At 43.7% G+C, this 57,671-nt stretch carries 37 protein-coding genes and 3 pseudogenes (1 of these 40 running past the window's edge); 18 read left to right on the top strand and 22 right to left on the bottom strand.

Annotated elements, in window-relative coordinates; translation table 11 throughout:
• A protein-coding gene (gene galA, locus DXA15_RS05835; protein WP_303645827.1) for a beta-galactosidase GalA crosses the window boundary here: on the top strand, positions 1-73 show its final stretch. Its footprint begins 2,654 nt before the window's first position; 73 of the gene's 2,727 nt are visible here — the last part of the coding sequence; the start codon falls outside the window, past its left edge; its stop codon occupies positions 71-73.
• Between the two features lie 112 nt (positions 74-185).
• Here the strand turns inward: galA and DXA15_RS05830 are convergent, their stop codons facing one another.
• The 6 genes from DXA15_RS05830 to DXA15_RS05805 all read right to left on the bottom strand — a co-directional run bounded on the left by DXA15_RS05830 (position 186) and on the right by DXA15_RS05805 (position 10,829).
• Positions 186-2,087 (bottom strand): RagB/SusD family nutrient uptake outer membrane protein, encoded by a 1,902-nt coding sequence (locus DXA15_RS05830; protein WP_128133418.1) that lies wholly within the window; start codon positions 2,085-2,087, stop codon positions 186-188.
• Positions 2,088-2,106: 19 nt separating this feature from the next.
• A complete protein-coding gene (locus DXA15_RS05825; protein WP_233566908.1) occupies positions 2,107-5,424 on the bottom strand; it encodes a TonB-dependent receptor in 3,318 nt (1,105 codons plus the stop codon).
• Between the two features lie 68 nt (positions 5,425-5,492).
• Complete coding sequence (locus DXA15_RS05820; protein WP_128133417.1) at positions 5,493-5,741, bottom strand: hypothetical protein; 249 nt, start codon at positions 5,739-5,741, stop codon at positions 5,493-5,495.
• A 73-nt stretch (positions 5,742-5,814) separates the two neighbouring features.
• A complete protein-coding gene (locus DXA15_RS05815) occupies positions 5,815-6,417 on the bottom strand; it encodes an RNA polymerase sigma-70 factor (RefSeq protein WP_128133416.1) in 603 nt (200 codons plus the stop codon).
• A 905-nt stretch (positions 6,418-7,322) separates the two neighbouring features.
• The gene (locus tag DXA15_RS05810; RefSeq protein ID WP_350464035.1) at positions 7,323-9,455 is read right to left on the bottom strand and encodes a S46 family peptidase; all 2,133 of its coding nucleotides are present in this window, start codon (positions 9,453-9,455) and stop codon (positions 7,323-7,325) included.
• A gap of 15 nt (positions 9,456-9,470) precedes the next feature.
• Positions 9,471-10,829 carry a TIGR00341 family protein gene (locus DXA15_RS05805; RefSeq protein ID WP_128133414.1) on the bottom strand — a complete coding sequence of 453 codons (1,359 nt, stop codon included), beginning with the start codon at positions 10,827-10,829 and terminating at the stop codon, positions 9,471-9,473.
• Between the two features lie 231 nt (positions 10,830-11,060).
• Here DXA15_RS05805 and DXA15_RS05800 point away from each other — a divergent pair, with 231 nt between their 5' ends.
• Positions 11,061-13,103: a sensor histidine kinase KdpD gene (locus tag DXA15_RS05800; RefSeq protein ID WP_128133413.1), complete on the top strand. Its 2,043-nt coding sequence runs from the start codon at positions 11,061-11,063 to the stop codon at positions 13,101-13,103.
• A 2-nt stretch (positions 13,104-13,105) separates the two neighbouring features.
• Here the strand turns inward: DXA15_RS05800 and DXA15_RS05795 are convergent, their stop codons facing one another.
• Together DXA15_RS05795 and ruvB are read right to left on the bottom strand one after the other, a co-directional pair.
• The gene (locus DXA15_RS05795; protein ID WP_128133412.1) at positions 13,106-14,611 is read right to left on the bottom strand and encodes a lipopolysaccharide biosynthesis protein; all 1,506 of its coding nucleotides are present in this window, start codon (positions 14,609-14,611) and stop codon (positions 13,106-13,108) included.
• 8 nt (positions 14,612-14,619) lie between these two features.
• A complete protein-coding gene (gene ruvB / locus DXA15_RS05790) occupies positions 14,620-15,645 on the bottom strand; it encodes a Holliday junction branch migration DNA helicase RuvB (protein ID WP_044215110.1) in 1,026 nt (341 codons plus the stop codon).
• A 192-nt stretch (positions 15,646-15,837) separates the two neighbouring features.
• On the opposite strand from ruvB, the pseudogene DXA15_RS05785 reads away from it, so the two are divergent.
• From DXA15_RS05785 to DXA15_RS05765, 5 genes and pseudogenes are all read left to right on the top strand, one after another.
• Positions 15,838-16,344 (top strand): annotated as a pseudogene (locus DXA15_RS05785) (ATP-binding protein); the annotation flags it as partial.
• Between the two features lie 130 nt (positions 16,345-16,474).
• Positions 16,475-16,855, top strand: a complete 381-nt coding sequence (locus DXA15_RS05780) for a winged helix-turn-helix domain-containing protein (protein ID WP_233566905.1) — start codon at positions 16,475-16,477, stop codon at positions 16,853-16,855.
• A gap of 349 nt (positions 16,856-17,204) precedes the next feature.
• Positions 17,205-18,164, top strand: coding sequence for an outer membrane beta-barrel protein (locus DXA15_RS05775; RefSeq protein ID WP_128133411.1), 960 nt, complete (start codon positions 17,205-17,207; stop codon positions 18,162-18,164).
• A gap of 52 nt (positions 18,165-18,216) precedes the next feature.
• A complete protein-coding gene (locus tag DXA15_RS05770; RefSeq protein WP_128133410.1) occupies positions 18,217-19,185 on the top strand; it encodes a hypothetical protein in 969 nt (322 codons plus the stop codon).
• Complete coding sequence (locus DXA15_RS05765) at positions 19,151-19,840, top strand: ATP-binding cassette domain-containing protein (RefSeq protein ID WP_128133409.1); 690 nt, start codon at positions 19,151-19,153, stop codon at positions 19,838-19,840. The genes DXA15_RS05770 and DXA15_RS05765 overlap by 35 nt, the downstream gene beginning before the upstream one ends.
• A gap of 84 nt (positions 19,841-19,924) precedes the next feature.
• Here the strand turns inward: DXA15_RS05765 and DXA15_RS05760 are convergent, their stop codons facing one another.
• The 9 genes and pseudogenes from DXA15_RS05760 to DXA15_RS05720 all read right to left on the bottom strand — a co-directional run bounded on the left by DXA15_RS05760 (position 19,925) and on the right by DXA15_RS05720 (position 33,863).
• Entirely contained in the window at positions 19,925-22,072 is a 2,148-nt protein-coding gene (locus DXA15_RS05760) for a GH92 family glycosyl hydrolase (protein ID WP_128133408.1), read from the bottom strand.
• A 77-nt stretch (positions 22,073-22,149) separates the two neighbouring features.
• Positions 22,150-23,273: pseudogene (locus DXA15_RS05755) on the bottom strand (glycoside hydrolase family 76 protein).
• A gap of 100 nt (positions 23,274-23,373) precedes the next feature.
• Positions 23,374-24,513, bottom strand: a complete 1,140-nt coding sequence (locus tag DXA15_RS05750) for a SusE domain-containing protein (protein ID WP_128133407.1) — start codon at positions 24,511-24,513, stop codon at positions 23,374-23,376.
• 12 nt (positions 24,514-24,525) lie between these two features.
• Complete coding sequence (locus DXA15_RS05745; RefSeq protein ID WP_128133406.1) at positions 24,526-25,653, bottom strand: SusE domain-containing protein; 1,128 nt, start codon at positions 25,651-25,653, stop codon at positions 24,526-24,528.
• Between the two features lie 33 nt (positions 25,654-25,686).
• Entirely contained in the window at positions 25,687-27,309 is a 1,623-nt protein-coding gene (locus tag DXA15_RS05740; protein ID WP_046145810.1) for a RagB/SusD family nutrient uptake outer membrane protein, read from the bottom strand.
• Positions 27,310-27,324: 15 nt separating this feature from the next.
• A complete protein-coding gene (locus DXA15_RS05735) occupies positions 27,325-30,675 on the bottom strand; it encodes a TonB-dependent receptor (protein ID WP_128133405.1) in 3,351 nt (1,116 codons plus the stop codon).
• Between the two features lie 130 nt (positions 30,676-30,805).
• Positions 30,806-31,819 (bottom strand): FecR family protein, encoded by a 1,014-nt coding sequence (locus DXA15_RS05730; protein ID WP_128133404.1) that lies wholly within the window; start codon positions 31,817-31,819, stop codon positions 30,806-30,808.
• 56 nt (positions 31,820-31,875) lie between these two features.
• Positions 31,876-32,439 (bottom strand): RNA polymerase sigma-70 factor, encoded by a 564-nt coding sequence (locus tag DXA15_RS05725; RefSeq protein ID WP_009860543.1) that lies wholly within the window; start codon positions 32,437-32,439, stop codon positions 31,876-31,878.
• Between the two features lie 212 nt (positions 32,440-32,651).
• Positions 32,652-33,863, bottom strand: coding sequence for an ROK family transcriptional regulator (locus DXA15_RS05720; protein ID WP_128133403.1), 1,212 nt, complete (start codon positions 33,861-33,863; stop codon positions 32,652-32,654).
• 1,107 nt (positions 33,864-34,970) lie between these two features.
• Here DXA15_RS05720 and DXA15_RS05715 point away from each other — a divergent pair.
• The 9 genes and pseudogenes from DXA15_RS05715 (at position 34,971) to DXA15_RS05675 (ending at position 50,548) form a co-directional block, all read left to right on the top strand.
• Positions 34,971-38,279 (top strand): TonB-dependent receptor, encoded by a 3,309-nt coding sequence (locus DXA15_RS05715; protein WP_128133402.1) that lies wholly within the window; start codon positions 34,971-34,973, stop codon positions 38,277-38,279.
• Between the two features lie 35 nt (positions 38,280-38,314).
• The gene (locus DXA15_RS05710) at positions 38,315-39,931 is read left to right on the top strand and encodes a RagB/SusD family nutrient uptake outer membrane protein (RefSeq protein ID WP_128133401.1); all 1,617 of its coding nucleotides are present in this window, start codon (positions 38,315-38,317) and stop codon (positions 39,929-39,931) included.
• Between the two features lie 183 nt (positions 39,932-40,114).
• Complete coding sequence (locus DXA15_RS05705; protein WP_009860539.1) at positions 40,115-41,032, top strand: dihydrodipicolinate synthase family protein; 918 nt, start codon at positions 40,115-40,117, stop codon at positions 41,030-41,032.
• A 5-nt stretch (positions 41,033-41,037) separates the two neighbouring features.
• Entirely contained in the window at positions 41,038-42,240 is a 1,203-nt protein-coding gene (locus tag DXA15_RS05700; protein ID WP_128133400.1) for an AGE family epimerase/isomerase, read from the top strand.
• Between the two features lie 5 nt (positions 42,241-42,245).
• Entirely contained in the window at positions 42,246-43,490 is a 1,245-nt protein-coding gene (locus tag DXA15_RS05695; RefSeq protein ID WP_128133399.1) for an MFS transporter, read from the top strand.
• Positions 43,491-43,553: 63 nt separating this feature from the next.
• On the top strand, positions 43,554-45,176 hold the full coding sequence (locus DXA15_RS05690; RefSeq protein ID WP_128133398.1) for a sialidase family protein: 1,623 nt from the start codon (positions 43,554-43,556) through the stop codon (positions 45,174-45,176).
• 5 nt (positions 45,177-45,181) lie between these two features.
• Positions 45,182-47,190 (top strand): annotated as a pseudogene (locus DXA15_RS05685) (family 20 glycosylhydrolase).
• A gap of 15 nt (positions 47,191-47,205) precedes the next feature.
• Positions 47,206-49,314: a GDSL-type esterase/lipase family protein gene (locus DXA15_RS05680; RefSeq protein WP_128133397.1), complete on the top strand. Its 2,109-nt coding sequence runs from the start codon at positions 47,206-47,208 to the stop codon at positions 49,312-49,314.
• A gap of 4 nt (positions 49,315-49,318) precedes the next feature.
• Positions 49,319-50,548 (top strand): cyclically-permuted mutarotase family protein, encoded by a 1,230-nt coding sequence (locus DXA15_RS05675; RefSeq protein ID WP_128133396.1) that lies wholly within the window; start codon positions 49,319-49,321, stop codon positions 50,546-50,548.
• A gap of 356 nt (positions 50,549-50,904) precedes the next feature.
• Here DXA15_RS05675 and DXA15_RS05670 read toward each other — a convergent pair whose 3' ends face one another.
• The 4 genes from DXA15_RS05670 to DXA15_RS05655 are packed head-to-tail and all read right to left on the bottom strand — an operon-like array spanning position 50,905 to position 54,328.
• Entirely contained in the window at positions 50,905-51,648 is a 744-nt protein-coding gene (locus DXA15_RS05670) for a TIGR02757 family protein (protein ID WP_128133395.1), read from the bottom strand.
• Positions 51,641-52,666: a virulence RhuM family protein gene (locus tag DXA15_RS05665; protein WP_128133394.1), complete on the bottom strand. Its 1,026-nt coding sequence runs from the start codon at positions 52,664-52,666 to the stop codon at positions 51,641-51,643. Before DXA15_RS05665 ends, DXA15_RS05670 begins: the two co-directional genes overlap by 8 nt.
• Position 52,667: 1 nt before the next feature.
• A complete protein-coding gene (locus tag DXA15_RS05660; RefSeq protein WP_128133393.1) occupies positions 52,668-53,369 on the bottom strand; it encodes a DNA alkylation repair protein in 702 nt (233 codons plus the stop codon).
• Positions 53,366-54,328, bottom strand: a complete 963-nt coding sequence (locus DXA15_RS05655; protein WP_128133392.1) for a 2-hydroxyacid dehydrogenase family protein — start codon at positions 54,326-54,328, stop codon at positions 53,366-53,368. The genes DXA15_RS05660 and DXA15_RS05655 overlap by 4 nt, the downstream gene beginning before the upstream one ends.
• 175 nt (positions 54,329-54,503) lie before the next feature.
• Between DXA15_RS05655 and DXA15_RS05650 the strand changes: the two genes are divergently transcribed.
• Both DXA15_RS05650 and ybeY read left to right on the top strand, forming a co-directional pair.
• The gene (locus DXA15_RS05650) at positions 54,504-55,736 is read left to right on the top strand and encodes a nucleoside recognition domain-containing protein (protein ID WP_128133391.1); all 1,233 of its coding nucleotides are present in this window, start codon (positions 54,504-54,506) and stop codon (positions 55,734-55,736) included.
• Between the two features lie 138 nt (positions 55,737-55,874).
• Positions 55,875-56,309 (top strand): rRNA maturation RNase YbeY, encoded by a 435-nt coding sequence (ybeY, locus tag DXA15_RS05645; RefSeq protein ID WP_122326662.1) that lies wholly within the window; start codon positions 55,875-55,877, stop codon positions 56,307-56,309.
• Positions 56,310-56,357: 48 nt separating this feature from the next.
• Here ybeY and DXA15_RS05640 read toward each other — a convergent pair whose 3' ends face one another.
• Positions 56,358-57,554, bottom strand: coding sequence for a TlpA disulfide reductase family protein (locus tag DXA15_RS05640; protein WP_128133390.1), 1,197 nt, complete (start codon positions 57,552-57,554; stop codon positions 56,358-56,360).
• Positions 57,555-57,671 lie beyond the last annotated feature (117 nt).

The raw sequence follows: 57,671 nt of genomic DNA, 5'->3' as shown, positions 1-57,671 counted from the left end.
GAACGGCACGACAGGCGAAGCCGTCGGTCTAAAAGGGAATGTAACAGTCCGGACAAAGCGGGCAACAAAATAGTAGCGACGCAGGACCCGAAGGGTTCAATTGTGAATATGAGGTTGTGCCAACGTTTTGACACAACCTCTACTGATAATAATCAGCTAAGAATTAAAAACACATCCCTTTTACATTATTCCCATCCCGGATTCTGAACCAATGACGGGCAACGTTTCAGCTCCTCCTGATAGATCGGCCAAAGGTAAGAACGCGGGGAACTGAATACACGTCCGTCATTCACAGCGATACGTTTCATCTTATATTTTTTATCACCAATCATAATCTTTCCATCCGGATCTTCTACAGGTTTCATTCCATGAGAAAAACGCTGGGTTTTAGCATAAGGCCAGCTATCGGCATCCCTATAGCTATTTTCCTGAGCCAGTTGTTCCGTATCATCCGGTTCCATATACAAACGGGCTGTCCAATAACGATCATTTTCATAAAAGAATTCTACACGGCGTTCGCGCTGGATATAACTATTCATCAACTTCTTATCAGTCTTTGTAGCCGGAGGCATCGGAGCCATAAATGAACGGGCACGTACCTCATTTATCATTTTATAAATCTCCTCATTCGGACCATTTAGCTCATTCACAGCTTCACAATAGATATAAATAAATGCCGGAAGCCTCCAGATTGCCGGACCGTTGATAGTATGTCCGCCGTGTCCTCTTGTCCAACCATCTTTATAAAACTTACGCAGATAATATCCCGTATGGGAAGCCTGATCCAGGTAACTGCCACTCACAGCATCATCTCCGGATGCCGTATTCAGTTGCTGGCCGGCATACCAAGAACCATGATAACGGATATCACGATACAAACGCGGATCACGACGGATACCTTCATATGGATTTTCATCATCATAACCGTCAGCATTTGCCCGATCGGCATAAATAGGATAACCATATCCGTCCGGTCCTATATATTCATATTCATCTACCTGTTCCTGCAATGGCCGCTGGCGGGCATGCCCCCCTTGACTCGGAGGCAGGATATCGCCGGACCAACCGGTATCTTTATCCTTAGTTACAAACCATACCCATTCACTCATAATCGCATCCATTTCAAAATTCATACGCCATAAACGCTGCTGAACTTTCTCATTATTCGTATTGGATTTACCATCGATATCTTTAAAATCGCTCGCATCATATTTAGTATACAACTGATACCGGTTCGAACCATCCTCTTTTTTAGCTTCAAGAACAGCTTTGGCTGCTTCCCTTGCTGCTTCCCAACGTTTTAGGTCATAGCCATATTCACTTTTAAAGACACGGGTATCGTTCGGTAAAGAGCCTCCGTTCCACAGTGGAGTAGCCTGCATCCAGCGCACAATCGCTTTCAATCCCAGGCAAGCGCCTTTATCAACACGACCAAAGTAATTTCCACCATTCGAGGCATCCACGCGGGCCAGTGCCTCATCGGCATCCGCACAGATCTTATCTGCAATCGTGTGAAAAGACTCCTTTGTAAAAGTCATATCATCGTCCGGATTAATTACATGGTCTATATATACCGCTTCACCATAAGCCCGAAGCACCAGATAATGCAGATAGCCGCGTAAGAAATGGACCTCGCCAATACGTCTGTTCAGGTCGCCTTCACGTCCGCTCTGGGGATTATCCGGTGTATTATATTTAGCGACTCCTTCCAGGATAATATTTGCCTTACGGATTTTAGAATACAAACCATTCCAATACTGGCCGGCATCGCTGCCGTTAGGCATTTTCTGCAAAGCCCCATAGTTACCGACATTGAACTGATGGGGAATAGCCCCTTCATGGCTACTGGCCGAACATTCATCCGAAATACTGGATAAACTGAAGTGATTGAAATAAATCAACGGCTTATTGGCAGATTTACAGTTGGCATATAAATCCGAAACCAAACCATCCACTTTCTCATAACGTGTGAAAACTTGTTGTTCTGTCGTCTTATCATCCGGAGCCCTGTCCAGATAATCCTCACAGGAAATAAAGACTGAAAGACAAGTAGCCAGTCCTGCTAACAAAAATATTTTATGCTTCATCTTTTCTTAGTTTTTTTAATTAGTAAGTGATATCAACTCCAAAATTAAAGATACGCTGGATAGGATACCAGGCACCGTTCCCCTTCTTGGTTTCAGGGTCTACATCCACATCATTCAATCCGTCAAATGTAAGTAGGTTCATACCTTGTGCATAGAAACGCACATTTTGGAATCCGGCAAAACGGATCCAGTTTTTCGGTAATGAATAGCCTACTTCCACATTCTTCAAACGCAGATAAGAGGCATTATACAGATAGAGGCTACTGCTCTCATTCTTATTGTTTTCGTAAGCGCCGATTGTCAGTCGCGGATAGGTCGCCGCATCCTTTGTTTCTTCTGTCCAGCGATTCAGGTGCATAGGCTTTACTTTACCTATCTGGTCTTGCTCATAGGCCGGGAAGTCCCAGGTAGCAGGACCGTTCAGCAACAGACTCGTGTTGGCAGCACCCTGGAATAAGAAACTAACATCAATACCTTTATACTGGATTCCCAACGGAATACCAAACTGTATCTCCGGAGTACGGGGATTACCCATTGCCCGCCTGTCATCATCATTAATAACGCCATCTTCATTCAGGTCTTTATAGACCACATCACCCGGATATAGCTTGCCCCACTGCTGGAAACCGTTATTACCGTTCATTGCGTTCAGCCTGTCGGCTTCCGCCTGGTCGTAAACAAAATGATCTACTTCATACACAAAGTGTTCTTCAATACGTTTACCGGTATTTCTGCGCCATTCGTTCTCATAAACCACTTCATTCATGAACCGGATCTTATTGCGCGCAAAAGTAAAGTTCGGCTTGATGTAATAACGAAAGTCTTTTCCGATACGCCCGTTCCATCCGACCTCAAAATCAATACCTCTATTGTCTACTACTCCTGAATTCAGAAACGGTGCATCTTTCCCCACAATCTGCGGAAAACCTAATTTATCACTACCACTCAAATGAGTAATAATGTCATAGCGATGTTCATGGAAATAGTCGGCACTAATTGTCAGGCGTTCTCCAAAAAATGAAGCATCAATACCGACATTCAGCTTTCTGGCTTTTTCCCAGGTCAGGTTCGGATTAGCAAAATTACCTTCGCCAACACCGCTCGTCCACTGGTTGAATTCATTTTCACCAAAATCATACCCACTACCTTCGCCATAGAATTGCAAATAAGCAAAACGGTCACCGTCATAATCGGAGATCTTATCGCTACCGACTAATCCGTAAGAAGCTCTAATCTTCAGCATATCCAACCATTTCTCCGTCCTCTTCATAAAATTTTCGCGGGAAATCACCCATCCGACAGAACCTGCCGGAAATGTTCCGTATCGTTTACCGGGTGCAAAGTTCTCCGATCCGTTATAACCGACATTAAATTCTGCCAGATATTTATTTGCATAAGCGTAAGTAGCCCGGGCAGTTAATCCCTGATAACGATAAGCAACACGGTTATCGATGGTACGGTGTGAACGGTTGAACAAAACCATTCCTGTTACGTCATGTTTACCGAATGTACGCATATAATCTAACTTCAGTTGATAATAGGTTTTTGCTTCCGCTTCATTATGAGAGAAACTGTTGATGATCGTTTCATCCTGTGCATACCACGGATTACCTTTGATATAAGTGCCGTCATAAGGAGCACCGTTATTCATATAATAGGAACCGTAACTACCCTCACCCGGCTGGAAGGTTGCATATCTTGCATAACTCGCATACCCATCGGCACGGTCGCCCAGCACACGGTTAATCCAGTTACCTTCTTTGGCATCATAAGAAAATACTCCTTCCACACGTAAACCTTTCGTGATAAAATCCAACTTATGACCAATAGAGAAAGAACCGTTCAGATAGGTCTTCTTTTCTGTCAGGCTACCCGTCCTGGATAATTCTCCTAAGATATTACGACGATGCTTATAATCTCCATATAAAAGTCCGTAGGGATTCTCCAAGACAAACGTTTCGTTTTCAGGGTTTCCGTTATCCGGTACAGTAATAGGCAGATAGGAGGGCTGCGTATTACATAAGGCGACAATCCTGTCAGCGGTTGTTCCCGGCGCCTTACGATCCGTAATCTGAGCTCCCAGATCCAGTTTGATATAAAAATCTTTTGTGATATCGACATCCACATTGGCCCGGAAATTATACCGTGTAAAGTTAGCCTGCGTGTCCGTATCCGTCATATCGGTATGCTTATAATTACCGCTTTGAGTATAGTAATTTGCCATTACATAATAACGGGCACGTTCCGAACCACCCCGCACAGACAAACTATAATCCTGCTGCACACCCGGTTTGAATGCATAATCGAAATAATCCCAGTTATATCCAAGGCCATCCGAGTTGTCCCCTTTTGCAATCCGGTAATTGTCGATAGCCTGCTGACTGAACAAGCCTAATTTAGAGGGGTCTGTTCCCGGATTTGTATTGATCATCGCTTCATTATACAAAGTCGCATAATCGGCCGAACCTAGATAGGTTGGAAATTTTACAGGACTGTTTGTTCCGACAGATGCTTTAAAGTTTACATTCGGTTTTTCAGATGCTTTACCTCGTTTAGTCGTGATAATGATCACACCGTTCGCACCACGCACACCATAAGGTGCTGTAGCCGAAGCATCCTTCAGGATGGTAAACGTTTCGATTTCTTCCGGTGCCAGATAACTCATATCCCGTTCCACCCCATCCACAATTACAATGGGTGACTGATCTCCATAGGTCGCCATACCACGGATACGGATATCCGCCTTATCAACACCCGGCTCACCTCCATTGAACTGGTTCACCATCAGCCCTGGCATACGTCCGGCCAATGCATTGTTCAGATTGGCAGTTGGACTCTGTTTAAGATCTTTAGTCGTAATAGTTGCCACAGAACCTGTGATAGTCGCTTTTTTCTGAGTGACATAGCCGACTACCACAACTTCTTCCAATGCCTTCGTATCTTCAACTAAAGTTACATTCAGTATATGTTTACCGCTCAAACTTATTTCCTGGGGTTGATAACCTACATACGAAAAGACAAGGCTTGCCTTTGAATAGGGTGCTACAATCTCATAATTACCATCCACATCGGTGATAATCCCCGTCATAGTACCTTTCACCATGACATTAACACCCGGTAACGGTTCTCCCAGGTTATCGAGCACCTGGCCCTTTACTTTAAAGCCTTCCTGGCTAACTTCCTCCTCATGGGGAAATTCATTTTCAGGGACTGATTGAAACGTTGAAACATTGGCAGATACGGATAATGAAACCAGGCAGCAGGCACCTAGAGCCAATACTATCCTCCATCGTTCTTTTTTACAAGGGGAGCTTTCTTTAAGGCTACTTTTTCCCATAATACTAGATTTAAATTATTAAACAATAAAAGATTTAAAAACACTATTCTTAAAAAATTATTTGATTCTCATTCTATAGGATCATTGATCTTCAGCTTGAATTTCTTCACAATCGAAGCCAGTCTCTTTATTGTTCCTTCCGAATCTACTTTGTCATTTTGTACGGCAAAGCATATATCGGCGGAAGCCCATAAGGATTGTAATTGAGTAAAATGCGCTTTGTTTTCTTCATTCAGTTCAATCCATAAAAGAATTTTCCTCGCCTCTGAAGAAGAACACTGTCTTTTTATAAATCGTATCAACATTTCGTCATCCATACTTATTTTACATAGTGTGTATAAAAAGAGGAACAACATTCACGGATTTCACCCTAGTAGAAAAAATTGTTTTTTACTTCTTGATTAAAAGGGAAAGCAGTAAACAATAAAAGATGGCGAAATAATCTTTTGACAAATCGTTTCTCAATTGCTTCAAAGCATTCCCTATATGGTATTCTATACCTTTTGTAGTAAGGCCTAATTGATCGGCTATTTCTTTGTTCTTAAGACCACTGAAACGACTAAGTATAAAAATTTCTCTGGTTCGGGGAGATAGTTTGGTCAAAGAAACATTTATAGCATGGGTAAGTTCCTTCATGGCAAGTTTTTCCAGAGAATCATCCTCCAGAACATATATATTACTTCTTTGATAAAGCGAGGATTCACTCAGGCTGTCGATAGGGATAGTTTCCAGTTGTAGCTTTTTCAAATAGTTCAGGCATTTGTTACGGCTGACAACCATCAGATAAGTAATCAGGCAGGTTTCATCATCCAGGTCTCTTCGTTGATTCCAAAGAGCCATGAACGTATCTTGCATAATCTCTTCGGTTACTTCCTTGTCTACAATATAAATATTGACAAATGAATACAAACGAGGCAAGTACGATTTCATGATTTGCTTAAAGGTCTTCTCATTTCCGTCCTTTAATTGCTGTAAAAGAAGGGGGCTGCTCATAACTAAAAATACAATTTTATCCATCAATCCCCGGGTGGACGGTTATAAAATAAAAGAGGCGTGAGGACTGTTGATATATCTAATTGGAGGGATTCGACGCCCTAAGCACCAATATACAACAGACACCCTCACGCCCTTTTATTTGTACATCCATAAAACATATGCGTATAGCAATGTAATGAACAGATATAACAAAAAAAGGTACGTGAGCGTTTTACTGTCTATTATCCGGTGCTTGTGAAAGTGTCGAATTTTCCAACTAGGATAATATCTTTAAACGCTCTTGTAATCAATAAAATGTACTGGCCGATAACGCTATACCGGAGTACAAAGGCAAAAGTATGGAGAAGCACCGGATAAAACAAGTAAAAAGAAAAAGATTTTTATCAGAGCCGGGGTCATCATTCATTTAAATTCAATATCTCCCTAATAAGCTGCAAGATAGAAGCACGAATCCGGTTCCGATTTTGCCTTCATCAAGCCACATCTATTGTTTATTGTTTGATATTTTTCAGCTGTTTGTGTTTTGTTTTTAATGGAACTTCAGCAAGAGGGTGCCTAACTGAAGTTCTATGACATTCTGTCTTCTCTCAGTTTCCTATGCAGGAAACTGTAGTTTCTTCAGGAGGAAACCAGCGTTTCCTGCCGAGGAAATTGTAGTTTCCTCATAAGGGAACTAGCGTTTCCTTATTAAAAAAATTTAGGAAACTGCAAGTTGCTTGATATCAGGAGGCTATATGTTTTATATCCTCTGGCATTCGAGGTTTTAAGTCTTCGTTATCTTCTGTCATTTTGACATAAGAGAATCCATTCCAGCCAAATTATAGGGAAGAATAATTGTTTCACAAAAAAGCCTGACGAAGTTAATTCCGCCAGGCTTTTCCGTATATGCTGATCATTCAATATTACCGTACCAACTGTAATTCCTTGATCAGTCGCGGGCATTTACCCCACTTGTCGATCATATAAAGTACATAACGGATATCCACTGCAATGCAACGCTGCAAGTCCGGTTCGAAAGCGATGTCACCGCTCATGGCTTCCCAGTTTCCGTCGAAAGCAAGACCGATCAGACGGGCATTCTTATCAAACACCGGGCTACCTGAGTTACCACCGGTAATATCGTTGTTTGTCAGGAAGCAAAGCTGCAACTGTCCGTTTTCGTTAGCATACTGGCCAAAATCCTTGCTGCGGATCAGGTCCAGGATTTCCGGTTGAACCCAGAACTCGTCATCTTCCGGATTTTCTTTTTCCAGGATACCTTTCTCCGTTGAGTAATAGTCATACCAGGCTGCATCATACGGATGATACCCTCCGATAGAACCATAACTTAAACGCATCGTAAAGTTCGCATCGGAAGAAAGGGGCTTTTCCGGATACATTTCCTTCAGTCCGGCAAAATACAGACGTTCGCCTTTGGCAATATCGTAATGAGCATCGCCCATAAACTGCTGCAACTCGAACAAAGAGATCAGCGTGGACAAACTCAGTTCGGCAGCCGGGTCTTTTTTCAGTTTTGCATACAGTTTCGGATCTTTCAGCATCTTCTCGATCCTGTCATACGACAAAAGCGAAGTCTTCTTAAAGACGTCTGCTGCATATTTAGCATAGTCACCTTTATACTTCTTATCCACTTTCTGATAGATATCCGGAAGATATTGAGCCGGAACACGCTCTTTCACCACTTTCATCATGGCAGCCAATACCTTCTGGTCAAGGGAGGCATCGTAATCTTTAAAGAACGGCTGGATCTTATCTTTCAGGACCATGTCTATTTCTTCCGGAGTAGAACCCTTAATGTCTACTCCCTGCACCATACGCGCCAGGCGTACAATTTCAGTACCGCTGACGAATGCTTCTGACAGATAAGTGGAAACTTTCCGGTATTCATCCGTCGAAGTATATCCTTTTTCCAACAGGTTCAGCACTTCGCCGTATTTAGCTTTACGTTCAGGTGTCTGACCGGCCCAAGCGGCAAAAGCAGCTTCCTCTTCCTTCTTACGTTCTATCACGTTCAGATTAGCCAGACCGCGGTTCATACCGATGGAATTCTTCCAGTAGTTAGAGCTACCGGCATATTTGGAGGCATATTTGATACGGACTTCATCGCTTGCCGACATAGCATCTTTCCAGATAGCCTGTTTGATGCCGCGCACCTCGATACGGGGCTTGTTACTGTCTTCGATACGCTGTTTCACACCCCAGGAAGATAAATAACGGTCTGTGCTACCCGGGAAACCGATTGTCATCGCATAGTCTTTATCCTGATATCCCTGAAGGGAAACTTCAGCTACATATTTAGGACTGTAAGGCTTGTTGTCTTTACTGTATTCAGCCGGTTTATTGCCTGCATCGGCATATACGCGGAATACGGAGAAATCGCCTGTATGACGCGGCCACATCCAGTTATCCGTGTCACCACCGAACTTTCCGACTGAACTGGGCGGAGCAAATACCATACGAACATCGTTGAACACATCGTAAACAACCAGAAAATACTTGTTATTATTATAGAAAGGCACTACATCCGCAGCCTGAAATTCCGTATTGCCGATCGAGTCGCAGATGACCTGTCCGATAGAATCGGCAGCAGCCAAACGCAAATATTCTTCTTCAATACCGGCGATTTCACCGTTGATACGGTCGCTTACGTCAACCGTTTCACGCAGGTAGCGCACGCTCAGTCCCGGAACGGGCAACTCTTCTTCCTTACTCTGAGAAACGAAGCCGTCTTTCAGATAATCATGTTCAACGCTACTCAACTGCTGGATAGAACCGAAACCACAATGGTGATTAGTAAAGATCAATCCTTCTTCCGATACGGTAATACCGGTACATCCGCCACCGAAAATAACAACAGCATTGGCCACACACGGGTCGGTTTCACTGTAAAGTTGCTGATAGGACGGGACAAATCCCAATTCCTTGATTCGAGCCAGATTTTGTTTGTTAAGTTCCTTCAGAACCCACATGCCCTCATCGGCATATATCTGGCCTGCAGCAACAAGAAGCAGTAAAACTGCCCACACCTTCTTCATAAAATTCATTCTTTTTTATTCTATTAGTAATTTAATATTTTTCGCATTTACGCGTGCACCGAGCCACTCACGGATCTTTAACTGTTCTTTTTCATTGATACGCTCTTTGCTTTTTAGGTAAACCAACATGACTGTGTCCTGTTTCATGCTGTCAGTACTTACAATATAGGTATTTGAACAAGAGGCTTCAAGAACAGACGGGAATAAAACTTTCATCTCCGGGATCAACTCCGAAGTCATACGCGAAGCACTCTTATACCGATCTACCGTCTTTTTCAAGGAATCGATCTGTATGGATTGTACCCGAAGAACTTCTTCACTGTTTTTATACAAATCCTGCATCAGCATGCTTTTCAGCTCGTTTATATCAGTAGCTTCCTGTCCGAAACCTTGCTGGACAACCAGAGAGACATCTTTCAAACCATATTTGCGAAGCCGGGTCCGGGCTATTTCGATCATGGGTTCCGGCACATTTTCACCGATCATTACAACTTTTACTTCTTTCTTCTCGCTCGTATCCGTCACTGTTTTACTCAATATCTGCGTATTAGGAAAAGCCAATTCTTCCGTCACAAAATTAGTAACCCGGTCATTGAAGTAACTGGAACGGATCAAGTTATAACTCAGGAAAAGACTCGGTACGATCGTGAAAAAAACAATCACCCCAACATAACGTGTCACTACTTTTTCACGCTGTTTATCCAGGAATATCTTCTTCGGATATTTCAGTACACGGACAACCAGGAAAGTCGCCAGACTGATAAACACCGTATTGATAAAATAGAGATAAAAAGCACCGAAGAAATAATAAAGATTCCCGCTTGCCAATCCGAAACCGGCCGTACAGAGCGGCGGCATCAACGCCGTTGCGATAGCCACACCCGGGATCACATTTCCTTTACTTTTGGTCGAACTGGCAACAATACCGGCCAATCCGCCAAAGAAAGCGATCAGGACATCATAGACGGTCGGTTGCGTACGCGCCAACAATTCACTTTGCGCCTCACTGATCGGAGAGATCAAAAAGAACAGGGTTGAAGTGATGACACTGAACACCGTTGCCGTCGCAAAATTACGGAAAGACCGCTTGATCAAGTCATAATCATAGATGCCCAACCCGAGACCGAACCCCATAATAGGCCCCATCAGCGGAGAGATTAACATCGCACCGATAATCACCGCCGTAGAGTTTGTATTCAAACCCAATGAAGCGACAAATGTTGCAAAGATCAAAACCCAAAGATTAGTACCTTTAAACTCAATACCTTTTCTTATAGACTCAACCGTTTCGAGTTCATCTTCCTTCTCCTGGCGAACGTCAAAATTACGAACAAAGAAGTCCCGTATTTGCTTGTGTAACACTCCTTTTTCCATCCCACTCTCTTGTATTGATAAATACTCCGACTAATAGCCACACCTTAATCGTGCAAAGATAGAAATAGTATCCCTAAATAAAAAATAAGAAGTGTGAACAAGAATAACCGGCATAAAACTCGAAGTCTTATTGATTTTCAATTAACTTTGCACAAAGAAGAATGTTATTTTGAAAAGGAGTCCATCTAAATGTTTATATAAATAATGAAACGCTGCTTAATTCTGATATACATGCTTGGCAATATACTCTTTGCTGCTGCCGACAACACGGCTACCAAAGAGGCTTTAAGCGTTGCTTTAAAATCGGTATCCTCCCCGGAAGAAAAGCTGGAGACATTGACAAACCTGATGGATATCTCCCGGCAGGAAAAACAGGTTGACTATGCCAAACAACTGTATAAGGAAGCACTGGCCAACGATAACGATTATTATAAAGAAGCTGCCCTGACCGAAATTCTTCGCTTTTATGTCAACAACGACATCAAGGACAGCACAAACGTTTACATGGAAGAAGCAAAACGCGAACTGAAAGGCAAAGCACGCGATTTTCTGGTAACTTATATGCAGACAATCATCGACGTACGCGTGGTTTTCTATACCGAAGGAGAAGACAGGAAGAAACTGATCGAGCAATACCGGCTTAAACTGGAAACAGACAAAAAACTGTCGCCTCTTGAGAAAATGTCGATAAACTATGTTCTTGGAATGGCCTATAGTAACCGTGTTGAACCGGGTAATGAAGAAAAGTTGCAAAAAATGGTGAGTGAACGATTTAAGGAAGTGATCGCTCTCTCGGAAAATATACCGTTACAATATTCATATTTGTTTCGTCTGAACTCATTCTACATCCTGACTCTTTATTCAGTCGATACATCGGATCAGATAAAAAATGCGATCCGTTACCTGGATATGCAAAAAGAATATGCAGAAACAAAAGAGATGAAAAAACGTCTTTATGTAACAAAACGGCATTTGTTGAATGCTTATTCTTCTCTGGCCCTTTCTGCCAAAACACTGGGAAAAGATATTGCGACTTCCTATTACCGGCATTTTATGGAGTTGAACAGCAAATATCCTGAAGATGCAGCTTTTTCCCCCGAATATGAACGTTATTATACTTCACTGAATTTTTACCGGTTGATAAACGAATATCCCAAATCCATCCGGTATTGCGACTCTGTTATCCATTATTTCCGCAACTCTGGTTTGAAAGTCGACCTATCAGAACATGTTGTATCGACGCTCAAAGATAAAATAGATATGCTGGACAGCCTTCACCTGTATAAAGATGCCTTTTATGCCCACAAAGAATACGCCGCCCTATTAGATTCCGCACGGTTGAAAAGCATAAATGACAAGCTGGAAGACCTGGAAATCAAGAAACGGGTTGACGAACTGGTTATTGAAAAGAAAGCACTGGAAGTGGATTTACAAAAAAGCCGGAGCCAACTATATATGTTCCTGGCCTTGTTTATCCTGGCTATCAGTTTCGCAGTCTTTGTTGTGTTCCGCCTATGGAAAATCAATGCATTATATAAGAAATTGCAGGAGTCGAACCGCCTGGTCATCCTTGCCAGCGAAAAAGCGCAGGAAAGTGAAAAGATGAAGAATGCCTTCATCAAGAACATGTGTCATGAAGTCCGTACCCCTCTGAACGCAATCAACGGGTTTGCCGACCTGATCACAACGGAAGATATTACCCCCGAAGAAAAGCAGGAATTCAGCAAGATCATTTTCGAGAACTGCAACCATATCACTTCTATGATGAACAGCGTACTCGAAATTGCCCAGCTGGACAGCAACAAGGAGGATTTACCCCTATCACCGGTCAATATCCATCTGCTTTGTTCCTGTGAAATGGAACAACTCAAAAGGCTCAACAGCAAACCGGACATCGATTACCAAATAGAAGGCGACCGGAATAAGGATATTGCTTTTACTAATTCAAGCCATTTCAGCCTGATCCTGGCCCATCTGCTGAACAATGCGAACAAATTCACCGAACGGGGAAGCATTGTCCTTGCCTATAAAGCGGAAGAAGAACAAAACCGGATGATTGTCAGTATCACAGATACCGGTTGCGGTATTTCACCCGATAAACGTGAATGGATATTCGAACGGTTCACCAAAGCGGATGATTTCGTTCCCGGTTCAGGATTGGGATTATATCTTTGCCGCCAGATCGCAGAACGTATGAAAGGCCACATCTACGTAGACCCGGATTATACAACCGGACTACGTATTACGCTGATCATCCCGATCAAACCGGAATAAAATTATTTCTTTTTAGCAAAATAACGCCCTACATAAGGCAACTCTCCCAATGGCAGATCGCGTTTTATAACGATACCGACAAAGAGGCAAAGCAGCAATGTGCGGTAACCCAGACGCAGGATTTCCGACTCTATCATCGGCAACATGCCGGCCAAATAAAATACGGCTGCCAATACGGAATAAGTGATCACCGATTTAAGATCATATTGGATCGGGAATTTCTTTTGTCCGATAAAATAGGATAACAACATCATAACGAGGTTGCTGACAAAAGAAGCCCAGGCACAAGCCATATATCCGTATGTCGGAGCAAACAAAACAATGATCAGGATCGTCGCAACACATCCTATCGTCGAGAAATAAGCGCCCCACTTTGTCTGATCAATCAGTTTGTACCAAAACGAGAGATTAAAATATATTCCGAAGAACAATTCTCCTAACATAACAATAGGAACAACGCGTAAACCCGGATAATAGGAAGCCGGAACAATATGTTTAAATATATCGATATAAAACATCACTGCCAGAAAAATAAGCAAAGCGAATATAATGAAATACTTCATCGCCTCCGAATATGACTTTTTACTGTCATCATCCTTATTCTTTGCAAAAATAAATGGCTCGTAAGCGTAGCGAAATGCCTGTGTAAACATTACCAGCACAACTGCTATTTTAAAACAAGCGCCATATATCCCCAATTGGGTATTAGCCATTTCCTTATCTTCGAATAGAAAAGGAAATAATATTTTATCGGCTGTCTGATTAAAAATACCTGCAATCCCCAAAATCAAGATCGGAAAAGAATAAGCAAGCATCTGTTTAAGTAAAACAAAACTGGCTTTTTCCCGTAAACCCGGAATCATATCGGGAAACAATAACACAAATGTGACAAGAGATGTTATTACATTCGCAACAAAAATATATCCAACTTGATAATCAGGAATATAAAACCAATCGACCAATACAGGGGTATGATCATAGAGCCATGGACAAGCTAGCAGGAAGAAAAGAACTAAAACAATATTCAGAAAAATATTAAACAGCTTAATAGAAGCAAAACGAACTGCTTTCCCCTGATACCGGAGAAATGCAAACGGTATACAACAAAAGGCATCGACTGCCACAATTCCCGACATCATCCCGACAAACTCAGGATTCGAACCATACCCTAAAGAATCACTGATTGGAGTCAGCGCACTGAATATCAATACTACAAATAGAACAGAAGTAAGAGCAATGCTAAATAATGTAGTTGCATAAACCCGCATCGGGAGCGCAATTTCTTTCTTATTCATAAAACGGAAAAATCCCGTTTCCATCCCATAAGTCAGAATAACCATCAGCAATGCCGTCCAGGCATACAAATTGGTTACGATTCCATAATCGCTTTCCGTCGCCAGCACACGCGTATACATCGGCACCAGCATCCAGTTCAGGAACTTCCCTACGATACTACTAACACCATAAATCGCAGTCTCTCCTGCGAGCCGCTTCATTCCTCCAGCCATAACTATTTTCAGTCAAATAAAAAACCTTGTTCTTCGCCCCTTTTACGTCCCAGATGGGTATAAGCCAGATCCGTGACCTCACGTCCCCGCGGTGTGCGTTTGATAAATCCTTCTTTGATAAGGAAAGGTTCATACACTTCTTCCAGCGTTCCGGGGTCTTCTCCCAAAGCCGTAGCAATCGTAGTCAGTCCGACCGGACCACCGCCGAATTTGTCTATAATTGTAGTCAGTAACTTATTATCAACCTGATCCAAGCCATACCGGTCAATATTCAGTGCCTCCAGCGCATAACAGGAAATTGCCTTGTCTATTTCACCGGAACCTTTTACCTGTGCAAAATCACGTACACGCCTCAACAACGCATTGGCAATACGAGGCGTACCGCGGCTCCGGGAAGCGATCTCACGGGCAGCTGTCAGTTCACATTTTACATTCAGAATATCGGCACTACGCAACACGATCTTCGTCAATGTTTCCATCTCGTAATATTCCAGATGCATATTGATGCCGAAACGGGCACGCAACGGACTGGTCAGCAAACCGCTACGGGTTGTCGCCCCAACCAGTGTAAAAGGAGCCAGGTCTATTTGAATGGAACGTGCGCTCGGTCCTTTATCGATCATAATATCGATCCGGTAATCTTCCATAGCCGAGTAAAGATATTCTTCCACGATCGGACTCAACCGATGGATTTCATCAATAAAAAGCACATCATTCTTTTCCAGCGAAGTAAGTACTCCCGCCAGATCACCGGGTTTATCCAGAACCGGCCCGGAAGTCACTTTGAAACCAACTCCCAGTTCATTGGCTATAATATTCGACAACGTTGTTTTACCTAATCCGGGAGGGCCATGCAGCAACACATGATCCAATGCTTCTTTACGCATACGGGCAGCCATCACGAATATTTTCAGGTTCTCGACCACCTTGGCCTGTCCGCTGAAATCATGAAAAGAAAGCGGTCGGAGCGCATTCTCATACTCTCGTTCACTTTCCGGCATACGGGTATCCCTTATATCAAAATCGTCTTCCATATTTTTGCTCATTGACTTGCAAAGATAGTAAATATATTTGCTTTATACCGTCTGACTCCCGTTCATAACGCACAGCGGTCTATCCTCAGAAAGAGCTATCTGAAACAATCTACGGACAGTTTATTCATTATTTGCACTAAAAAAAGTACAAATTCAGGCCATATTTGCACTTTTCACAGTGCAAATTAGTAATATGCAGAAATGAGTATATCGACAACTTGAAAGTTAAAACAATTGCTTATAAGCATAGCCCAAAGTGTACCATTCAAACCCAATATGAGTAGTATTGCTACCATATTAGGAGTAAGTCGCAACAATTTATCAGACTATTTTCTTTACCTGGAAGAAGCTGGGTTAATTGCACAACAACGTGACGGAACAGGCGGTATCAGAGGACTTGGAAAAGTGGATAAAGTATATTTAGATAATCCAACTCTCATGTATAGTTTAGGTCAGGATACTTCAGAGATTGGTAACATAAGAGAAACATTTTTTCTGAACCAAACGAGAGTAGAACAAAAAGTTATCACGTCAGCTATTTCCGATTTTCAAATAGCTAACTATATTTTTGAAGTTGGTGGCAAAAATAAAAAACAAAAACAATTACAAGGTTCTGAGAATGGTTTTATTGTAAAGGATAACATTGAACAGGGATATATGAACGTAATTCCTTTATGGCAATTCGGACTTAATTATTAGCCCCTTTCCTATATTTGAAAAGGGGTAGTCAAACAAGTCGAAGACACAACGGCCTATCCTCTATTTTCATCAAAAAGAGTTATCGGCTTCAAATACCTGATAACATAAGAGAAACATCTTTCCTGACCAAATGAGAGTAGAGCAAAAGTTGATCCAAACGGAAGAGAAACTAGAAATACTCAAACAACAGGAAAAACAGAGCAATGATCCTAATATCCATATCTTCTCTCCTCATCTGCTATTTGAAAAAAGCACAAAGACATTAAAGTACAACGGAGAAACTATAAAACTAACCCGTCAGCAACAACAATTATTAGTCGCGTTTTGCAATGCACCTGAAAATACCTGTTCAATAAATGACTTATGCAATCTGGTCTGGAAAGGATGTACAGTAGAAGAGAACACAATCCAACAGGCTATCTCGCGTTTAAATATAACCTTAAAGCCACTGGGATTATATATTCAATATGAATTCAAAGATAGTTACAAACTTATGTTTATAGAAAACTAACAATTAGCTCCCGATCAAACTTCTATTTCTTCCCTATCCTTTTATAATTACCATACGTACTAATTCCAATTTCCCCGGCAGGAAATCAGCGGTTGATAACCATCAGCCGATTGGCCGACAATTATGAGCCGTTTGGTTGATAATTATGAGCCAAGCGGCTCACAATTATCGGCCGCTAAAATGTATGGGATGTCAGCAAGAGAAGTATGGAATAAGCGTTGATAATGAAAGGTATGGTTTGATAGTCGAAAGATAGGGATAATATCCGTCGGATACAACAAAAAACAGAACTTGGCGTTTAGAAAAACAATAAATACTTATATATCTGATAACAATAATCTTATAGCAAATGAAAACTATTAAAAACCTACTATTCGTGTTTACCCTTTTTATTCTGACAAGCTGTGCCCCCAAAGTAATGACGGACATTGTTAAAACATATCCGGTCAGCACTACTCCTGAAAACATCCGCTTATACGGATTAAACGATACGGTTCCCAATTCGGCGGAAGTGATTGGGAAAGTGGCTGTCGTTGATAACGGTGCCTCAACAAACTGCAAATATGACCAGGTACTCGAGCTGGCTAAAAAGGAGACATCCAAATATGGCGGAAACGCCCTGTCACTGACAGAACATAAAGAACCTTCCATCTGGGGAAGCAGCTGCCATCAGATTGCAGGAATGATGCTGTATCTGAACGATACCATCATCAACAATTATCAATCCAACTCATTTATCGAGGCAAGCGAGATAAGAAAAGAGAAAGAAAAAAGAATGCGTCCTACTCCTCATACGATTTATGCCAATATCGGATATGCCTGGATGACAAACAAATTCTACTTGCCATCGGAAGCTTCCGGAAATCCTAAAAACGGCCTGGACTGGCAAATCGGGTACGAATGGGTTTCGAAAAGCGGATTCGGATGCGGATTGTTATATTCCGGATACCGGTCTTCGTACGATATCTCAAGCAATTCCATCAATGTCGGCCTTACTTACGTAGCCCCTCAATTTGTATTAAAACAAAAAATCAGTGAGAAATGGCAATTCCGCGAAGTCCTCGGACTGGGATATTTCGGCTACCGTGAATCTCTAAAAGGAGAAAGCGCCTCCTGTTCCGGCCTCGGATACAATTTTGCATTAGGTGCGGAATATTTACTGAGTGACCATGTCGGTATCGGGGCGAATATTGGATATATCGGAGGTTCATTACCCGACCAGAAAAATGCCGGGTACCAGAAATCGGATGACGAAAGAAGCGGTATTTTCCGCCTGAGCTTTGATGCTGGAATCCGCATTTATTTTTAGCGGAACAAATAAAATTACCTACATTTGTCTGGAACACTAAATTACGTATAATATGAACAGCGCATTCCTCCGTTTCCGGCTCCGCCAGGCAGGAAAGTTTATTCGTGAAATACCTGTTATCTATCTGGTTATACTGACAGGTATTTTACTGATAGCCGGGATTGCGCTGTATCAGTTTACAAAGGATTTACATGGGAGCCTGATTATAGCGGGTATCCTGCTTGTTTTCCTTTCATTGATTCAATTACGGCGAAAAGACTATCATTTTATCTATCTTGCAGAGAAGAAAGCCTGGAAAGTATTCAGTATGGATTACTTCTTACTGTCCTTGCCGGTCCTTATCATCATATCAGTAAATTCATTCTGGTATGTATCGCTGGCAATTATAGTCGGATGCATAAGTCTTGGTTTCATAAAACAGCCTTTTCACCGGACAAAAAAAGGAATGAACTCCCCTAAATGGATACCGGCGGAAGCCTTTGAACTGCGGTCAGGGATACGGCAATACGGCGGTTTATTACTGATTCTTTATGTGAGTGCATGGATAGGACTGTTGCTGCCTTTTGCTTCTTTGGCATCGCTCTGGTTCTTCACAGTCATAGTATCCGATATATTCAGATTTTCAGAACCGGTACAGATACTTTGCTCACAGGAGCGTCCGGTCAACAGGTTCCTGCACGGAAAGCTTCGTTTAAATTTGAAGTTATTCTTATGTGCTACAATTCCTGTTTGCGCAATATATACACTTTTATATCCGGAGCATTGGTGGTTCATCCTCACCTTTCTGGCTGCGGTTTCCCTGAACATAACACTGTTTATTATAAATAAATATGCCCATTATCTGCCGAATACAAAAATAACAGGAGGACAGGTCCCCATAACAATAGCCGTAATAAGCATTTTCTTTCCGGTTCTTTTACCGGTAGTCTTGTTTTTCCTGGTCAAAAACTATCTGGCTGCACGCCGGAATCTAACAACTTACTTATATGCTTACAATCCGGAATCTACAAGTAGAATATAAAAAAGAATTTCCTGTACTGAAAGGGATCGACTTATCGATGGAATCGGGGAAAATACATGGTCTGGTCGGTCTGAACGGTGCCGGAAAAACGACCTTGCTGAATACGCTGTATACCTTCATCCGTCCTTCAGCAGGCTCGGTCAGCTATAACGACAGACCTCTGAAAAGGCAGGATATTGCCTATCTGGAAGCAGAGAACTACTTTTATCCTTATATGACAGGGCGCGAATATCTGGATCTTTTCCCGATCGGCAAAAACGGCTTTAAAACAGACAGCTGGCAACAACTGTTCCATATTCCGTTAGACGATATAACGGAGAACTATTCAACCGGGATGAGAAAGAAACTCGCTCTGCTGGCCGTTCTTAAACCGGATAAACCGATCGTTGTCCTGGATGAACCGTTCAACGGCCTGGATCTGGAAAGTGCCCATATCCTCACCCTCATCCTGCAACAACTCCGGGAAGGGGGCAAAACAGTGCTGGTCACCTCACATGTTTTCGAGACACTGACTTCCTGTTGCGATTATATCCATCATATCGATCACGGGACAATCGACCGCAGCTATTCCAAGGACCAGTTCGAAATGCTTCAAAAACGGCTCTATTCAACCATAGAAGATCAGGCTTCCGATCAGATAAAGAGACTTATTTAGTCCTTCAATCCGATAGGCATGTACTAAACAAATTAGGGGGCTTTGAAACACCCCCTAATTCCAATAGAAAAACGTTTTATATATTTATTCAGTAGTAATCGTCAGTTGTTTTCCTTGTTTCAACAGGTCATGTGAAATAAACCAACCATTGATTTTCTGACCGTCATAAGAAATATCCGTAATCTTCCGCCCATTGCCATTCTTTACGATCGTGAACTGATTATTATCGCCTAAAGTGAATTTTACCTGGTCGAACAAAGGTACGGTTACAATATATTCCGGATCAGCCGGAGAATAGGTATATAAACCAATGGCATTGAATACATACCAGGCAGACATTTCACCGGCATCATCCATTCCCGAATAGGCGAGCTTCTCTTTACCCATATCGTAATAATGGTTCATGATGCTATCCAGCACACATTGCGTTTTCTCCTGTTTACCTATGAAATAATAAGTATAGGGAACACTGTGGTCCGGTTGATTGCCATGGCAATAATTTCCGATGAAACCGGTCATATTATGCGCTTCATAGTTTCTCCACGGTTCAGTGAACAGTGAATCCAGCTTCTGTTCGACCGCTTTTTCACCGGGATAAAGGGCAATCATGCCTTCCGGATCATGGGGAGCAAAGAACAGTGACTGCCAGGCATTAGCCTCACGATACATATAGGCATAATAAGGATAGTAAGGATCGAAATCTTTGATCCAGCTGCCATCGGCAATCTTTCCGCGCCAAAAGCCCGTACCCGGGTCAAACAGATTCTTATAATTGCCGGAACGTTCCATCAATGTTTTATAAATACTTTCATCTCCCAACTCCTTAGCCAACAAGGCGGTCGCATAATCATCGTATGCATATTCAACAGTCTTTGTTACAGCGGCTTTGTATTCATCCCAGGTCGGGACATTGGTGGTATCCTTTTCTGCAATCCATCCTTGTTCGATGTATTCATCCAGATATGGCCTGCCGCCTTTTCCCGGGACAGTGGCATTATTCACCAACAGTTTATAAGCCCGGTTCAGATCGAAGTCTTTCAATCCGCGTAAATAGTTACCGGCAACAAATACAGAGGCATGGTCACCATGGAAGAAGGTCGGCATATAACCATTTCGCTTTTCGCCTTTGTCTGTGATGGACTTGATCACATCGGTCGTTACGTCCGGAGAGATCATTCCCAATAAAATCAACTTATTGCGATAATCGTCCCAGAATGACGGATCGGTATAATAACGGAAACCATTATTTACCACATTACCTTTAGCATCCGTATATTCCCCGTTCACGTCGCTACGCAACGCCGGCCATAAGAACGAACGGTACAGGCAGGAATAGAAAATGCCTTTCTCACGTTCCGTTCCGCCGGTTACTTCTATTTTGGATAACAAATTCTCCCAGGTCTTGTCAGCCTCCTTACGAACCTGTGCAAAACTCTTATCCTTCATTTCCTGCTCCAGGTTCATCTTTGCATTATCGATATTTACAAAAGAAAAACCGATCTTTAATTCCAGCGGTTTGCTTCCTTTGCTATCGGCAAAACTGATAATAGAAACTTCATGTTCACCATCTTTCAACTGTCTGATATCCTCAATCTTATAATTGGAAACAGCATAGAAACGGATATTTCCTTCCGCATCCTGATTACCGGAAAAAGTATAATCGTCGACTTTTTGAATACTCCAGTCTCTGACTCCATTGTTTGTCCGTGTGATATCCACTAATACTTTCTTGTCGTCATCCGGCCGGAAAGTATATTTATGATAAGCACAGCGGAGCGTGGAAGTCAGTTCGGCATTGACCCCGTACCTTTCCAGAAACACCTGGTAATAACCCGGACGGGCCGATTCGTTCGAATGACTGTATGTTGAAGCATAATCACCGGAGGAAACATTTCCTGTCACCGGAAGGACAGGGAGATGCAGCAAATTCCAATGTCCTTTGTTGGTATGCGAAAAACCATAGATGACCGTATCTTCATACTGATAGCCGGCCCCGCTCCGGAACTGAGTCACCGGACTCAACTGTACCATCGCATTCGGGACGGAAGAACCGGGAAAGACTTCTGCCCCCCAGGTCCTTGTCTTCAAATGACGCTCATAACCCAGATCTTTCGTTTCCCATAGCGTAGCTGTCCCCAAAAGAGGATTCACATAATTCGTAAGTTGTTTATCCGGCTGGCAACTTATCATTATGGTTAATGACAGCAAACCTGCAAAAAAAGAGTTTTTCATGCTAAATTAATTATTAGAATATGATAATGATCAAGAATTAAAAACTATATCTGTCTGAAATTAAAAACACGTATAACTTATAATAGATTCAAATCGTCCAGCAACGCAGCCGCTTCGATCAACATACAACCGCTCAGTTGTTCGGTCAGTCCTGTAGATGCTCCCGGGGCATTCCGCCAGTAAGTACCGAATAAGACATTCGATTTATTGGTTCCCTGCGTCCATAATGTCTCGGCATTGGTTTTCAGGAACTGCACATAACGTCGTTTAGCACCTGCATCCAGGCGGTCCTGTTGGATCAGATCCGTAAAATAACGGATAAAAATACCTTTGAATAATCCTCCGTCTCCAGTTCCTTCATCCTTCAGAATAGAATTGTTGACCAATGTACTGATGGTATAATCAGCGGCCAAAACGGCATCGTTCAGATAGGCTTTTTCTCCCAATATCTTATACAATTCAACAGCCGATCCGACAAATGTTCCTTCATTGTAAGTAAATATCCAGTCTTTCTGTATTTCTCCTGTATTACTGTTTATATTGTCATACACCATTCCGTTATTACTATTGAATAATGTACTTTTCTCCCAGTTATATATCTTGAGTGCCCATTCTTTATAGGTCTCATCTCCAAACTCACGATACAGGCGGGCTGCCAGAATACAAGCCGGACCGTTTGAACAGGCATTTTTGCTATACTCCTGCCCTTTTACCCAGGTGATACCTCCACCTGCATTCTCATTCCAACCCACTTTGATATAATCCCATATCTGCAATGCCGCCTCTTTATATTTCTGTTCTTTGGTTGCCTGGTAAGCACGAAGAATAGCGAGGGCATTCCATTCCATATCATCGTAATAGTCATTCCGGAACGAATTACCGTTCTTGATCTTCACGCCTTCAAACCATTGGTCGAAATAGGTTTATATTTTGCATCTTCCGTACGCAAATAAGCATCCGTCAAAACATCCAGCGCATGCGCCTGAGGCCAGTAATGGAACGTCGTATTTCCGTTGCTATCATAATTAAAATATTTTCCTCCTGCATTCCAGAATGAATTTACCAATGCTGTCGTACTGCTGTCGGCAGCGGCATACCAATTAATATTATCATTTTCATCCGGTCCGTTCGGAGTATTATCATCATCGCCACAAGCCCCCAGGAAAAGGGGGAGAAACAGGAAAAGGAGTATATTCTTCATGACATTATTTTTAGCTGTTAAAAAAGAAGGACCCGGAATAAGATCCATTTTTCTCGAAATATACAATTCCGGGTCCTTCTTACCAAATATTTGTAATAAACTATTTAACGATTGTATGTGTGTAAGGCAGGTCTGCCGTCAGATAGACGGTATAAGTAGCCGGAACACCATCAAAATCACCCATCAGCTTCCACTTATTATCCCACTGGGATACCTCGGTAAACAGTTGCAGGTAATAATAAGATTCCGGACTGCTTGCCGTCGGACGGGAGTCTGTCTGGTTCAATGTACCCCAGTCGACTTCCTTCTCTGCATCGGCACCTCCATTTTCCCGGATAGTCATTCTGAACTTATAGCGTTCGTCCCTACCCCAGCTCTCTTGCTTGAAAGTTACCGTTTCCTTCGCCTGGAATACACCATAACCAACATAAGGCAGTTCAAACAGAGATTCTCCGTCCGGACAGAAATAGAAAGTTATTTTATTTACCAGCGTATAGGTACAGGCACCGGTATTAAAGTCTAATGTAATACGGTAAACACCGTCTTTAGCGACCGTTGTCGTTCCGTTCTCTTTCACCATGCCGTCCGCTGTATAGAACTCTCTCGGAGTACCGGTCTTTCCATCCGTAAAATAGAATGGTTTGCCTGCCGCCAGTTTTGTATACACTTCAAATTCACCACCGGCAACAGCTTTCATTTTATGTGCTTTTACCAGGTCAGTCCCACCTTCAGAAGCCTCTCCGGTCACATAGACATCGATCGGAACATCTTCGAAACCTGCCAGGCGGGTTACCGTAATCTTATTTTCAACGCCGGCTTTTACGCTCTGCAAACCTTTTGAAGAGAGTATAGTCCACTTGAATGTACCCGTATCAGACGGTTTTATGCCGACCTTACCTCCAATCTGATTCAACTGCTTATGCGTAACGGATACATAATTGCCAAATCCGTTATTATTGGCACACATCACATACACCGGTTTTGAGAAATCACCGTCTACCTTATCAAAAGCAATCTGGTAAAGAGCAGTACTTGCTTCCTCTACACTCGGTGTTTGCCATTCAAAATAAACACTGGATGATGCGGACGGTTCCAGAACAACAGATTTTCCATCCGCCGGTTCAAGTAACGCACTGACACTTGCCAAACGGTTATCCGTGTCACCCATATTATCATTACATCCCATGAAGGCCAATACGGCAGAGGTGATGAACATCAGTTTTATAAATATCGCTTTCATAATTCCTCCTTTTTATTTGATTACTAAATTATGAGTATATTCACCCTGCGTATTCAAAGAGAATGTAACATCATACGCCTTATCGCTCCAGCCATCGGTAGCCGGGCTCTTCCAGACTTCGTTGTTTGTCCACTGTTCTACATTCGTCTTTTCAGCCATATAGTAATACTCATCATTGCCGGTCGGCTTGCTATCATTATTGATGGCAGCTCTCCATTCGGTCTCTCCGTCAGAACTTTCCATTCTGAACTTATAACGATCGTCCGAATTATCGCTATCCGTCAATCCCGTTACCGTATAGTTGCTGATAGCCCAGACACCGAGACCCTGGTAATCCAGTTCTATCTCTTTCTGTGACCAGTTCAGGAACCATTTCACTTTAGTTACCTCTTTGGAAGTAAACGATCCGGCATTAAAATCAATATAATATTTATAGATACCGGTTTTGGTTGCTGTCGTACTACCGCCTTCTACCAGTTTTTCACCATTCAACGAGTATTCAGTCGGAGTACCGGTATTGGCACTGACAAACTTGAAGGACTTGCCTTCCGTCAGTTTCATGAAAACTTCAAATTCGCCGTCAGCCACTTTCTTCATGATCATGGCATTCTCCAGATCAGCTCCTACTTCCGTGGCTTCACCTGTGATATACAACTGGCTCGGAACCTCTGCGAATCCGGCTAAACGGGTAAGCGTCAGCATACGTTCTTCTTCTGCCTTAACCGGATTAATACCTTTGGAGGCATATACCGTCCATTTCAGAGTCCCTTCTTCCGCTGATCCGATCCCTGCTGAAGCGGCGATCTGGTTCAACTGTTTATGTGTGATCGTTGCATGATTAGTTCCACCATTGTTGTCGGCAGTAACTATAGAAACAGGATCGGAAAAATCACCATCCGCCTTATCGAAAACAACTTCGTACAACACAGCACCACCATCTTCGGCTAACGACGGCTCCCATTCAAAATACAAAGAAGCCGAAGCCGATGCTTGCAGGACAACGGCTTTCCCATTATCCGGTTCATATAACGCTTTAACGGCAGTCACGCCCAAATGCCTCACTTCTCCGTCACTGCTACATGCCGCAAAGACCATAGCAAAAGCGAACAGCATCATATATTTTATAGATATTATTTTCATATCTCTTAGATTTTTTGGATTTAAAACTTTTGATCAATATCCCGGATTCTGAGTCAGATTCTTATTGATATCCCGTTGTGACTGCGGAATTGCGAACAAGTAATCTCTATCTTTATTGAAAGATCTCTTATCCAATTGGATATACTGTGTATTATCCGCTGCAAATTTCGCTCCGCGAGGATTGCCATTTAGTGCTGTCTCGATCGTTTTCCAACGGCGGATATCATAGAGTCTTGTCCCCTCGATAGCCAATTCACAACGGCGTTCGCGGCGTACAATAGTCTGCATATCACCTGAAGCCGGGTAATTCAAAGCAGAAGCGTCTGTGAAACCGGCACGCTCGCGGATCGGACGGATCGTCTTGTTCCAAACTGTTTCGTTCATCTCACCCAGTTCTGTTTTCGCTTCAGCATACATCAATAAGACATCGGCATAACGCATCAGAATCAGATTCAAGCCGGAAGCAAGACCTGCCGGAGCGGTCGGATCAAACCATTTACGGAGATAATAACCTGTAGCGGTAGAATTCTGTCCCGGACCGATATATTCATCCAGGTTGGCAGCACCTGCATCGGCAGAAGAACCCGGTTTGATATAAATTGTAGACGTTTTACCGTTGCCGTCTGTCCACTGGTAGCCATGGTAAACGATAGTAGCCTGCAATCTGGGATCTCTGTTTATGTAGGGATCGTCTTCTTTATAGCCGGAACCGCTTTCATGAATCGACCGGCCATTTTTCATGATATAATCGTCCACCAGTTCCTGTGTCGGAGCAAAACCGTTTACACGTCCACCCACAGACAAGGGAATCCCATCGTACATTTCACTCCAGGTTCTCAGATTCAGCAGATATCCCATATCCAGGATCACTTCGCTGTTGTATTCGTTTTCCGGCAAGAACAGACCTGCATAGCTTGAAAATAATGCATATTCACCATATTCGCCATTGATTATTTTCTCGCAGACAGACGAAACATTCTGCCAGTCGTTCTCATACAGATAAGTACGGGCAAGCAGAGTCATAGCAGCCCCTTTTGTGATCCGGCCGTTATCAGCCGCGGCATATTCCTGTCTTGTCGGCAATGTACCGACGATATCATTCAGTTCGTCACGGACAAACTTGATAACATCCGCTTTCGGCGAGCGGGCGATCGTATTAGCCTCTTCGATTGTCAGTGTATAGTCAAACAAAGGAACATCGCCATAATTATTAGCCAGGCGGAAGAACAGCATGGCGCGAATGAAACGTGCTTCTGCCTTCATCCTGTTTTTTAATGTTTCATCCATGTCGGGGACACGATCTACATTTTCCAGGAATGTGTGGCATGTTTTAATGCCTTCAAAACATTTTTTCCAATCTTCAGAGAATCGCCCCAAAGCGGCGTTTGCCTGACCCGAAGTAATCAGTTTCTCATCCGTACTACCACGTCCTTCGTATAAGTTGTCCGATAACCGTTCGTCTGCGAAGAAATAGCCGGAACTCATCATCTGACTGTAAGCCATGCTCAATACGGAAGAAGCCTTTGCCTCGGAAGTCCAGTAATTCAAATCCGTAAACTTATTGGTAGGAGCCAGATCCAAATCATTACAAGATACGAATGATGCAAGTATAGCGCATGCTATACTTGGCAAATATTTTAAAATATTCATTTTCATAACAAAGTCTATGTCTTAAAATTCTATATCCAAACCAAATCCATAATAAGTCAGTGTCGGGTAGTTACGTCCGCTGTTTGCCCCGATGCCACCGATACCACCCATATCGCTGCCGAATTCAGAAGATTCCGGATCGATAAATGAGTTCTTGGTAAATGTCAACGGATTTTCGGTATTTACGCTGACACGTAATTTCTGTACACCAAACTTCTGAGTCAGTGCCTTCGGTAAGGTATATCCGATCTGGATATTCTTCACACGTAAGTAAGCTGCATTCAACAAATAAATATCTGATCCGGCCATACCCCAGTTGTTTGTAGAAGAAGATGAGCCCGGGGCAACTAAACGAGGCCATTGGGCATCCGGATTTGTCGGAGTCCAGAAATCCAACTGATGTTGATAAATACAATAGGAATAATTTGAGTGGAATGGTTCTATCAACTCACCACGCAGATACATGGAACGTTTGCCCACACCTTGCAGCATGACGTTCAAGTCAAAACCTTTCCATGTCATATTATAAGTGAAACCGAATGTATAACGCGGAAATGCATTACCCAGTATCACACGGTCTTTCTCGTCGATGACACCATCGTTGTTCTGGTCGACATACTTCACATCACCGGGTTGAACGGAAGCTCCTACCGGCAGCGCACTGTTCGCAATCTCATCGTAACTCTGGAACAACCCGTCTGTTTTATAACCGAAATACGAACCTAACGGCTCCCCTTCACGAATCAATTTATACAACTGGTCATTCTGGTCGATACGTTCTTTTCCTCCGAAATCGGTCACTTTATTCTTTGAGTCGGAAATATTGAAATTGAAGTTATGATGGAAGTCGCCGGAATTTAATTTGTAGTTGATAGTTAATTCCCAACCTCTGTTTTTCATTTCGCCAGCATTCTCTTTGGCTGCGGAACCACCATAGATGGACGATACTTCCGGTGTTAACAATATATTAGACGTCTTCTTATCAAAATAGTCTACAGATAAGAATAAATTCCCGTTCAGGAAGGTTGCATCGGCACCGATATTAAAGTTAGCTGATTTTTCCCATGTCAGGAAGGCATTACCGTCTGTATAGCTGGTTCCCGGGACGGATATGCCATTGAATACATAGCCGTTGTTATTCATCTGATAGACAGTCTGGTAAGAATAATTGTCCACATTCTGATTTCCCAGTACACCGTACGATGCTCTCAGTTTCAAATCGCCGATGTTGCTCTTATACGTATCCATAAAGGCTTCTTCAGACAAACGCCAGCCGGCAGAGAACGAAGGAAAGAAACCCCAGCGCTCGTCTTTGGCAAATTTTGAAGAACCGTCATAACGGAAAGAGACATCTCCATAATACTTATCCATATAATTATAGCCTACACGACCAAATACGGAAGTAATACTTGTCTGGTCCGTATCATTGTTCGAGTTTTTGTTATCTTTATTCTGGATGGATTCGTCTGTCGTCGGCAATCCCAGGTCTTCATCCGTGTATTCCCAGGCAATACGGCTTGCTTGTTTTGTGTAAGATTCGTTTGAAACACCGACCAATGCGCTTACGTTATGGACATTATTAAATGTACGGTTAAAATCCAATAAGAATTGTGTACTCAGAGTATAACGCTTTTCATTATAATCTTCAGTCATTGTATTGGAGTGCATGTACAGTACCGGATTCTCCAAATCGGCAGAAGAATACAACGGCACTTTCTTGTCGCGACGATAACGATGATGCTGGGTCAAATCCAGACCTACCAAACCGGTTGCTTTCAAACCATCGATGATCTTAACATCAAGGTTCATACTTCCGATAAAATTGTCTTCGTCTTTCTTCTCATAACCGCCATCCTGCAACAATGCCAACGGATTGTCATCGCCGACTATATCATTGACCAGATATTTGTCGCCTTCCATAAATTTGTAGTAATAATAAGACGGGACACGGGATGAGTTGATGATTGTGTTTCCTGTACCACCGGCCACAGTTCTGTCTTTACGACGGTTATAAGCCATCAAAGATGTCAACTTAAAGCGTCCGTATTCCGTACTCAGATTACTACGGAAGTTATAACGTTCCATACCGAAGCTACCCTGGAAGTTACTCTCCTGGTTATAGTAACTGGCGGATACCATGTAGGTCGTATTTTCACTACCTCCGGATACGTTTATGTTATAGTTCTGTTGGAGACCGGATTTGATGATTTGGTCATACAACCATTCTTCTTCATTACGGTGATCATACAAATCGCGAATCTGGGTGGGTGTGAACTGGGGAGCACTACCCACATTCATATTTGCCTGGTTTCTCAACATGGCGTTTTGCCAGCCTTCGACCGGTGAAAATAAAATATGCGGGTCCTGGATGCCGACCTGTCCATTAAACGCAACAACAGGTTTACTGCCTTTAGAACCCTTTTTAGTCGTTACCAGGATAACACCATTTGCAGAACGGGAACCATAGATGGCTGCACTACCTGCATCTTTCAGGACAGATACATTATCAATATCGTTCGGGTTCAGATTGTTCAGAGTCGATGAACTCGATACCAATCCGTCGATAACGATCAGCGGGTCATTGTTCCCCATCGTACTGACACCACGGATGTTGATGTTCATACTGTTATCGTTCGGATTCGCATTTTTGCTCTGGATAATAAGGTTGGCAGAAGCTCCCTGCAACGCCTGAGTCGCATTGGTTACCGGACGATTTTCAAAAATCTCGCTGTTCACCTGGTCCACAGATCCGGTAATACTCTTACGGGAACGGGTACCATAACCGACAACCACTACTTCGTCCAGTTTCTGTGTGTCTTCTTTCAATATAATACGAAAATCATTTTTCCCTTTCAGAGATATCGATTGCGTCAGATAACCGATAAAAGAAACATCCAGTGTGCCATTTTCCGGAACTTCTAACGAGAAATTACCATTAAAATCAGTAACCGTTCCGTTCGTTGTTCCTGAAACAACGACGTTTGCACCGATAACAGGCTCGCCTGTCTCATCGACAATAACACCTTTTACGTTCTTTACTTTCTGATTGACCGCATTTTGGGAGGGAGAGGTAATGACCAGATAGTCACCTTTTACCGAATAAGTATAGCCTGTACCAGCCAGCACCTGGCTCAATACATCCAATACTTCCGCATTTTTCTGATTAAGCACAACTTTCTTGTTTACATCCAACTGTGTGCCATTATAGGCAATTTTGTACTTGGATGAAGCTTCAATCTTCTGGAATGCTTCCTTTAAAGAAACAGTTCCTTCACTAAAGGATACCTTTTGCGCATTGATCTGCAGGCAACCTGCGATCAAAAAGCTCAGACAATAGGTTCCAATTCGTCTGGATTTGTGTTTGTTCTTCATATGTAATTAAAATAGTTAAACAATTGCACCGATTTGAGTACGTACTCATCTATAATGACAGATGGAAAAAACGTTGCACCCAATCAATCGTAAAACTTTTTCAAATTACATGTGATTTTTTTATTGTTTCCTATTTCAGATAAATACTTTTCCCGTCAATTTTATATTCCAGACCGGGTATCAACTCTTTCAGAAGCATGAATATATTTTCTACCGATTCATTTTTATTAAAATGAACTGTCAGCAGATTCTTATTATAGGCAGATGTCTGCAAATGTATATCCAACCCATATGTACGTTGCAGGATACGGATAATATCAGTGAATGAATAATTATCAAACAGCAAACCTCCCTCACGCCAATCAGAATAATCGGCAGAAACAACTTTTCTCACATCAACGTTCCCGGATTCTATATAATAGACCAATTGTTCATCAGGCACCAGGTGAAAAGTTTTCCCCTCTTCATCCTGCAAACGGACCTGTACAGCCCCTTCTTCAAGCGTAGTCGCGATCTGCCCTATTTCAGGATAAGCGAAAAGATTGAACCGGGTACCCAACACTTCGACATTCAGTGTCCGGGCTTTAACGATAAACGGTTGTTCCGTATTCTTTTCCACCTCAAAATAACCTTCACCTGACAAATAAACCTCACGTCTGTCTCCCACAAATATAGAAGGGTATATCAGTACACTACCGGAATTCAGCCAGACCCGGCTACTGTCAGGCAAAACAATCTGCTCACGTTTTCCGGCAGGAACAAAATGTTCTATCAGCGAAACAGTCGCCAACACATCTTTCACACTGGTTGCCTGCCAATAAAAATAGACGGATGTGGAAAACATAATCAATGGTAAAAGCCATATAGCTGTCAGTTTTACCCAAAACGGCATGATCCGCACATTTTTTGATGCGGATTTTTTCTGTTCCGTAAAACCTAAATTCTTACTCAATATGGAATAAGCCTGCCGGGGACGAGCTTCATTCATTTCCGGAAATCCCATAGTATCCCAAACCGATTGCAATGCCTCATCAACTTCCGGTCTGTCTTCTTTTTTCAATAGCCGTCGATGTATCTTCCAGTTCATCTCCTCCGGGAGATCATGGTGAAAGAAATAATCAACTATTTTTTTTATATAACTCATTTCTCCTTTACGATTATATTATAAAGACTACTCTCATGCTATTCACCCCTAATTTTTTAACACAAATAAAGTATCAATAGGTATAATAAGATTTTTCTTAACTCTTTTAACGCCAGATTCAAGTGATTCTCTACCGTCTTCTTGCTCAGATCCAATTTCTCTGCGATCTCTGCATTCGATAATCCCGCTTCACGGCTCAGCTGATAAATCAGTTTACGCTGAGGCGGCATATTTGCCACCACCATGTCTATCAAAAGTTGTAAATCTTTTGCTATCAGATCTTCGTCCGGTGAGTCATGAGCCTCTTCCTCAAAAGGCTTTTCATTCAACCTTTCTATACGTATTTGCCGGGCTTCCAAAAAATTAAATGTAGTATTTTTAGATAAAATGAACAGATAAGCTCCCAAATTCCTGACATCGGCAAACATACTGCGACTTCCCCACACTTTTGAAAAAACCTCCTGGGTAATATCTTCCGCATCTTGTTGCGATTTAACCAAGCCGTATACAAAATTGTGGACTTTAGGATAATAGTGCATGAATATTGCCTGAAAAGCATCTTGGCTTCCCTGGACCAGTTCCTTCACTAATAGTTCCTCGTTGATAGATTTCGTTAGCATAGCAGCAAATATACGAAGCTAATATTTAAATCAAAACGAACACTGATAATTTGTTTCGTCTAAGTTGATCTTAAAGGGCATTTAAGGTATTTCATAGAACGGAACTACCCACATTGTAACTTGTAATGGGCTTTATTCCCCATTGCAATGGGGAAAAATCCCCACTTCAATAAAAATAGTGGGGAATAATATTGAGAGAACAAATCGACAAATTAATAATGAATCATCCCAAGCATTTTACTTCTGGAAAGCAGACATGCTCCTAATGCACCTGCACGCTCTCCTAACTTGGAAACTTTGATCTCAGTATCCTGAGAAACCAGATTCAGTGAATATTTCCGTATCGCACTTTTAATCGGCAGACTGATATATTCGCTGGTCAAAGACAAAGTTCCACCGAGTACCACCAGCTCCGGATTGAAAATATTCATAAGTCCGGCAATTCCACGGCCCAGCTTCTCACCCATTTCTTCCAGGATTTCGATGCAAAGCACATCTTCCTTCTGGATTGCCTCTATCATATCGGCCATTTTTATCTTCTCTTTTTTCTCTATTTTCTCAGCGAGAATAGTACTGCTGCCTTCACGGTAACGTTCCAGCAACTTACGATGCAAGGCAGAACCGGATGCTTCGGTTTCAATACATCCCTTTTTACCGCAATGGCACAGAATTTCGTTATCAAAGAAACAGAAATGCCCGAATTCACCGGAAAAACCGGACTTACCATAATACAGTTCACCGTTTATAAAGATGGAAAGTCCTAATCCCCATCCCATATTAATGAACAATATATTTTTTTCACCCTTTACGACACCCTGCATATATTCACCATACATCATTGCGCGGGTATCATTTTCTATATAAATTTTTATCTTAATACGTTCTTCCAGAATCTGGGACAACGGTTTTTCTTCGAAATAGAAAATACTGTAGCTATAACCGGACACAGGGTTGACACGCCCGGAAATATTAACGCCTACCGCCAGCACTTTTTCACGCGGAACGCTTAGTCGGTCGATGAAGTCATTAATCAAATTGCATAGCATCTCCAGTGCCTCCGGTGTATTCTCCAATGAATACGGGATATTTTCTTCTATACGCAGCTTGTCTCCTTTGAAATCGACCGCTGCGATATTAATTTTACTCCGGAAAACATCCACTCCGACAAAATAACCGGAAACCGGATTCAAACCATAGATATTCGGCTTGCGTCCTCCGTTTGTCTCCTGTTTTCCAAAATCCAGGATATAACCGTCATCCAGTAATTCTCCTACCAATTTCGTTACGGTAGGAATACTCAAATCCATTTCCTTGCATAACTCTGCAATTGTGGCATCGCCATTGGCTATATAATAATGTATAATCTTCTTTTTTAATAATGCACTACGATTGCTATCGGCCGTGATAAGGAATTTTGTATTCATGGTGTTCTTTTTTGTCTACTGTAAATTTGAATAAACAAAAGTAGATAAATATTCTTCAAATAGTCCTCTGAGTAAATAAAAAAAATCGACAATAAACGTCCATATAAGACCCATCCATAAGCCAAAGATGACACTTACTTTCAAAAACAAGGTTTCCTTTTAAATAAAAAAATAGAGAATATCATAGTCTTTTAAGAACTAAGATACAAAAAGAGAGTGTTTTGGCATATTAACAGAGATCTCCGGCATCCTCATAGCAGATTCATTAAAAAGTCGAAAATCATAAGTTTATTTTAATTCATCTTATTATAATGAAAAAGTAAGCCATAGTTCATACAAGACTCAGGTTCATTACAATGAATAACTTCCTTCACCTGTAACCAGACTGATGATATCTCGTAATTAAAAATATCATTTAGATCGCTAATATCCAACCCTTTGAGCATAAACAGATCATATTTATTTTTCTCATTCATACATATCACTTTAATAAAGATATAAAATTAGCATATTATCAAAGTAGGAACTAGGTACCAAAAAAACTCTTTTTCATTGTCAGCTCACAATACCATTTTTCGCTCTTTTTTTAAATACTGCGCAAATATAAATAAATATTTTTAGTAATACGCTCCGCGAATGGAAAATTATTTCATATATATCACAGAAAAGATCCATTTAGAGGGCATTCTTCAAATGAAACAATCTGTAATACAAAACTTTCCTAATTCCGCAAAACACATAATATCGCATATAAACAATGATATACAAGATATAGACACATATATCATATTTATAAAAAACATATAAGCTTCATTCAACACCTGAGTCTTGTATGAACTCTGGCGTACCCTTATCCTACTCTTTCCCATTCAATTATATCCTAAAGTCGGAAAACATTTCAGATTCTCTATCGAATTAAAATAAAAATATGTATCACCTAAAAATCAATGCTTATGAAAATCAGATGAATCTACCCGAATGCTACTAAACGTACATTGAATGCAAATGCTCCCACGGCTAAAAAACTGCCGTATTAATCGATTTATTTTAAAACAAAAGGATTATTGCATTACTCCTTTATACGATACAAACAAAAATAACATCATTATGAAGAAGAATCTTTTTATTCTAATACTATTCTCTCTTTTACCGGTTATTACATGGGCTCAAGAGAGTATAAGTGTTAAAGGGGTTGTCTTTGATAACCTAAATATGACCGTGCCAGGTGCTTCCGTAGTTGAAAAAGGAACACAAAACGGAACCGTAACGGATATGGATGGTAATTTCACTCTACAAGCGAAAAAAGGATCTAAACTCGTAGTTTCCTTCATCGGATACAAAACGGTTGAAATTACGGCGACAGATAAACAAGTATTAAAAATCATTCTTAATGAAGATAGTCAAACATTGGATGAAGTCGTTGTTACCGGTTACTCCGGAACTCAGCTACGTTCCAAAACGACTAATTCCATAGCAAAAGTCAAACAAGAAACATTAAATGTCGGTTTGTTCTCCAATCCGGCGCAAGCACTTTCCGGAGCTGTCTCCGGATTAAAAGTAATCCAATCATCAGGAAGTCCGGGAGCCGCTCCGACAATCGTCCTCCGTGGTGGTACTAACCTCGATGGAACAGGATCTCCTTTAGTTATTGTCGACGGACAATTGCGTGACGGCTTAAATGACATAAACCCGGAAGACATAGAATCAATGGAGGTTATGAAAGATGCGGGAGCAACTGCCATTTACGGAGCACGTGCCAGTAACGGTGTAATTCTCGTCACAACTAAAAAAGGGAAGGCCGGACACCGGGAAATAAACTTTAAGGCTAAAGTCGGTTTAAACTATGCTTATATGCCTTATGAGTTTTTAAATGGAGGCGAATATATCTCGGCTTTACGCCAAGCCGTCTATAATGCGGGTAATCTCTTTACCGACAAAAATGGAACTGTAAAAGGCTACGGCCCTTATTCAGGCGGTTCATTGGAAGGGGCACAACCTTATGGTACCGGTAACGTATATGGAAAATCAGTGTACAGTCCTATGTTTTTAAGTAACGAGAACGCTAACCTTCTGGAAAAAGGATGGCAAAAAATGACAGACCCGATCACCGGAAAAGAAATTATTTACAAAGACACGGACCTTGCCAGTTATAACCTGAACAACCCGTCTCTCACTCAGGATTATAACATAAATATGTCCGGAGGAAATGATCGCGCTACTTATTATGCAGGTCTGGGATACAATCATCAGGAAGCCGTCCCTATTAATACTTACTACGAACGGTATTCATTTGTAACTAATGCAAGTTACAAAATTGCAGATTGGCTAACATCCAAATCTTCTCTGAATTACAACCGTGCAAACTGGAAAAACATGCCGGGATCAAACGGGTCGGAAGCAAACTATTTCGGTCGTATCATGTCTTTACCTCCTACGGTTATTTTTGAGGATGAAGAAGGCAACATGCAATTAGGACCGGGAACCGCTGACGGAAACCAGTCCTATCAACCGGAAAAATGGGAGAATTTTAACCAGTCCGACAAGTTCACGATGGTACAGGCATTTCAGGTTGACCTAATGAAAGGATTAACACTCAACGCATCCGCCAATTGGTATTACGCCGAGCAATTAACAGAATCTTTTACAAAAGATTACGAGAAAACTCCTGGGGTATTCGACCGTACACGCAGCAGCAAAGCTGATTACAGCCGTGATTTCAGACAAACTTACAATGCCGTCCTAAATTTCACACGAACTTTTGCGCGTGATCATAACGTTGATTTAATGCTGGGTACCGAATATTATGATAAATACTACCGGTATTACAAAGCGGAAGGACAGGGTGCACCGACAGATGACTTTGGAGATTTAGGACTTACAGATAAAGGCGAAAACAAACGTACAATAGATTCAGAACATAAACAGCTGAGAATACTTTCTTTCTTCGGACGTTTAAATTATGATTTTAAGAACAAATATCTACTTTCAGCTATTTTCCGCCGTGACGGTTATTCTTCTTTACTGGGAGACAACCGCTGGGGATTCTTCCCAGGCGTTTCGGCCGGTTGGATATTTGGACGTGAAGATTTTGTAAAAGACAATTTGCCAGTCCTTTCCTTTGGTAAATTACGCATGAGTTATGGTATCAACGGAAATGCCTCCGGTATCGGAGAGTATACGCTGCAAGGCTCTTACAACACGCAGACGTACAATGGCAACATCGGTTACCTGATAGGAAGTTTACCTAATGCCGGATTACGCTGGGAAAAGACAGCGACATTTGAAGCAGGTCTCGATATGAGCTTTTTTGAAAACAGGCTGACAACCAATTTTACTTATTACAACCGCCTGACTTCCGATAAATATGCCAATCTGAGCTTCCCGACTTCAACCGGTTTCTCCTCTGTAACCAACAACAACGGGGAATTACGTAATCAAGGTCTTGAAATTGAATTATCCGGAAAAATATTCGAGAACAAAGACTGGTCATGGACTGCCAGCGGTAATATTTCATTCAACAAAAATAAAATCGTATCGTTGCCTTATAATAATCTGGAAAGAAACAGACAAGATGCATTCGAAATCTATTCCGGTAATAAACTGCCAGACGGTTCATATGAAAAAATCTGGGTCGGAGGCTATCAGGAAGGATATGAACCTAATGTTCTGTATATGTATAAAGCCGAAGATATTTACAAATCGAAAGACGAAATTCCAACCAACCTGGTTGACAAACACCTGGGAGACAAGACTCTCTATGGAACAGGAGTATGGGATAACCTTAGCGCAAACGAACAAAACGGTACCAGCAACCTACCGATCCAACCGGGTGATGTTAAATGGAAAGATGTAAACGGCGATGGTGTAATCGACCAGTACGATAGAGTAAAAGTCGGAAATACGGATCCGCATTGGACAGGCGGCTTCAATACAACCTTGCGCTGGAAAGGATTACAACTGTATGCCCGCTTTGACTTTGCCCTCGACTTCTGGATTTATGAGAACTCTGCCCAAAGTAAAACACCTTGGTATATGGGCTGTATGCAAGGCTCTTACAATGTACCGGCCGAATTATACTACGACACATGGTCGGAAGACAATCCCAATGCAAAATATCCGCGTTTCCTTTGGGCAGACCAGTTAGGAAAAGGCAATTATAACACAGCGTCCACCCTTTTCGCCTATAAAGGGAATTATCTTGCCATACGTGAATTGTCGTTAAGTTATTCGCTGCCTAAAACATGGACGGATATGGCTAAAATGCAACAAGCGTCTGTCTCTATCACAGGACAAAATCTCGGATATCTGACCGGAGCCAAGAATGTGGCAACACCTGAAGTGGCGGCCAACGGCCAGGCTGGATCCGGTTATGCCCTGCCCCGCTCAGTTTTATTTGGGATAAATGTTACTTTCTAATTCAATAGCAATAAATAATTTAAAGTATACACAATATGAATATCTTAAAATCAACAATACGATTCGGTGTTCTGGCAACAACAGTTTATCTGTGTAGCGCTTGTGATGCGCTTGACTTGTCGCCTATCGACTATTACGGTAGTTCGAATTACTGGACAAAGCCGGAGCATATCATAGGATATATGGACGGACTTCATAAAAACCTGCGTGACAAAACATACCAGCACCAGTTTATTTTCGGTGAAGTCCGCGGTGGTTCCAATGTGGAAACATTAGCCATAGATGGCACCAGTGTATCCGACCAGGGACTGAAACTACAGAAACTTTCAGCCGTGACTTCAGGCGTGAGCAAATGGGGAGAATTATATGGTCTCATAGCTAATATCAATATTTTCCTTCAAAATACGAAAGAAGCCACTTATATGTCGGATGCCGACAAGGCTTATTACCTGGGCCAGGCCTACGGCTTGCGGGCTTTCCACTATTTCGACTTATACAGGACTTACGGAACAGCCCCGTTGCAGCTGGACCCGAACAAAGTTGTAAACGGAAATTTCAATCCGGAAGAATTATACGAAGGCCGTGCAAGTGGTTCCGCCATGATAGCACAAATCAAATCAGACCTCGAAGAATCATTGAAATATTTCGGAGACAACAATTCCTTCGACCCATCCAACAGAAGCAACAAGAAAGCCTATTGGTCAAAGGCGGCTACCGAATGTCTGATGGGAGAAGTATATCTCTGGAATGCAAAAGTGTCGACCGATGACAATCAGGCCAACGAAGCAGATCTGGCAATAGCCAAAAATCATTTATTGAATGTTGTCAACAATTACGGTTTGTCGTTGCAAGAGGATTTTACCAATGTATTTTCCTCTACAAATAAAGGTAATTCCGAAATCATTATGGCTGTACGATACACTGAAGGTGAAGCGACTAACAGTTATACCAGTTTCATGTACAATTATCAAACCGGACAATTCAAAACAATCGGTTATAATAGCGAAGATGGTGTTCTGATGGGCGATACGCTTCAGGTTGGGACCACCGCGCAACAACGCCATGAGTTTAAAAAAGAAATGTTCCTGAAATATGATAAAGCAGACAGTCGTCGCGATGCTACATTTCTGGCAGCTTATTATCAGGTTTCCAACGAACATCCAAACGGAGAACTGGCCGGTACTTTCTTAAGGAAAATAATGGGACATTTCAATGTAAGCACTAACCAGTACGTATGGGATGCGGATGCTGTTATTTACCGTTTACCTCTCGTCTACCTGATGCTTGCCGAAATTGAGAATATGCAGAATGGCGATGTGGCTAAATATATCAATATGATTCGCGAACGCGCGTATGGTAATAATTGGAATATTAGCAAGTACGGTTATGTAAATGCAGATTTCACAACGAACGAACTGGCAATCCTCAACGAAAAAGATAAAGAATTCGTTGGAGAAGGACAACGTTGGTGGGATGTACGGCGTATGACCCTCACCAAAGGAGGTAAACATTTAGTATTCTGTAAAGAAGGGAGCATCGGAACAACCGAGCCTATCCTTAGCGAAGCAGAGTCATATAAAGTGCTTTGGCCCATTGAAACAGAAATGTTGAACAAAGACCCCAAGCTGGTTCAAACACCAGGTTACGAATAATCTATTTCATCTAACTGTTACCTGTAAACCGACCTGTTTTTATCGACAGCCGGCTTACAGGTAACTTTATACACCATCTAGCACAAATTATTTCATATCGCCACAGAAATTATTAAATTATTTTATTTACATTTGCCTCATATTTAAAATAGCACACATAACAATTATTAAATACTGCGTACCATGGAAAAGATTAAAGGTCTGATTGATGCCCCTTTTACTCCGTTTTATGAAAATGGAGAAGTGAATTACGAACCTATTGAAGCCTATGCCAAACTTTTAGCCAACAACGGTTTGAAAGGTGTTTTCATCAACGGCTCATCGGGCGAAGGCTATATGCTGACGGAAGAAGAGCGTATTAAACTGGCCGAAAGATGGATGGAAGTTGTGCCGGAAGGATTCAAAGTAATCGTACATGTAGGTAGTACTTGTGTAAAGACCAGCCGTAACCTGGCTGCCCACGCACAAAAGATCGGAGCATGGGGGATAGGTGCCATGGCTTCTCCGTTCCCTAAAGTAAACCGTGTGGAAGAACTGGTGAAATATTGCGAAGAAATTGCTTGCGGGGCACCGGAGCTGCCTTTCTATTATTATCATATCCCGGCATTCAACGGCGCATTCCTTTCAATGGTAGATTTCTTAAAGACCGTAGACGGACGCATCCCTAATTTCGCAGGAATCAAATATACCTATGAAAGCCTTTACGAATATAACCAGTGCAGGTTATATAAAGACGGCAAATTCGACATGCTTCACGGACAGGACGAGACTATTCTGCCCTGCCTGGCTATGGGCGGTGCACAGGGCGGCATCGGCGGAACAACCAATTATAACGGCAAGGAGCTGGTCGGCATCATCACGGCCTGGGAAGCCGGAGATCTGGAAACAGCCCGCGAAAAACAAAACTTCTCACAGGATGTGATTAACGTAATCTGCCATTACCGCGGAAACATCGTAGGAGGCAAGCGTATCATGAAACTGATTGGTCTGGACCTGGGCAAAAACCGTACACCGTTCCAGAATATGACCGATGCCGAAGAAGCTGCCATGAAAGCAGAACTGGAAGCCATCAACTTCTTTGAAAGATGTAACAAATTCTAACGACTATGGAAGCAAAGACAAACATATCCCAACCGGCAGAATATCTGGGTTACTGGGAAGAAACATACAAAAACGACCTCCTGAACGATGTCATGCCTTTCTGGCTGAAATACGGCATCGACAAAGAGAACGGCGGTTATTTCACCTGCCTCAACCGGGACGGTTCCCTGATGGATTCGAACAAATCGGTCTGGTTTCAGGGACGTTTCGCTTTCATCCTGGCCTATGCCTACAACCATATAGAGAAACGTGAAGAATGGTTGCAGGTTTGTAAAAACGGCATTGATTTCATCGAGAAATATTGTTTCGACACAGATGGCCGCATGTTTTATGAAGTGACGGCAACCGGCGTTCCGGTCCGCAAAAGAAGATATGTCTTTTCCGAAACATTTGCCGCTATTGCCATGGCGCAATATTCCATCGCATCGGGAGACAAAAGCTATGCAGAGAAAGCAGTCAGCCTCTTCAAACAAGTCCTTCACTATAAAAACACACCGGGATTGCTTGAACCTAAATTCCGAGAAGGCTTTATCGCCAAAGGACATTCCTTATGCATGATACTGATTGATACGGCCGCCCGTATCCGCGAAGCTATCGACGATGAAATACTGACAAAACAGATAGACGAGTCCATCAACGAACTCCGCCGCGACTTCATGAAGCCGGAATTCAAAACAATCCTCGAAACAGTCGGGCCGAATGGCGAATTCATCGACTCCATCCCCGGGCGAACCATCAATCCGGGCCATTCCATCGAGACAGCCTGGTTTATCCTGGAAGAAGCCAAGTACCGCAACTGGGACCCGGAATTGAAAGAAATGGGACTGACTATCCTCAACTGGGCCTGGGAATGGGGCTGGGACAAAACATACGGTGGAATCACTTATTTCAAAGACTGCAAGAACCTTCCCCAGCAGGAATACTGGCACGATATGAAATTCTGGTGGCCGCAATGCGAAGCCATCATCGCCACACTTTATGCCTATGAAGCTACCGGTGACAAGAAATACCTTGAAATGCACCGGATGATTAATGAATACACATACGCCCGTTTCCCGGACAGGGAATATGGAGAATGGTACGGCTATTTCCATTATGACGGGACATTGTCACAGCCGGCCAAAGGTAATATGTATAAAGGCCCGTTCCACATCCCCCGGATGCTTCTGAAATGTAACCTGCTTTGTAAAGAAATGCTTTCAAAATAAACGATATGAGCAATAAGAAAATCTATCCCTGGGTAGTTGTCGGCCTGTTGTGGGGCGTAGCCTTACTGAACTATATGGACCGGCAAATGCTCTCCACCATGAAAGACGCGATGATGATAGACATCACCGAACTGGAATCGGCAGCCAACTTCGGGCGCCTCATGGCCGTGTTCCTGTGGATATACGGATTCATGAGCCCTGTAGCGGGAATGATAGCCGACAGGGTAAACCGCAAATGGTTAATCGTCGGCAGCCTGTTCGTCTGGTCGTTCGTCACGCTGATGATGGGTTATTGCACCACTTTCAACCAGATTTATTTCCTGCGCGCCCTCATGGGGGTAAGCGAAGCCTTGTATATCCCGGCAGGATTGTCGCTGATAACCGATTACCACCAGGGGAAAACACGTTCGCTGGCAGTAGGCATCCACATGACCGGCCTTTACACCGGACAGGCTTTAGGCGGTTTCGGTGCGACAGTGGCAAGCGCCTTTACCTGGGAAACGACTTTCCACTGGTTCGGGATTGTCGGTATTGCATACAGTGTGATTCTTATTCTGTTCCTGAAAGATAAAAAAGACCATATCGTTCATAAAATCAAAGAGGCGGGCGCTGCCGTCGAGAATCCGGTGAAAGGGGCTCTCAAAGGGATGGGCATGTTGTTTACGAACATCTCTTTCTGGATTATCCTGCTTTATTTTGCAACACCGAGTCTACCGGGCTGGGCTACCAAGAACTGGTTACCGACATTATTCTCCGAAAATCTGTCAATCGACATGTCGGAAGCAGGCCCGTTATCAACGATTACAATCGCTTTATCTTCGTTTATCGGAGTCATTGCAGGCGGTATCTTATCCGATAAATGGATACAGACCAACGTACGAGGCCGTGTTTATACCGGAGCTATCGGACTGGCATTGACCATTCCATCGCTCTTATTGCTCGGTTTCGGACATAACTTCCTGATGATTGTCGGCGGAGGCTTGTGTTTCGGTATCGGTTTCGGTATCTTTGATGCCAATAATATGCCGATTCTCTGCCAGTTCATCTCACCACGTTACCGGGCAACGGCTTACGGTATCATGAACATGACCGGTGTATTTGCCGGGGCAACTATTACAGACCTGTTGGGCAGGTCGACAGATGCCGGCAACCTGGGGCACGACTTTGCCATGCTGGCAGGGCTCGTCGCAATCGCTTTACTCATTCAGATTTGTTTCCTTCGACCGAAAGTGGCAAACATGACGGATTAGTTGAAAATAATATGATTATATTTGACTCAGTATTTAACAAACAACACATATAGAACAATCACCATGAAAAAAAGCATCTTTTATCTCTGTCTTCTATTCATCGCACAAACCGCCTTTGCAGCAGACAGCTTGTACGTAAGGGAACAGCAGATTCCTATTCTGATAGACCGTACGGACAATGTACTGTTGGAAATGCGTATTCCCGCTCAGAAGGGAGATGTATTAAATAACTTCACACTCCAATTCGGAGAAGAGACGAACCTGTCTGACATAAAATCCGTACGGTTATTCTATAGCGGCACGGAAGCACCGTCCAGGGAAGGCACGCACTTCAACCCGGTGACATACGTTACCAGTTACACACCGGGTAAGACACGCGCCGCGAACCCTTCTTATTCTGTCAAACAAGATGAAGTTACCACCCCGGCAAAGACAATCAGGCTGTCTTCCAAACAGCCGATGGTAAAAGGCCCCAACTACTTCTGGGTAAGCATCGAAATGAAACCGGAGACCTCTTTATTGTCGAGAGTATCCTTCACGATGCCGGAGGCCACCATCAATAACAAACCCGCAGCCATCGAATGGAAAGGGAAAGCAGAAGCACCCCGCCGCGTAGGTGTCGGTGTACGCCAGGCAGGCGACGACGGCTCGGCTGCCTTCCGTATCCCGGGACTGGTTACGACCAACAACGGCACGCTTCTCGGCGTTTACGATATCCGTTACAACAGCAGTGTCGACTTGCAGGAAATGGTCGACATAGGCGTGAGCCGCAGTACGGACAAGGGACAAACCTGGGAGCCGATGCAGGTAGCCATGACTTTCGGTGAGACCGGTGGCCTGCCTCATGCACAAAACGGCGTAGGTGACCCGTCCATCCTGGTAGACGAAAAGACAAACACCATCTGGATTGTTGCTGCCTGGACTCACGGAATGGGTAACGGACGCGCCTGGTGGAACTCTATGCCGGGCATGACTCCCGATGAAACGGCCCAACTGATGCTTGTCAAGAGCGAAGACGACGGAAAGACCTGGAGCGAACCTATCAACATTACTTCGCAGGTGAAAGACCCTTCCTGGTACTTCCTGTTGCAGGGCCCGGGACGCGGCATCACCATGCAGGACGGCACACTGGTTTTCCCCATCCAGTTCATCGACGCGACGCGTGTACCGAATGCCGGTGTAATGTACAGCAAAGACCGCGGTCAAACCTGGCATCTGCATAACCTGGCACGCACCAATACGACCGAAGCACAAGTGGTAGAAGTAGAGCCGGGTGTATTGATGCTCAACATGCGCGATAACCGTGGCGGCAGCCGTGCCGTAGCCGTTACCAAAGACCTGGGCAAGACCTGGACCGAGCATCCTTCAAGCCGCAGTGCCTTGCAGGAACCGGTTTGTATGGCAAGCCTCATCAAAGTGGATGTGGAAGACAACATCACCGGAAAGAAACTGTTATTGTTCTCCAATCCGAACACCACGAAAGGGCGCAACCATATCACGATTAAAGCCAGTCTCGACGGTGGCCTGACCTGGCCGGCAGAACATCAGGTATTACTGGACGAAGCCGAAGGATGGGGATACACCTGTCTGTCTATGATCGACAAGGAAACAGTCGGTATCTTCTACGAGTCAAGTGTAGCGCACATGACCTTCCAGGCTATCAAGCTAACAGACCTGATTAAATAAATACGATGAAACAAAAACTGTTCATAACACTTATACTATGTGTATGGATACCGATGGCCTATGCTGCCGGTATCCCGCACTTGCTTCCCTGGCCGCAACAGGTAGACTGGAACAGGCAAACATTCTCCGAAAAAGAAATCGCCCTCCAGGCAGAAGGGAATACGGAACAGATAGTTACAGCCTGGTTGCAGGAGAATAACATCAGCATCAACCCCGCCAGCAAATATAAACTACAGGTAAAACTTGTAAAAGAATTGCCGGAAGCAAAACTGAACGCAAACGAAGCCTATAAACTACAGGTATCCTCCCAGGGCATCATCATCGAGGCCACCACGGAACAGGGAGTATATTGGGCTATCCAAACCCTCCGCCAGCTAACGGAAAAGAAAGGGGACAGAGCCTATATCACCGGATGCCGGATTACAGACTGGCCTGCCTTCCGTATCCGCGGATTCATGCAGGACGTAGGTCGCAGTTATATCTCCCTGGAAGAACTGAAACGGGAAATAGCCATTTTATCCCGTTACAAAATCAATGTTTTCCACTGGCATCTCACCGAGAACCAGTCCTGGCGTCTGGAAAGCAAAGTCTTTCCGATGATAAACGACAGCATCAATACAACCCGCATGCCGGGCAAATATTATACCCAGGAAGAGGCAAAGGAACTTGTTGAATTCTGCAAACAACACCAGGTGATGCTGATACCCGAACTCGACATGCCCGGCACAGTGCCGCTTTCATACGTACCTTCCACCACGACATGCAAAGTCCGGAAGGAATGAAAATACTGAAACAGCTCATAGAAGAAGCCTGCGAAACATTCGATACGCCTTATCTGCATATCGGGACCGACGAAGTGGAGTTCACCAACCCCCGGTTTGTGCCGGAGATGGTCGCATTCGTCCGGTCGAAAGGCAAAAAAGCAATCTCCTGGAACCCAGGATGGCATTACCAACCGGGGGAAATAGATATGACACACCTGTGGAGTTACCGGGGAAAAACCCAACCGGGAATACCGGCCATCGACTCCCGTTTCCATTATCTGAACCATTTCGATACCTTTGCCGACATCCGTGCTTTATACAACAGTACCGTCTACGGGCATACCGAAGGCAGCGATGATATGGCAGGCGTCATCCTGGCTGTCTGGAACGACCGTCTGGTACAACCGGAAGAAAACATGATACGGGAAAACCACCTGTATCCCAACATGCTCGCCATAGCCGACCGTGCCTGGCGGGGAGGAGGCTACGAATACTTCGATAAAGAAGGGACAAACCTGCCTTCCGAAGACAGCCGCGCATACACTTCCTTTGCCGAATTCGAACAACGAATGCTCTGGCATAAAGAGCATCATTTCAAAGGATACCCATTTTCATACGTAAAACAGACAAACGTGAAATGGCGCATCACCGATGCATTCCCCAACAACGGCGACCTGAATAGCGTGTTCCCACCTGAAACGGCCTTGCAAAACAGCTATACCTATGACGGGAAAACCTACGAAACAAACGAAACTATCGGTGCCGGAATCTATCTGCGCCACGTATGGGGCACACTCGTTCCCGGCTTTTACAAAGACCCGAAAGAAAACCATACCGCTTATGCCTGGACCTGGGTATATTCGCCCAAAGACCAGGAAGCTGGTGCCTGGATAGAATTCCAGAACTACGGCCGTTCGGAAATGGACCTGGCGCCACCGCAGGGCAAGTGGGACTACAAAGGCAGCCGCGTATGGCTGAACGACCGGGAACTGCTTCCGCCGGAATGGACTGCGACACATACCGTAAAATCGAATGAAACCGCGCTGGGGAATGAGAACTGTGTTGCCAGGGAACCACTCAGGGTACACCTGCAAAAGGGATGGAACAAGGTTTTCCTGAAACTTCCCGTCGGAAAGTTCACGCTTCCCGAAGTCAGGCTGAACAAATGGATGTTCACATTCGTCTTTGTCACCCCTGACGGTGAAAAGGCGGTCGACGGCCTGGTCTATTCACCGGATAAAAAGAAATAAACAGACTATCATACAATGAAAAAAACTCTTTTACTATTATGCCTGTTACTTTGCACAACTGCCTACGGTCAGAATAAGATTAAGGTAGCTTGTGTAGGTAATAGCGTGACATACGGCGCAGGCATAGAGAACCGGGAGGTCAATTCTTATCCGGCTCAACTGCAACGCATGCTGGGAGACGGCTACGAAGTGGTGAATTTCGGTAAAAGCGGTGCCACGCTGCTCAACAAAGGACATCGCCCTTACTGCGAGCAGGAAGAATACAAAGCGGCACTCGACTTTGCCGGCGACAGGGTAGTCATCCACCTCGGACTCAACGATACCGACCCGCGCAACTGGCCTAACTACCGGGATAATTTCGTGAAAGACTACCTTTCCCTGATAGCGTCGTTCCGCGAAGCTAATCCGGATTGCCGGATATGGATTTGCCGGATGACACCCATCTCACACCGGCATCCGCGTTTCAAATCAGGTACCCGCGACTGGTACTGGATGGAGCAGGAGACAATCGAAGAAATTGCCCGGCTGGCCAACACCGGACTGATCGACTTGCAGGAAGGCCTGTACAACCGCCCGGACCTGTTACCCGATGCCCTTCATCCGAACACGGAAGGAGCCGGTATCCTCGCCCAAACGGTTTACGGGGAACTGACCGGCAACTACGGAGGTCTCCGTATGCCTGCCACTTACTCCGACAATATGGTCTTACAGCGGGAAAAACCTTTACTCATCTCCGGGACTGCCAATGCCGGCGAGAAAGTAACCGTGCAAATTGCCGGACAAAAGAAAGAGTCTGTAACCGCCTCCAACGGCAAATGGTCTGTCACGCTCGCCCCGTTACAGGCAGGAGGTCCTTATGAACTGACCATCGAAGCCTCGCCCGCCACAGAAAAGAAAAGCAAAAAGAAACTACCGGTTTCACAAAAACTGACCTATAAAGAGGTACTGGTCGGCGAAGTATGGCTCTGTTCCGGGCAGTCCAACATGGCTTTCCGAGTAGACGAACTGGCAGACAGCCAGCGTAAGGAACTACTCGAATATGCGGGCAGACAGCCACAAATACGTCTTTTCAATATGCAGCCCCGTTGGTATACAAATGCGGTGGAATGGGACATTTCTGTCATGGATTCCCTCAACCGCCTGCAATATTACCACGATACCCGGTGGACACCATGCAACGAACAGACAGCCGATAAGTTCTCGGCCGTAGCCTTTGCCTTCGGACGGATGTTATCGGACAGCCTGCAAGTTCCGGTCGGACTCGTCCTGAATGCCATAGGGGGGTCGGGCACCGAAGCCTGGATAGACCGGAAAACACTGGAATTCGAATTTACCGATATACTGTATAACTGGACACAGAACGACTTTATCCAGGACTGGGTACGCGGTCGTGCGGTTCTCAACACGAAGAAATCATCCGACAAACTGCAACGCCATCCGTATGAGCCTTGCTATCTATACGAAACGGGAATCCAACCATTGCAGCAATATCCGATCAAAGGAGTCATCTGGTACCAGGGCGAATCGAATGCCCAAAATATCGAAACGCACGAACGTTTGTTCCCGTTGCTGGTGGAAAGCTGGCGCAAAAACTGGGGAGAAGAGTTTCCGTTCTATTACGTTCAGCTATCGAGCATCGACCGTCCGAGCTGGACCTGGTTCCGCAACAGCCAACGTGAACTGATGGAGACGATTCCGAACAGCGGCATGGCCGTCAGCAGCGACCGGGGAGATTCATTGAATGTGCATCCGAGATACAAACGCGAAATAGGGGAACGCTTGGCCCGTTGGGCACTCAACAAGACATACGGACATCCACTCACTCCGTCTGGTCCTTTATTCCGTTCAGTCGAATTCAGGGACAACGCCGCCTACATCACCTTCGATTACGCCAATGGCCTGCACACCTCCGACGGACAGCCGATACGCACATTCGAAATAGCGGAACACGACGGACTATTCTTCCCCGCCCAGGCCGAAATAATCGATGGAAAGGTGAAAATCCGCAGTGAGAAGGTTACGAATCCGAAGCTGGTCCGCTACGGCTGGCAACCATTCACCCGTGCCAACCTGGTCAACAGCGATGAACTCCCGGCTTCAATATTCAGAACAAAGAAACAATAGTATCATGTACAACAAATCCATATTAACCGGATGTCTTCTCCTGCTGGCAGTCATGTTAGCCGGATGCAGTCAGCCACCAACATCTAAACCGAATCATATGATTACCTGTACCTGGAATAAACTACCCGATTTGCCGGGCATGGCAGACACCGCCTCATTAGGGGTTTCAGCCCCTTTTGTCGGCATCAGTAACGGAATGCTACTGGTTGCCGGCGGTTGCAACTTCCCCGACAAACCGGTCACCGAGGGAGGAGCCAAACGATATTACAGCGATATATTCGCCCTCGACCTTTCAGACAAAAACGCCCAATGGCAGAAAGCCGGCAACCTGCCTCTTCCTGTTGCCTACGGAGCCTCCGTCACGACACCGGAAGGTATCGTCTGCATAGGGGGAAACAACAGCACCGATTTTTTAGCCGATGTCTATCTGCTGTCCATGTCCAGGTCCGATGAAAAGGCACATATTTGCAAATTGGATACACTTCCCGTATCGATGGATAATCTTTCTGCGGCCTATATCGACCACACGATATATGTAGCCGGAGGAAATGAGAACGGGAAACCCGGCCATAGCTTCTATTCAATGAAACTGAACAAAAACCTCGATGGAAACTGGGAAAAACTGCCGGACTTCCCCGGTCAGACGCGCCTTCAACCGGTCTTAGCCGCCCAACAGTCGGCCGACGGAGTACGTATTTACCTGTCGAGCGGCTTTCAGCCTGTTTCCAAGGATGCGTATGGAAAGGATGTGGATGCAATTGTCTCTTCAGATATGCTCTCATACCATCCGGCTACAAAAAGTTGGACTACGGAGACTAAATTGCCTTCAGTCAAAGGCCAAGTCTGGCGTACCTTCACCGGAGGCTGCGCAGTAGCTTACGGCGACAGTTCAATCCTACTTATGGGCGGCGTCAACTACGGCCGTTTCTTAACAGCCCTCAACCGTTCCATCTATATGGAGCGGGCCGAAGAAAGATTAGAGTTCGAAGGACTCGAAAGACTGATAAAAGAGGGAAAAGAGTACATGCATTATCCGGTGGAATGGTACAAATTCAATACATTCCTCTTACAATACAACACCTTTACCAAAGAATGGACCGAGCAGGGAGATTACGAACAGTTAGCCCGCGCCGGAGCAGGAGCCGTATTGAAAGGTGACAGCCTGATCATCGTCAACGGTGAACTGAAGCCGGGTATCCGGACACCGCAGGTGAATTGCGCAGAGATTAAATAGTTCTACATAAAGTTTCTGAAAACAATCTGCCATCTGTCACCTCTTCCCATAAACTGCTATCAACCAACAAATATAAGGTTGCAGATACATTCTTTTCATCTGCAACCTTATCTGTCATCTGCCACCAACACAGACGCTCCGGATAAGAACTAACCCGAATATAGTATACAACTAACTTCAAAGTAATAAGGAACTAGTCTGAAAGTCCTTACCCATTAAAACTACCCTGTACAGGATAGTTACGCAAGGTGTACACCTTAATAAGCCAGGGTGTACAGGGTAATAATAAGGAGTTATGACCCGCGGATTAGTTTCTCCCTTAGTTGACGCTAAAAGATGCCAAGGTTGGATATAGTTCACCTCCGGTTTATATCATACCCGAACAAGGCGAAATCCCCTAGACACGGGTCATCCGGGAATACCTTCTTTAAGGCTTCGGTAATCTCGACGGCGGTTTTGAGGGTAGCATTCTTTTGTTCGGTCAATCCCAGTTCCAGCGAAATCTGATGGACGTGAGTATCTAAAGGGATGATTAACTCATGCGGTTTGATGGCTGTTTCCCAGATGCCGAAATCTACAATTCCGTCTTTTCGGACCATCCACCGGAGGAACATAGCGAGACGTTTACAGGCAGACGTCCCTGTCAGTACGGGAATCCCTTCAATTCCTGAGAAAATATCCTGTATCTTTGTCACCGGATTCGGATAAGGACTGGCAGACAAAGCATCTTCCAGCGAGTCATATTCTTCATAAATACTTTTCAGCCGGTCGCACAACTGACGTAGATGGGAGTAGGTGTAGAAACGGTAAAAAGTATCTCTCTTACCGTGTTCAACCGGATTTCCCGCCAAGTTCTTATACCCTTCATTCCTAATCCAACGGTAAGGACTAGGGCCCATTGCATCATGCAGTTCATTCGCTTTCCGGAGGATTAGTTCCCTGCGTCCGTAAGAAATCCAGGAAGTAATAAAAGCAGACACCTCAATATCCCTTTTCTCCGTGTACCGATGGGGAAACTGGACAGGGTCGTCCTTGATAAAACCGCTAACATTATATTCATTCGCCCACCGGCGGAGTTTTTCTTTTATTTCTTCATTCATTCTTTTTACCTGTATCAGTATCTTTCCTTTTCAATCGCTTTATATCTTCATCCAATTCCTTAATACTATTCAGACGTTCGGATGCACGCTGCACCTCTTTATATTGCGTATATTCCTGTCCGGCTTTTTGTACAGCCAACTGATGGGAAATACGTCCCGCATCTTCTAGAATACTTTTTTCATTCATAGTCAGAACCAGTTTCAACTTTTCTATCCAATCTTTCATATACAAGGGCTTATGAGCCATTGCCTGTGCTTCCGCGAAAGCTAAAAACTGTTCGACTATTAGTTTCAACATCTTTACTTCTTCTTCATTCAGATAGTTTTTACCAATAGCTATATCCGCTTTAAGAACTTTATCGGGATAGGTCGTAGAAGTCAATCCCATCATAGGTAACGACGCATTGGCCCGGTAATAAACCAATTCTGCGGCAGTTTTACCACAGACAGCCCAAAGTAACTTATTCTGTACTTCTTTATAAAAAGAAAGCGTCATCTCATCAGACGGGTCGTAATCGATACTTGTAGCATAAATATCTTTGATTTGCTGGTAAAAGACTCGTTCCGAAAGCCGGATTTCCCTAATACGTTCCAGCAATTCCTTAAAATAATTCATGGAAGAGCCTGTTTTGAAACGTTCGTCATTCAATGCGAAACCTTTAGTGATATAATCACGAAGCCGTTGAGTTGCCCAAATGCGGAATTGGGTACCTTGCTGTGATTTTACCCGATAGCCGACGGATATGATGACATCCAGATTATAGTAATTGGTATTATATTCTTTTCCGTCTTCGGCAGTTGTTCGGAAATTCCGAACAACTGCCGAAGAATCCAATTCTCCTTCTTCAAAGATATGTTTAATATGTTCACTTATGGTCGATTTGGACTTTCCGAATAAAGTACTCAACTGCGATTGTGACAGCCACACAGTTTCCCCCTCAAACAGAACATCCACTTTAATAGTTCCATCCTGTGACTGGTATATTAATATCTCGTTGTTATTATTTTTCTCATCCATGTTACTTCTTCTTCAGGAAATACTGCCGTTGTTCCTCCGGATAATGTTCGATGGCATAACGGAGAGCTGTGCGGGGGAGGCGTGTAGCGTGCTTTTCGAGAAAGTCGGTTAATGTTTCCCGGTCTTTTTTGCCGACTTCGCGGAGCATCCAGCCCACCGCTTTATGCATCAGGTCATGTGTATGCGTCATCAGCTTTTCTGCCAATGCCAATGTATCGGTATATTCGCGGTTACGGATGAATGTGACGGTAGAAACCATAGCAATCCGCTGCTCCCATAAACAGTCGCTATCCGCCAGTTCATATAATCGGGTACGGTCTTTATCCAGCAGGTAAAGACCTACCAGATGCGGGCAGGTAACGTCTACCAGGTCCCAATTATTGATGCGCCGGGCATTATCCAGATAGAAATCATACAATTTCTTACGGTCGGCCTCAGAGGCTTTCTTGAACTGCTCGACCACAATCAGCAGGGCACAAAGGCGGGCTTCATGGTATTCACTTTCAATCAATAGCTGCAACTCGGATAAAGGCGTCTGCTTATTCGCTTTTGCAATGCTGCGGGTGAGGGGAACGACCAGCCCGAGAAACACATCACCTTCGGCATACTCACCGGGCCCCGTCTTGAAAAAACGTTGCAGGAAAGCGGCCTTCTCCGGATTCGCCACCGAGAGAAGCTCGCTCAACACAAAAGCTGCCGTCATGGACGCATGACGCGTGACACAGGACGGTCGCCTTCCAGGAATCCGATTACGTTGTTGCAAACGGTACGTGCCATAACGATACGTACATCCATTGTCTGCGTGCCGATATGAGGCGTCAGTACCACATTTTCCATTTCCAGCAATTCGGGCAGCGGATAGTCGCCAAATTCAAATACATCCAGTCCGGCTCCATGAATCGTTCCGTCCTGCAAGGCCTTTACCAGCGCATGTTCGTCCACCAGCGGACCACGGGCGGTATTAATCAGTATAGCCGACGGTTTCATCTGCTTCAGTTCCGCTTCGCCGATGATATGGTAGGTATCGGGAGTATAAGGAGCATTCAGGGAGACAAAATCGGACTTCGCCAACAGCTCTTCCTTAGAGACGTACGTCACGTTCAGTTTCGTTTCTTCCTCCACGTAAAGTGGGCGGCGGTTATGGTAAATCACCTCCATACCGCAGGCATTCGCACGTTTGGCCAATGCCTTTCCGATACGTCCCATGCCGATGATACCGAGTGTCTGTCCGGTAATATTCACGCCAAGATTTTCGAGTACACCCACCTTCATCTCTTTGCCGAGCGTACGCAGTTTGCGGTCGCATTCGGTGATACGGCGGGCAGTATCGATCATCAGTCCCAAAGCCAGGTTAGCGGTAGGGGCGGTGACAGGGTCGGGAGTATTGGCTACGGTGATACCTTTTTCCAGGCAATACGCCACATCTATATTATTATAACCCACCGCGTAGTTGGCTACCAGCTTCAAATTCGGGGCATGATCGACCAGTTCCTTATTCACCGGAAAGTCGAACATGGAACATAGAACATCGTATTCCGGAATCATTTCCAACACCTCTTCATAAGTGAAATCTCTTCCTTCGGGAAAAGTCACGTCATAGTTACTTTCCAGCTCGGTAAACCCTTCGCGGAACATGTCGTAGGTTACTAATATCTTTGCCATAAGTCGTTACGTTTTATTATTCAGGCAAAAATACAAATCTATTGTTAATTAATTCCTATTTTTGCAGGTATAATATCAAAAAGCAGTGGATGTGATTAGTTATATTCATGTAAAAAAATAAATGAATCCTACCAACCCTGCTTTTTAGTTTAAGACAAATTATAACAACTAACATATGGTTCTGAACTACATCTGGATCGCTTTCTTTCTAATCGCTTTCGTCGTCGCGCTGGGTAAACTTATCTTTGCCGGCGATACGGCTGTCTTCACAGAGATTATCAATTCCTCTTTTACGTCTGCCAAGACCGGATTCGAGATATCGCTCGGACTGACCGGTATCTTGTCGCTCTGGCTAGGAATTATGAAGATTGGCGAAAAGGGGGGAGTCATCCAGTCGTTTGCCCGGTTGGGGGCACCGGTTTTCAGCAAGCTCTTCCCGGGCATACCGAAAGAGCATCCGGTGACAGGTTCTATCTTTATGAATATCTCCGCCAACCTGCTGGGACTGGACAACGCTGCCACACCGATAGGGTTGAAAACCATGCAGCAGTTGCAGGATTTGAATACAGAAAAAGATTCGGCCAGCAATTCGATGATCATGTTCCTTTGTATCAATGCATCGGGATTGACGCTTATTCCGGTCAGCATCATGATGTATCGGGCACAAATGGGGGCGGCTAATCCGTCGGATGTCTTTTTACCTCTTATGCTGGCAACCCTTACCTCTACATTAGTGGCCGTTTTAGCTGTCTGTATCAAACAGCGGATCAATCTGCTTCAGAAGAATCTGGTATTGTTCTTCGGTGGATTGGCTGTTTTTATCGGAGGACTGGTCTGGCTGTTCAATTCGTTGGAGCAGGAGCAGGTTTCCCTTTATTCGACCTTGTTTGCAAACACATTATTGTTTACGATCATCTGCGGATTCATTGTCAGTGGCATCCGCAAAAAGATCAATGTATACGATACATTTATCGAAGGAGCTAAAGAAGGATTCAAGACCGCAATAACGATCATACCATATCTGGTAGCTATCCTGGTCGGAATAGGTGTATTTCGTGCTTCAGGAGCAATGGATTTTATCATCGAAGGTATCCGGACAGGCGTAGGTGCTTTAGGCTTAAATACAGACTTTGTAGGTGGCCTGCCGACTATTTTGATGAAGCCGTTAAGCGGAAGCGGTGCACGGGGGATGATGCTGGATGCGATGAACACCTATGGTGCCGACTCATTTGTGGGCCGGTTGGCTTCCATCGTGCAAGGTTCGACGGATACAACGTTTTACGTGGTTGCACTTTACTACGGAAGCATAGGTATACGCAACACCCGTTATACTATTCCATGTTCTTTGCTGGCTGATTTGGCCGGGGTGATTGCGGCAATAGCTTTGACATATGTATTTTTTACCTGACAGGTTATTTCCGATTATCAAAATGTCACTACTATATCGGGCAAATCGGATTAATATGGCAGGTATTTGAAAATACTATACCGGGTAATATTTTTTAACATATCATTCAGAAAGATAAATAAGAATAATAATAGCATTATGACAATATCATTTTACGCGGAAGACATCGAACTTCCGGCCATCAAGAAAGAGGCTGTCAGTAACTGGATCAGAAAAGTTGCCGAAACATACGGTAAAAAGACAGGGGATATCAGTTACATCTTCTGTTCCGACGAAAAGATTCTGGAAGTAAACCGCCAGTATCTGCAACATGATTATTATACGGATATCATCACATTCGATTATACCAGCGGAAACAAGATATCGGGCGACCTTTTCATCAGCCTGGATACAGTAAAAACAAATGCGGAAAAGTTCGAAACTCCATACAACGAAGAACTGCATCGTACCATCATCCACGGAATCCTTCATCTATGCGGCATCAACGACAAAGGGCCAGGGGAGAGGGAGATCATGGAAGAAAACGAAAATAAAGCACTGGCTATTTTGCCGGAAGAGTGCCGGGAGAGTTAATCCCGGCATTTTTTCTTTTGCAACAAACAAATTAGTATGGGATATGATCTATTTTACTAACTCTTTCAGCTTCCCTTTTAATGAACCGGGGCCATATCCACTCCACATCTCCTGTACTGTCCCTTCCGGTGAGATCAATACATAGTGGGGGATACCTACTACCTTATAACGTGCAGCCAGTCCGGTACGACCGTTTTTCAATTCATTCCATTGGTTTCCCGTCATACTCTTTTCGGAAATAAATTTCTTCCAGTTTTCTTTACTATCACCACTAATGCTGACTACCGCCAATTTGTCTTTATATATCGCTGTTACTTCTTCCATCTCCGGAATGGATTGTACACAAGGGCCACATCCCATACTCCAGAAATCAAGTAAAATATATTGTCCTTTGAACTCAGAAAGATGATGAAGGTTTCCTTCCGAATCATACAAATCGCCATCGGCCATTTCATCACCGACATTCACTTCCGCTCCCAAATTCATATATTCAGTAATATTTTTCCCTGCCGGGGTCTCTCTGTCAGCCTCAGACAATCGGGCATACAACGCTTTAATTTCAGGAATATACGGATTTTCTTTATCCCATTGCAAACGCGAAGCATGCAGTAAATATTTATCCAGCCATACAGACGATACTGGGGCTGTACTTAGATAATCAAGTTCTTTCTTCAAAATTATTTTTTCCAAAGGCTCCTTTAATTTACGGAGAGAATCCACCTGTTTCCAATCAGCCCGCTGAAGTTCTTCATTATCGGCATGTTCCTGAAACATTGTACGCAGCAAGTCATACTCGTCTGCAGTATATTTCAACACCTCCAACTGTTCGGGAAAAGAAGCTTCCACAAAACGGTTTTCTTCAACCTGTTCTGGCAGATCGCTTTCCACCTTCCAAGTCTTTAATAATTTATCATTTCCTGTTACCTTTATATATTTACCGGGGGCAGTCCAAACATTTATCCAAAGACCGGGAAAGCCTCTACTGCTGGACATCAAATATAGTTCACGCTTTCCGGACGTAATCGTATCGTGCAATGAAAACTCACCATTGATAAGCGTATCTTTCATTATCTCCTTTATTAATTGGCCTTCCGATACACAAAGTTCGATAATGGCGCTATCAGATACATTTTCAAGATATCCCTGAATTAAAAATTCATTTGCTGGAACAGAAGGACGATGGGAACAAGCCCCTGTTAACAGCAATGCACATAATGGCAAAGATAGCTCATACTTTTTTTTCATATCCTATTTTCCATTTAAAATCCAAACAAAGTTGGATAATTCATTATTAATTAACTTTTATAATTTATCTTTGTATCAGGATGTTAAGAGGAAGTAGGCTCTGCTGAGGAGCAACCT

Origin of the sequence: Parabacteroides sp. AM58-2XD, assembly GCF_003463685.1 — a bacterium.
Lineage (GTDB): Bacteria > Bacteroidota > Bacteroidia > Bacteroidales > Tannerellaceae > Parabacteroides > Parabacteroides segnis.
The sequence above is the reverse complement of the archived record's forward strand: the minus strand, read 5'-3'. Positions and strand labels throughout refer to the sequence as shown.

Excerpts from the sequence above, each read along its gene's own strand:
- DXA15_RS05815 (WP_128133416.1), bottom strand. The coding sequence starts at position 6,417 with ATGAGCAGCCCCCTTCTTTTACAGCAATTAAAGGACGGAAATGAGAAG.
- DXA15_RS05765 (WP_128133409.1), top strand. The coding sequence starts at position 19,151 with ATGCTTACAATCCGGAATCTACAAGTAGAATATAAAAAAGAATTTCCT.
- DXA15_RS05825 (WP_233566908.1), bottom strand. The coding sequence starts at position 5,424 with ATGGGAAAAAGTAGCCTTAAAGAAAGCTCCCCTTGTAAAAAAGAACGA.
- DXA15_RS05700 (WP_128133400.1), top strand. The coding sequence starts at position 41,038 with ATGGAAGCAAAGACAAACATATCCCAACCGGCAGAATATCTGGGTTAC.
- DXA15_RS05655 (WP_128133392.1), bottom strand. The coding sequence starts at position 54,328 with ATGGCAAAGATATTAGTAACCTACGACATGTTCCGCGAAGGGTTTACC.
- DXA15_RS05725 (WP_009860543.1), bottom strand. The coding sequence starts at position 32,439 with ATGCTAACGAAATCTATCAACGAGGAACTATTAGTGAAGGAACTGGTC.
- DXA15_RS05680 (WP_128133397.1), top strand. The coding sequence starts at position 47,206 with ATGAAAAAAACTCTTTTACTATTATGCCTGTTACTTTGCACAACTGCC.
- DXA15_RS05640 (WP_128133390.1), bottom strand. The coding sequence starts at position 57,554 with ATGAAAAAAAAGTATGAGCTATCTTTGCCATTATGTGCATTGCTGTTA.
- DXA15_RS05710 (WP_128133401.1), top strand. The coding sequence starts at position 38,315 with ATGAATATCTTAAAATCAACAATACGATTCGGTGTTCTGGCAACAACA.
- DXA15_RS05665 (WP_128133394.1), bottom strand. The coding sequence starts at position 52,666 with ATGGATGAGAAAAATAATAACAACGAGATATTAATATACCAGTCACAG.
- DXA15_RS05810 (WP_350464035.1), bottom strand. The coding sequence starts at position 9,455 with ATGAAGAAGGTGTGGGCAGTTTTACTGCTTCTTGTTGCTGCAGGCCAG.
- DXA15_RS05780 (WP_233566905.1), top strand. The coding sequence starts at position 16,475 with ATGAGAGTAGAGCAAAAGTTGATCCAAACGGAAGAGAAACTAGAAATA.
- DXA15_RS05670 (WP_128133395.1), bottom strand. The coding sequence starts at position 51,648 with ATGAATGAAGAAATAAAAGAAAAACTCCGCCGGTGGGCGAATGAATAT.
- DXA15_RS05750 (WP_128133407.1), bottom strand. The coding sequence starts at position 24,513 with ATGAAAGCGATATTTATAAAACTGATGTTCATCACCTCTGCCGTATTG.
- DXA15_RS05775 (WP_128133411.1), top strand. The coding sequence starts at position 17,205 with ATGAAAACTATTAAAAACCTACTATTCGTGTTTACCCTTTTTATTCTG.
- DXA15_RS05805 (WP_128133414.1), bottom strand. The coding sequence starts at position 10,829 with ATGGAAAAAGGAGTGTTACACAAGCAAATACGGGACTTCTTTGTTCGT.
- DXA15_RS05800 (WP_128133413.1), top strand. The coding sequence starts at position 11,061 with ATGCTTGGCAATATACTCTTTGCTGCTGCCGACAACACGGCTACCAAA.
- DXA15_RS05735 (WP_128133405.1), bottom strand. The coding sequence starts at position 30,675 with ATGAAGAACAAACACAAATCCAGACGAATTGGAACCTATTGTCTGAGC.
- DXA15_RS05730 (WP_128133404.1), bottom strand. The coding sequence starts at position 31,819 with ATGAGTTATATAAAAAAAATAGTTGATTATTTCTTTCACCATGATCTC.
- DXA15_RS05675 (WP_128133396.1), top strand. The coding sequence starts at position 49,319 with ATGTACAACAAATCCATATTAACCGGATGTCTTCTCCTGCTGGCAGTC.
- DXA15_RS05820 (WP_128133417.1), bottom strand. The coding sequence starts at position 5,741 with ATGGATGACGAAATGTTGATACGATTTATAAAAAGACAGTGTTCTTCT.
- DXA15_RS05745 (WP_128133406.1), bottom strand. The coding sequence starts at position 25,653 with ATGAAAATAATATCTATAAAATATATGATGCTGTTCGCTTTTGCTATG.
- DXA15_RS05660 (WP_128133393.1), bottom strand. The coding sequence starts at position 53,369 with ATGACGGCAGCTTTTGTGTTGAGCGAGCTTCTCTCGGTGGCGAATCCG.
- DXA15_RS05715 (WP_128133402.1), top strand. The coding sequence starts at position 34,971 with ATGAAGAAGAATCTTTTTATTCTAATACTATTCTCTCTTTTACCGGTT.
- ruvB (WP_044215110.1), bottom strand. The coding sequence starts at position 15,645 with ATGGAAGACGATTTTGATATAAGGGATACCCGTATGCCGGAAAGTGAA.
- DXA15_RS05695 (WP_128133399.1), top strand. The coding sequence starts at position 42,246 with ATGAGCAATAAGAAAATCTATCCCTGGGTAGTTGTCGGCCTGTTGTGG.
- DXA15_RS05830 (WP_128133418.1), bottom strand. The coding sequence starts at position 2,087 with ATGAAGCATAAAATATTTTTGTTAGCAGGACTGGCTACTTGTCTTTCA.
- ybeY (WP_122326662.1), top strand. The coding sequence starts at position 55,875 with ATGACAATATCATTTTACGCGGAAGACATCGAACTTCCGGCCATCAAG.
- DXA15_RS05720 (WP_128133403.1), bottom strand. The coding sequence starts at position 33,863 with ATGAATACAAAATTCCTTATCACGGCCGATAGCAATCGTAGTGCATTA.
- DXA15_RS05740 (WP_046145810.1), bottom strand. The coding sequence starts at position 27,309 with ATGAAAATGAATATTTTAAAATATTTGCCAAGTATAGCATGCGCTATA.
- DXA15_RS05795 (WP_128133412.1), bottom strand. The coding sequence starts at position 14,611 with ATGGCTGGAGGAATGAAGCGGCTCGCAGGAGAGACTGCGATTTATGGT.
- DXA15_RS05770 (WP_128133410.1), top strand. The coding sequence starts at position 18,217 with ATGAACAGCGCATTCCTCCGTTTCCGGCTCCGCCAGGCAGGAAAGTTT.
- DXA15_RS05705 (WP_009860539.1), top strand. The coding sequence starts at position 40,115 with ATGGAAAAGATTAAAGGTCTGATTGATGCCCCTTTTACTCCGTTTTAT.
- DXA15_RS05760 (WP_128133408.1), bottom strand. The coding sequence starts at position 22,072 with ATGAAAAACTCTTTTTTTGCAGGTTTGCTGTCATTAACCATAATGATA.
- DXA15_RS05650 (WP_128133391.1), top strand. The coding sequence starts at position 54,504 with ATGGTTCTGAACTACATCTGGATCGCTTTCTTTCTAATCGCTTTCGTC.
- DXA15_RS05690 (WP_128133398.1), top strand. The coding sequence starts at position 43,554 with ATGAAAAAAAGCATCTTTTATCTCTGTCTTCTATTCATCGCACAAACC.